The sequence below is a fragment of the Chryseobacterium sp. T20 genome (assembly GCF_047345655.1).
Classification (GTDB): Bacteria; Bacteroidota; Bacteroidia; order Flavobacteriales; family Weeksellaceae; genus Chryseobacterium.
The window spans coordinates 57672-115342 of record NZ_JBLFDU010000010.1 but is presented as its reverse complement, the minus strand read 5'-3'; the positions used below and the strand labels follow the sequence as shown (position 1 = coordinate 115342).

The window sequence follows — 57671 nt, the reverse complement described above, 5'->3', positions numbered from 1 at the left end:
GATAATCCTGCCTGTTGGGCAAAACCTTCAGGAAGCTGATAGGATAGGGTTACATCCTGAAGACTGAAATAATCCGATTTGATCAGATACAGTGTTGAATTTCCATTCTGGTTCGTAGCCGTAAGATCTACTCTTGGTAAGGCAGCCGTTGGATTTTCAGGAGTCCAGGTTTTATCCAGGTCCGTTGAATAGTTAGATCCATAGGTATCAGAATGGAATAAGCTTCTGTAAATATCATCATAGCCATAGCCTCCGAACTGGTAAGCAAAATTCACTGCCAGATTGAATCTTTTATAACTGAAATCTGTTCCGAATCCACCATATACCTTTGGAATGGCAGACTTTCCGGTGTTATAATCGGTGGCTTCCTTATAATTATTGGTTACTGTTCTTTCTTCCTTTTGAGTAGCAGGATTAATTGTTGTACGATACCATAAAGCATCACCATTCTCAGGATTTACGCCTGCAAATTCTTTGAGGAAATACGTGTAACGGTCTCCACCTTCCGTCAGGATAAATAAACCTGAAACAAGTCCTGTGTTTCTCTGCTCAGCCGGTAATCGGGTAATCTTATTTTTATAATGAGTGGCATTCGCGTAAAAACTCCACTGGAACTCATCTCCGCGAAGGATATCTACACTGATATTAGCCTGAACACCTCTGTTCGTCATATCTCCAATGTTTCCATATTTTACATAAGATCCTGCATTGGATGGAGGAAGAGGAAGCGTGTAGATCATATCCGAAACTTTCCTTTCAAAATAATCAGCATTCAGATTGATTCTGTTTTTTAAAAGTGAAATTTCAAAACCGGCATTCAGGTTTTTGGAAGTTTCCCATTTTAAATCCTTGTTTCCTTGTTTTTTAAGAGATAGAACAGGTTTGTCATTCCCGAAATTATTGATTCCGTAGATATCCTGGTAAGCATAATAATCTCTGCTGGAACCCCCTAAAAGAATGTTGTCATTTCCCTGCTGGCCGTAAGAAGCTTTTAATTTTAAAGAATTAATCACGCTGTTGTCCTTAAGGAAATCTTCTTTTGCGATATTCCATGCCAGTCCCAGTCCATAGAAATTTCCCCATCTGCTCTCCGGAGAAAATACAGAAGAACCGTCTCTACGGATATTGGCATTGAAGAAATATTTACCGTCATAATTATACAATAACCTCGTGAAATAGCCTTCTACAGCATATTCATAGCCGCTTCCTGATAAACCTGTAATTTTCACAGCATTATCAAAAGCTTGTGAGTCAGGTAATAAAAGCTGCTGTTTTGATCCTGAAAAACCATCATCTTTTATCTTATTCAGTTCATGTCCTACAAGGAGGTTGAAGCTGTGATTTCCCAGTTTTTTCTGGTAGGTAAGCAATTGCTGGTGGTTCAGTGTATATTTAAAGTTTGAACTTTGTGAAATAGTTCCTCCCACAGAAGATGAAGTTCCTCCTTCCGTATTTCCGAACTGTAGGTTTCTGGTATTTTCGAGATAAGCACCAAAATTATAGGTAAAATCCAGTCCTTTGATGATTTCATAATTTAACCCAAGATTCAGATTGGTCACATTACTTACGATTTGTGATTTATTCTTCTGAAGGTTCCCTACAGGATTTTCAAACACCGCATAAGATCTTGTAGCTCCGTTAGGTCCCTGGCCATCTCCATAGTCATATAAAGCATTTCCATAACTGTCATAAAGCCTCTGGTAATTATTATCTCTAAGAAAAACAGGGTAGAAAGGAGCAATATTTCGGGCAAACTGGAACGGGTTGGAGAAACCTCCGGTCTCACCGAAATCCTGCTTGCTGTAAGTATAAGATAATGCACTTGTTAATTTCAACTTTGAAGTGATAGCGTAGTCTACATTAGATCTGATCCCGAATCTTTCAAACCCTGATGAAATCAAATATCCTTTATCATCAAGATAGTTAAGGGAAGTGTAAGATTTCACCTGATCTCCATTAGCATTGATTCCTACCGTAGCTTCTCTTCGCAAAGCAGGTCTGAAAAGCAGTTTCTTCCAGTCATCCTGATACAGTAATTTTGCATCCGGATTAAAAGAACCATCCTTTGATATCAATTGATTAAACGGAACATTATACACATTATATCCAAGTTTTGTCAATGCTGAAAGTCCCACATCATGAGGAGAAGGTCCTGAAGGAACCGCTCCCGGTTGTTTCAGTCTTGCGATTTCACCAATTCTGGCTCTGTTATAATAGGCGGTATAATAATCCTGAGGAGAAGTATAGACCGAATAATCTTCAATAGATCTGAAATTGACCCCTGTTTTTACATCAGCCTCAATACTTACGCCTTTACTTTTCCCTCTTTTGGTGTTCACAATAATAACACCATTGGCTCCTCTGGAACCATACAGAGCATTCGAAGAGGCATCTTCCAGAAAAGAAATACTTTCAATATCTGATGCCGCAATACTGTTCAGGTTTCCGCTGTACGGAATACCATCCAATACAATTAACGGGTCGCTGGATGCGTTGATAGAGCCAATTCCTCTCATTCTGATGGTAGGCTGGGAACCTGGCTGCCCTGAGGAAATCACCTGTACCCCGGCCACTTTTCCTCCAATTCCCTGAAGAATATTTCCATTTTGAAGATTAGAAAGATCCTTAGCCTTCAGCGACTGTACAGATCCTGTAATCTCTTCTTTTTTCTGCTTTCCAAAGGCAACTACCACTACTTCTTTGATGGAGGTTTCTTGGGAAAGACTGTCTTTGCTTTGGGCAAAACCATATTCCGCGAACAGCAGTAAGGCCAATACACCAAGCTTGCATTGTTTCTTTTTCATTATATTAATCTAGGTTTAAAACTGAATTGTGTATTACTGCTGATCTCTCCGTACAAATAATAGTTTCCCACCTCCTTTTTCAGGGAGGATATAAAAAACAGAAGATTAAAATTTACAGGAGATGTACCCGGATGAAAGAAGCCTTGAACTCTTTGGCTTTAATTCCTACAGTAATGAATGTATCTTTTAAAAAGTTAGCACATCATCATCATGCCCATCAAACCAAAGCACATGTCTTGAGAAATACATTGGTGCTGTGAAAGGGCAGACATTCCACAACAATTTTGCTGTGCAGGAGCTGCCACCGTAATGGTGCATAGGTAAGAATTAAAGGTATTCTTATTCATGAGAATAAAGTTTATGATTTTTTTAACTGGGTCAAAATTATTTAATAAAAGGCGAACCCTTACAAAAAGGGAATATGAGATAAATCATATTAGTCTACTAAATTAGTGGGTTAATAGTTGGAGTTTAGATTTTAATAAAATAATAAATTGATTATCAGTTCATTGAATGAGGTGTTGCAAATGTTAAAAAATAATAAAAAAGTTAATTTTCAAGTGTGAATTAAAATTAAAATCAGAAGTCTATTTATTTTGTAGACTTTTTATTTATTTTATAGCTGTATTTCATGAAAATAAGCATGAGAAGCTTTATCCTGCTATCCGCTCATACTCCTCACGCCAAACTGTCACCCTCAGCTTTGCCGAAGACCTCAACGCTTGTTGTGGGGTAACCGCTGCTATCAGGGCTAGAATAGAATTATGAATTATAAATTATGAATTATGAATTGCGAATGGAAAAAATATACTCAAACATCTGTGTTTATCTGTCTAATCCGTGGGAAAAATGAAAATATTCAATAGGAACGGGCTTTAGCCCATTTACCTTAGTCGAAGACCTCAACGTTTGTTGCGGGGTAACCGCTGCTATCAGGGCTAGAATAGAATTATGAATTATGAATTATGAATTATGAATTATGAATTATGAATTGCGAATAGAAGAAATATACTCAAACATCTGTGTTTATCCGTGTCATCTGCGGTTAAAATTATCCTATAATAAGTTATAATGAAAAAGACACAATCAATTTACCCCACAATGTCATTCTGAATGTAACGAAGAGAAATGAAGAATCTAAATCATGTATAAAATTCCACATCAGTTACTATCAAGGCCAGAAGATAGCTTGAATCATAAATTATAAATAAAAAAAATCCTCAATCATATGTGCCATCCGCAGTTAAAACCATTCAAAAAAAGGAGCCTGCCTCACGGCAGACTCCTATAAAAACAAGATTGAAAAGAATTTATTGTTTGGTAATATCCGGAACCTCCAAAGGTGTCTGGTCCCAACCACCACCAAGTGCTCTGTATACAGCAACACTTGCTTTAAGTTGGTTCACTTTCTTTTCCACCAGCTCAAACCTTGATTCCAGGGCATCTCTTTGAGTCAGTAAAACCTCCATATAATCAGCACGGGCATATTTGAACAGATCATTAGAAATATCAATCGACTTCGTTAAAGCATTCACTTCCTTCGTTTTGATATTCACACTGCTTTCCAGATTATGAATTTTAGACAACTGATTCGCTACCTCAATATAAGCACCCAGAACAGTCTGCTCATAATGATACACTGCCTGAATCTGTTTCGCATTGGCATTATTATAAGCTGCTTTAATCGCTCTTCGGTTGATCAGTGGAGCAGTAAGTTCTCCTGCAAGAGAGAACAAGAACGACTGAGGTTTGATAATATACAAAGGATTAAAAGCCTGTAGTCCAACTCCAGCAGAAAGATCAAGAGAAGGGTAGAACCTTGCTTTGGCCACTTTAATGTCAAGCTTGGCAGCAGCCAGTTCATACTCAGCCTGTTTGATATCCGGACGGTTTTCCAAAAGTTCAGAAGGAATTCCTCCATATACAGCTTGCGGAACAACAGAATCAAAAGAATTCTGACTTCTTTCTACAGGTTGTGGAAATCTTCCCACCAGATAATTGATCTTGTTCTCAGTTTCAACAATCTTCTGCTGGATGTCATACTGCATTCCCTGAGTTTTCAGAACCTGAGCTTCAAATCTCTGTACGGCCAGTTCATTGGATCGGGCATTCTTCTTTAAATCTTTGATAATTTCCAGTGCATCATTCTGAATTTTAATATTCTGATTCAAAATAACCAGCTCATTATCCAGTGCCAACAGCTCATAATAAGAATCGGCAATCTCAGAAATAAGATGAGTTGTCATGAAGTTCTTTCCTTCAATGCTCGCAAGATACCTTTGCACCTGCGCTCTTGTAGCATTATGAAGTTTTCCCCAGATATCGGTTTCCCACTGTGCCTGAGCTCCAACACCAAAATCAAATAAAGGTTCCGGCATTTCTCTGCCTGGTTCTATTTCGGTATTGGCTTCCATCGCTCCGATATTGGTGTATCGGCTTACTTTGTCTACGCCAGCTCCGGCTTTTAAACCTACAGAAGGAAGATATTCACCTTTTTTGGCTTTGATTTCGTTTTTAGACATTTCAATTTCCTGAAGGACAATATTCAGTTCCTGATTATTCTGAAGGGCCTGACTAATCAGCTCCTGAAGATGAGGATCACTGAAATATTCATTCCACTTCATTTTTCCTGTATTGATAGTGTCATTTTCTGCTGAACCGTATTTTTCAGGGACGGTTTTATTTTCAGCACGCTGTACGATTTCGATAGGTTTACAGGCAGTAAGACTTAATAAGACGACTGCCAGACCTGCATATTGATATATTTTTCTTTTATTCATAATGGATCATGTCTTCGCTTAATGGAGATTCATCTTCGTCTTTAATCATTTTTTTACCGTCAGACCACTTGGCAAATATGTAATAGAGCCCCGGAATTACAATCACTCCGAATAGCGTTCCTATCAGCATTCCTCCCAGTGAAGATGCTCCAATGGTATGGTTTCCGATCGCTCCCGCACCTCTTGCAAAAACAAGCGGAACCAATCCTGCAATAAAGGCAAAAGAAGTCATCAGAATCGGTCTGAAACGGGCTTTGGAACCTTCTACAGCAGCTTCAAGAATAGAATCTCCTGCCTGACGTCTTTTTACTGCAAATTCTACAATAAGTACTGCGTTTTTACCCAGTAATCCGATAATCATGATCAATCCTACCTGTGCATAAATGTCATTTTCAAGTCCCATCGCTTTTAATAATAAGAAAGATCCGAAAACTCCCACTGGTAAAGAGCAAAGTACCGCAAACGGAATAAGGAAACTTTCATACTGAGCCGCCAGAACCAGATATACGAATACCAGAACAACAAGGAATACATAGATGGCTTCATTCCCACGCTGTGCCTCATCGTAAGACAATCCTTCCCAGGCTACTTTGTATCCGTGAGGAAGTGTTTTAGCTGCCGTTTCATTGATAGCCTGAATAGCATCAGCAGTAGTATATCCTGCAGCCGGAAGTCCACGGATTGCCGCAGAATTGTACATGTTGTAACGGGTGATTTCATTAGGCCCCTGTGTCTTTTTCATTGTCATAAATGCGGAATAAGGAACCATTTCATCACGGTCATTTTTCACATACAGATTCATAATATCCGTAGGAAGCCTTCTGAATTCCGGAGACGACTGTACATATACTTTAAAGAATTGTCCGAAACGGATAAAGCCCTGTTCATAGGTACTACCGATCAGAATGTTGAGGTTGTCCATCGCTTTTCCGATAGAAACTCCTTTCTGCATCGCTGCATTATTATCAAAAACCAGTTCATACTGAGGGTAATTGGCTGCAAAAAAGGTAAATACTCCTGAAAGTTCCTTACGCTTTTTAAGCTGTGCGATGAAATCTTTATTGGCCTTGTCAAATTCCTGATAATCGGTCGTTCTGTTCAGATCCAGAAGTCTCATAGAGAAACCTCCCGAAGATCCGAATCCTGGTACAGCCGGTGGTTCAAAGAATTCAATGGTAGCTCCAAGGTCTTTTGATTTTTCTTCCAGCTCTTCCATGATTTCCTTTACAGAATGATCACGGTCGTTCCAGCTTTTAAGATTGATCAGACAGGTTCCTGCATTCGAACCACGACCTTCCGTCATGATTTCATATCCTGCCAGAGATGATACAGATTCCACACCGTCTACACCCATACAGATTTTCTGCAACGTTCTGGAAACCTTATTCGTTTGTTCCAGCGTAGAACCCGGAGGGGTCTGGATAATCGCATAAATAGTTCCCTGGTCTTCATTCGGGATAAATCCGCCCGGAAGTACTTTATTGATCATCACAATTCCGGCACAGAAAGCAATCAGAATTCCCCATGTTACCACCTTTCGGCTCACGATTTTTCTAAGGAATGAAGCGTATTTTCCTGTTATTTTATCAAATCCGCTGTTAAAAGAGTCTAAAGCTTTGGTGAAAATATTGACTTTCTTAGGCTTTCCATGATGGTTTTTCAATAGCATTGCAGCCAAAACCGGAGTCAAAGTAAGCGCTACTACTGCAGAAATCACAATAGAACTCGCCATAGTAATCGAAAACTGACGATAGAAAGTTCCCACCGGACCCGTCATAAATGAAATAGGAATAAACACGGCTACCATCACGGCTGTAATGGCAATAATAGCACCTGCAATTTCACCCATTACTTCTTTTACCGCTTTGTAAGGCGAAATATTACTGTCTTCCATTTTGGCGTGAACGGCTTCAATGACAACAATGGCGTTATCCACCACAATACCAATTGCCAATACCAATGCGAAAAGAGTAACCAAATTGATGGTTAATCCGAAGAACTGAATGACAAAAAAAGTTCCGATCAGAGAAACCGGTACGGCAATAATAGGAATCAACGTAGAACGCCAGTCACCAAGGAAAATGAAAACCACGATGGCTACAAGGATAAATGCATCTCTCAAGGTATGCATTACCTGTTCAATAGAAGCATCAAGGAATTGGGATACGTCATAACTGATTTTATAATCAACGCCTGGAGGGAAGTTCCCTTTCATTTCTGCCAGTTTTGCTTTCACATCTCTGATCACGTCATTGGCATTACTTCCGTAATTCTGTTTTAAAACGATAGAGGCGGAAGGATGTCCATCCAGATTGGAATAAATATCAAAGAACTCACTTCCAAGCTCTACCTTGGCAATATCTTTCAGCTTTACATTTTCTCCTTCTGCGTTGGAACGGACAATGATATTTTCATACTCTTCCGGCTTGTTGTATTGTCCTTTATAAGTCAATACATATTCCAGCGACTGTGCTGCAATACCGGAACTTTGCCCGATTCTTCCCGGACGTCCGATGATGCTTTGCTCACCGATGGCTTTCATCACCTCATCTACGGAAATAGAATACGCACGCATACGGTCAGGATTCAGCCAGATACGCATGGCATATCTACGGCTTCCCAGAATCTGAGATTTTGCAATCCCGTGGATACGGTTGATTTCCGGGATGATATTCACCATAGAATAGTTGTACAGGAATTTTTCATCCATACTTTTATTCGTACTGTAAAGGTTTACGTACATCAGCATACTTGGCTGAATCGGGTTTACCACAACTCCTTCTTTCTGTACAAGTTCGGGTAATAAAGGCATTACCTGATCCACTCTGGTCTTTACCAGAACTACCGCTTCATTGGGATCGGTTCCGGGATCAAAGACAACGTTTACCGTTGCTTCTCCGGCACTGGTGGCATCAGTAGTGATGTAACGCATTCCCTGAACTCCATTGATGGCATTTTCAATCGTGATCAAAGATGATTTTACCAATACATCTGCACTCGCTCCCGGATAAGCGATAGAAACAGCTACTGTAGTAGGGGCAATTTTTGGAAACTGTTCTGTAGGAAGCTGCTTCATGGCAATCCCTCCCATAAACAGGATCACAACCGATATCACAATGGCGAAAACCGGTCGGTGTATTACTTTTTTAAACATAATGCTGCTTTTGGGTTACTCGGCGTACAGATCCAGGTTCGACATTACTTTCTCAGGCTTTTGGTACTTTGAACTGATCTTTTGGTTTTCCTGTACCATTCTAAGACCCTCAAGAAGAATTCTTTCATCCTTTCCAAGTCCTGAAGAAACTACATAAATATGAGGTAATTCGGCAGCTACTTTTATTTCTCTTGCATGTACTTTACCATCTTTACCAATCACATAGACATATTTCTTTTCCAGCTCTTCGAAAGTCGCTTTCTGTGGAATCATCATTGCATTGGCATAAGGTGAAGTAATAACAATGTTTCCGGTTTCACCGTATCTCAACAGTCCTTTTGGATTCGGGAAAGTAGCTCTGTAAGCGATATTTCCAGTTTCATTGTCAAAATCAGACTCTATGGTTTGTACGATACCGTCTTGTGTGAACTCTTTGCCATTGGCCATTCTTAAACGTACATGCAATGGATTGTTATCTTTTTTCGCATCCATCTGATTAAGATATTCAGCTTCAGGAACATTGAAGTATACCCACATCTTGCTGTTGTCTGAAAGTTCCGTTACCAGCTCACCTTCATCTACAAGACTTCCTTTTCTTACGTGTAATTTTCCTACAATTCCGGTAAACGGAGCACGGATTTCTGTGAATCTCAAATGAGTATTCATTGAAGAAAGCTCAGCTTGGGCTTTTTCATATCTTGCTTTAGCCATAGCCATTTCCTGTGGAGCAACGATATTTTTGTCAGAAAGATTTTTGGTATTCTGATATTCAATTTCTGCGTATTTGCTTTCCGCTTTGGCGCGGTTTACATCAGATTCGTAAAGATTAGGCATGATTTTGAACATCAGCTGCCCTTTCTGTACAAACTGCCCTTCATCTACATAAATAGACTGGATGTATCCTTTTTCCTGGGCACGAAGCTCAATATGATTAATAGAACGGATCTGCGCAACATAATCTTTGTTGACTAAAGTATCTTTTATAAGAGGGCTTGTAACGTTGAATGACGCTGCTTCTGTTTTTTCCTTTTTTTCAGATTGACAGCCTACAAACAAGAAAATAAGGCACAAGTTGATATACATGAGACTTTTCTTGACCATGATAAATATTGTTTTTATAATAATTTATAATTGAAAAAATAGAGTTACCGGCTCTCATCATAAAGAATGAAAGCAGATAAGGTTTTCGAAAAAATTAGTATAAAATCACAGTCGGATGACCCTGTACTGGAGGTACAGATCATCATGTAAGGTCTTTAAATGTTCTGATTGAGAAAGTGAAACAGCAATTTGTCTGTTGTGAAATGTAGTGACAAAGCCTGAAATAAGATGCCAGAAGCCATCTTTGAAAAGAGCAATAAGTTCTGTAGAACCCGATGATTCTACATTGTCGTCATTTTCATTATCATTTTCAGAAAGGTTTGCTCTGATTTTGTTGTAGCGGGGATGGCTGACATTGTAAGCATCATTGGCCTCATGGTTTTTAAGAAAGGTAAAAGATTCTTTGAAGCTTTTTTTCTGATGAACAAGAAGATCAGTGGTAAAATGAAGATCAGAAGAAATATCCGTTGAAATATACTGCTGAATTTGCCCGTAGTACCATCCTAAAACGGTAAGCCACGCAAATAATAAGCTGTACAAATATTGATAAAATCTTTTCCGCATCCCAGAGGCAAAGGTAGGTAAAGTTCTTACCAGGTGCAATCATTATAGATTAAAAAAGTGTTAAAAAGTGCTCTGTTTGCTGAAAAAAATACATCTGATTTTCTGATTTTCTTTTTTTGGCTAAGAAGAAGATAGATCCGGCGAAGTCTTCTTTACAGGCATTTCGGAATTTTACCTCAACAAAAAATTAAAGAAATGAATATTGTTTTAACAGGTTCCATCGGGAACATCGGAAAACCACTTACAAAAGAACTGGTAGAGAAAGGACACTCCGTAACGGTGATCAGTAGTACTGAAAAGAGAAGGGAAGCCATTGAAGCTTTGGGCGCAAAAGCTGCTATAGGAAGTATGTTTGACCCTGATTTTCTCACCAAAACATTCACTGGGGTAGATATTGTGTATCTGATGGAAACCATGGAAGCAGCAGGTGATCTATTTGATAAAAACATTGATTTTATTGAAAAAATCAGTGAAATTGGTCGTCATTACAAAACGGCTGTGGAACGTTCGGGCGTAAAGAAAATTATCCATCTCAGCAGCATCGGAGCACATACGGATAAAGGAACGGGTATTATTGTGTTTCACTATTATGTAGAGCAGATTCTGAAACAACTTCCGGATGATGTTTCTATTAAGTTTATTCGTCCGGTAGGCATTTATTTCAATATGTTTTCATTCATCAGCACGATCAAAAATAAAGGAGCTATTATTTCCAATTGGGGAGGAGATCAAAAAGAGCCGTGGGTTTCTCCACTGGATATTGCAGCTGTTGTAGCGGAAGAAACAGAAAAACCATTTGAGGGTAGAATGGTACGGTATGTAGCGAGCGATGAAGTTTCTCCTAATGAAATTGCGAAAGCTTTGGGAGAGTCAATCGGAAAGCCGGACCTTGAGTGGAAAATAATCTCTGATGAAGAATTATTGAAAAACTGGCTGGATATAGGGTTCAATGAACAGGTGGCTAAAGGTTTTGTAGAAACTCAGGCAAGCCAGGGCAGCGGTATTCTCTACGAAGATTATAATCAGCATCAACCTGTCTTGGGAAAAGTAAAGTTGACAGACTTTGCAAAAGAATTTGCTGAAGCCTATCAAAATAATGAAGCGTAAATAGTGAACCGCAAAAGTCACAAAATTTTTTAAGCATTTTAATAAGACGAAGAGCATATTCTTACGCTGAAAAGTACACTTAAGAATAGAATAATGAACTACTTTAACCACAAACATCTGTGAAAATCTGTGCGATCTGTGGTAAAATAAACCGCAAAAGTCACAAAATTTTTTAAGCATTTTAGTAAGACGAAGAGCATATTCTTACGCTGAAAAGTAAACATAAGAATAAAACAACGCACTACTTTAACCACAAACATCTGTGAAAATCTGTGCTATCTGTGGTAAAAATAAACCACAAAAGTCACAAAAGTTTTAAACATTTTAGTAAGATGAAGAGCCATATTCTTACGCTGAAAAGTACACATAAGAATAAAACAACGCACTACTTTAACTACAAACATCTGTGAAAATCTGTGCTATCTGTGGTAAAAAATAAACAGCAAAAGAAGTAAGTATTTAATTAAAATAAAGAGAAAACTTTTACGCAGAGAAGTTCAAATAAGTTTTGAAAATAATAGTATTAACGTAAATATTTGTGAAAATCTGTGTCATCTGTGGGAAAAAAGTGCTACAACAAAAGTTTACTGCAAAAACAATTTGTAATTTTATAGATATGGAACAGCGGGCAATAAAAAGGATAAAAACCATCACAGAATTTCACCGTTCTAGGGGATTGCCTCCTCCTGAACATCCGTTGATCAGTGTGATTGATTATAAAGAGGTAAAGCGACCCGCCGATATAGGTGATGTCAACTGGATGCTGGATTTTTATCAGATTTCTTTAAAAATAGGTATGAATGGGAAGTTGAAGTACGGCCAGCAGGAATATGATTTTGATGAAGGAACGCTGTTTTTTATTTCCCCAAACCAGATTTTCAGAATAGAAGCAGATCCCAACGTGCAGGAAAACCAATCTGGCTGGATGCTGCTGATTCACCCGGATTTTCTATGGCATACTTCACTGGCGAAGACCATAAACCAGTATGATTTTTTTGACTATTCAGTGAATGAAGCCTTGTTTCTTTCCAAAAAAGAAGAACTTACCATCAATGGAATTATAGAAAATATTGAGCGGGAATATCATTCGATGGTCGATAAGTTTAGCCAGAATATTATCATTTCCCATATTGAAACCTTACTCAATTACTCCGAAAGATTTTATGAGCGTCAGTTTATCACCAGAAAAATGACCAATCATACCATTCTGAATCGTTTGGAAGTTTTGCTGGAGGATTATTTCAATGATCATGATTTGATCTCAAAAGGATTACCTACAGTACAGTTTGTTGCCGATGAGCTTGGAATTTCTCCCAATTATCTCAGTCGGTTATTAAAAACACTTACAGGGCAGAGCACCCAGCAGTTTATTCATGATAAACTTATTGTTAAAGCAAAAGAAAAGCTTTCTACCACCAGTTTATCTGTAAGTGAGATTGCTTATGAATTAGGTTTTGAACACCCGCAGTCTTTTACCAAACTGTTTAAAAATAAAACCAGTCTTTCTCCCTTGGCGTTCAGAACTTCTTTTCAGTAAAATATTAAAAATAATTTTGAAAAATAGTAGTCCATAACATTGATGTTATGGGCTTTTTGGGATGTTGAAAGCAAAAATCAATAAAGGGAATAGAGAAAAGCTAAAATAATAAATAGACAACTTTGTCTATTTATTGTATACCTTTGCTTCATGAAACAGAGAGGACAGGTTGTCATTGACAAAATTTTAGATACCGCAGAAAAATTATTCTACGAACAAGGGTATAGTAATACCGGAATTAACCAGATTATCAGTGAATCTGATATTGCAAAAGCTTCATTGTATAAGCATTTTGAAACAAAAACTGATTTGTTGATTGCTTATATTCAGCGTATGCATCAGCTTTGGTTCAGCAGGCTGGAAGCCAGTGTAAATGCAGTTAGCGATCCAAAGGAAAAACTGCTGGCCATTTTTGATCATCACACCAGGCGGCAGGAAATCAGGCAGTATGGAGGCTGTCCTTTCATTAAAGCCAATGATGAAGCGGGAACAAGTGACCCAAGGGTTTTGGAAGAAATTCAGGCAACAAAAGTTCACAGCAAGGAATTTATAAGAACACTGGTCAAAAATTCCGGTCACAAAAATATTCTTTCTGATGAGGAATTGGCGGAAACAATCTACGTAATGCTGGAAGGTTCTATTGTCACAGCTTCCGTTTTTAAAAAACCGGACGAGATACAATCTGCCAAAAAAATTATTCAAAAATTAATTTAAAATGAAAACTACCCATAATAAATGGCTGGAGCTGATCATTGTTCTGGCTGCCCCTTTACTTTCCGTGATTGATGTATTTATTATCAACATAGCCATTCCCACCATTAAAAAAGGGATTCATGCAAACGATGGAGAAATGCAGTTTGTGATTGCCGGATATCTTTTAGGTTATGCCGCTTTCCTGATTACCGGAGGAAGGGCAGGAGATCATTTCGGAAGGAAGAAAGTGTTCTTTTGGGGAATGCTGGCATTTACAGTAACATCCTGTTTATGTGGACTGTCGCAATCAGCATTTCAATTGAATGTCACCCGATTTTTTCAGGGATTAAGTGCTTCTTTTATGGTGCCTCAGACCATTGCATTTATTCAGGTCCTTTTTACGGATACTAAAGAGCGGGCAAAAGCATTTGGATTGTACGGAATTACTCTGGGAACAGCTGCTGCAATTGGTCAAGTACTGGGCGGTTATCTATCCGATACGCATTGGGTGATAGAAGGTTGGAGGCTGGTTTTCTTCATTAACCTTCCCATCGGAATTATAACCCTTTGGGCAACCCATAAATACGTTACTGAAACACCTAAACATGAAAGTACAAAATTTGATTACACAGGAATTGTGATTTTAACCTTTGCTCTGTTTTCTCTCATTTATCCTTTGATTCAGGGAAGAGAATCCGGATGGCCTTTGTGGAGTTTCGGACTTTTACTACTCTCTTTTATTCTGTTTGTCATATTTATTTATTATCAAAAAAAGAAACTGAGTAAAAACGGAAACCCTTTGATTGATGTCAGACTCTTTAAAATAAAAGATTTTAATATCGGGCTGACGGCCGTTTTATTTCACTTTATGCTTCATACCGCCTATTTACTACTGAGCGCAGTGTATCTTCAGAACGGACTTGGAATTTCAGCACTGGATTCCGGTTTATACTTTATTGCACCGGGAATCTTATTTGTCGTTTCGTCTGTAATGGCTTCACGCCTGATCGTAAAATACGGAAAGAGAGTATTGCAGGTAGGCGTGGTAATTCTATTTATCGCATTTTATCTCCAGATGACACTTTGGAAACCGGGAATCAGTACCGGGTTGATTATTGGATTAATGGCGATGTGGGGATTTGGAAATGGTCTTGTTCTTCCGTCCTTATTGAATGTTGCCCTTAAAAATGTTCCTTCACAATATGCAGGAGGTGCGGCCGGAATCTATTCTACCTTTCAGCAGACCGCTTCCGCATTAGGAGTAAGCGTTATTGGAGGTGTATTTTTCTATTTTTCAAAAGAGAGCTGGCAGACGGCGTATCATTTTGGGATCATTTGCGTCCTGATCTGCCTTGTTATGGTAGGTGTCATGTTACAATTATTACCTGCTTCAGAGGCTGTAAGTGAATCACGTCAGAACACCATTAAAGCATAATAATTACTTGAGGGATATTAATAAAATTAATCTTATTTTTGAATTAGCTTTATTTTGCACAATTTTTGCTATAACAAGCTACTTTTATTTTATCAGTTAAAACATAACTGATACTACAAACCCCTCCAATATTTATTATGATGAAAAAATACCTTATTTATATATCACTTTTTGGAGCACCCTTATTTTGGGCGCAAGGTAAAGTGACTGAAAAGTCTGTATACCAACAAAATCTGGAGTTATCAGAGAAAGAAAATGCGGCAATGGCATTTGATGCTGATATAAAATTGTCTGATGCAGAAATGGCTTTGGATAAAAAACTCTTCCAGATCCGTAAAGAGTTTATCAGTGATACAGAAACGAAGAAGAAATCTTTATATAACAGTTCTTTCAATGAGTTAAAACCATTAATAGAAGGCAGTAAACTGTTTGAAATTCTTCAGACCATGCCAAAAGGAGGTTTGCTGCATACCCACAGCGGGGGAATTACAGATGTGAAATGGATTATTTCAACCGCTAGAAAATATCAGGAATGCTATGTTTTTGATCAGAAAGATAATGATCAGTACATTTTCGGACAGCTGGCTTTTTTTGAAAAAGGAAAAGTTCCGGACGGTTTTGTAAGTCTGGATAAAAAGCTGACCTCAACCACTGGTTTTGAAAAAGAACTGCAGGATCTTCTTACATTGAGACGAGACAATCTGTGCTCTTACACAGATTATTGGATTGAATTTGAAAAACGTTTTAAGCGTATCAGTCTGCTGCTCCCGTACCGTCCTTTCTTTAAGGCATATTATCTGAAAGGATTTCAGGATCTTATAAAAGATAAAGTACAGCACGTAGAAATCAGATATATTTTTGATGAACTTTATGATTTTCAGCATGGAAAATATCCTTTGAAAACTACTATTACAGATCTGCAGGATATTCTTAAAGAAGTACATCAGTCAGATCCGCAGTTCACCCTTAAATTGATCTATTCAAGTTTTAAATTCTTAGATAATGAAAGTATTGAGAAGCAGCTGGAAACGGCATTTGAAATGAAGAAAGAATTTCCGGATATGATCTCTGGCTTTGATCTTGTGGCGGATGAAGCTGCGGGACATCATATCAGTTTTTTTGAAAAAAGCTGGGCAAAAATGAACGGACTTAGTAAAAAATACGGCGTAGAACTGCCTCTTTTCCTTCATGCCGGAGAAAGCAATTCTATCCTGAATAAAAATATTCTGGATGTTGCTCTGTTAAATAATAAAAGAATTGGTCACGGACTGAATCTTATTTACTTTCCAAAAACCATGGAACAGATCAGAAAACAAAATAAACTGGTGGAAGTAAGCCCGATCAGTAATCAGGTTTTAGGATATGTAAGTGATTTAAGAAACCATCCTGCAAGGGTTTTATTAAGCAACGGAGTACAATGCTCTATCAGCAGTGATGATCCATCGGTGTACGGATATACAGGTCTGAGCTATGATTTCTGGGTTACCCAAGTGTATTGGGAACTGGATGTGAAAGCATTGAAAAAACTGGTTTTCAATTCCATTAATTATTCTTCTATGAATGATGGTGAAAAAAAGAAAGCAATAACTTATTTGAACCAGCAATGGAATGATTTTGTTCAGAAAACAAATCAGAAACTAAACTAACAGGAGTTTTCCTAAAAAATAAAATCGCATTATTGAAGTCAATCGTGCGATTTGTTTTTTAATAGATCTCAATTATTTTTTAAACTTTAATTTGGACAATTCCTTTTTTACAAAAGAACCCAGCTTTGATGGACTTACTTTGGTCAGAACCAAAGATTCACAACTATTGAAAATAGCAAAACGTTTTATGGTTTCTACGAAAGGTTTAAGCCATAAATCAAGGTCCATAGCAGTGTTTTCAATGTGTAAATGAATAAGTTCCAGCTTTTTTTCTTTTCTGTGAGCTTTACAGTCAACCCTTCCGATAAACTGGTCTCCGAACAGGATAGGTAAGCAGAAATAACCATACTGTCTTTTTTCCTTTGGAGTATAACATTCCAGGCGGAAATCAAAATCAAAAATCTGTTTGATCCGCTCCCGATGAATAATGGCATTGTCAAACGGAGAAAGCAGCCACACGCTGGGACTTGCCTGATCAAATGTTTTTTCCAGTATTCCATTTTGAACAAAAGCAGAAGGTCCTCCTTCAATAGTCACTTTTGAGATTGTATCTTCTTCAAGCATCATCTGTAAAACCTTATTGACATTCGTCTTTAAATCATTTCCCTTCCTGAGGTGAGTGATTTGTTTTAACGTCGTAAATCCATACGCTCTCAGATTGGTCTTCACCAGAAATTCTGCCAACTCAAGTGGAGTAGGTTCTGTGATATTCGTAGAAGGCAGCAAAACTCTTTCAGCCAGATCATAGGTCTTCTGCATTCCGGAACGTCCGCTGATCATCAGATCACCTTGCATGAAAAGCCTTTCAAGAGCTAGTTTGGCAGGTTTCCAATTCCACCAGCTTCCTGCTTTATGGCTTTCATTTTCAAAATCTCTTGCTCTTTTTGGGCCTTCATTGCGGATGGTGTCTACTACATACTTCATCACTTTAGGATCAGCGTTGTAGTAACGGGATTCCCCTCTTTTGATTGTCAGCATTTGAGGCAAAACATATCTGAAATCCTGCATAGGAAGATAGGACGCTGCATGGAACCAATATTCAAATACTTTACGTTCCTCTACCAGGTCTTCCAGGTCGTCTGCCTTAAAATCAGGAATTCTTGTCCAGAGCGTATGATGATGAGCCCGCTCTACCATAGATAACGTATCAATCTGAATATATCCGAGATGCTCTAAAGCATGCAGAACTGCAGACTTTCCGGTTCCAAACGGTGTATTTTGTGTTAATCCCTGACTGTTTAAGGTGATAAGCTTTAATTGTTCTGGCGTCAGTGTCTTTTCCATATTTTAATTCAAAGAAAACAGGTTTTATGATGTTTTTTCAAATATAATGATTTGCTACAAAACGGATCATGTGTGTGATGATGTAATGAAATATTTCTTCCCGAAAAAGAGCTGGAAATAAATAGTTCCGAAAAGTTCTATGAGAAAAACTAAACTGACAATACAATCTTACCAAACAGAGGTTTTTCCCGTTTCGAATCCTCTATTCTCTGATGGGCTTTTTGAACCTCTTCAAGCGGATATATACTATCTATCACAGGTTTTACGTGTCCGGTTTCAATTAATTCAGTGATGTGATGCAGCTCATCTCTGCTTTGTCGGGTAAAAACAAAATGATACGTTGCATTTTTTTCCCAGGCATTGATGAGGTTTTGAGGTTGTGGAATATCTACCAGCGTTACCACAGAACCATAATCCGCTAAAGCAAGCGGACTGTCTGAAAGTGTTGTTCCTCCTACAGTATCAATAATCACATTAACTCCTTTTCCTTTAGTGTAGGTTTGTATTTCTTCAATCCAGTTTTCCTTATGGTGATCAATAACAACATCTGCTCCAAGGTTTTTTAATTCCTCATGCAGAATGCTTTGTCCGGTAGTGTAGACAAAAGCACCTAATGCCTTAGCGACTTGTATGGCAAGAGTTCCTACGCCACCTGCACCGCCAAGAATGAGAATGCTGTCTCCTTTTTTCAATTGAGCTCTTACCACAAGCATCTCCCAAACCGTTCCTCCAATAAGTGGAATGGCAGCAGCCTCTTCATAGCTGATGTTATCCGGCATTCTGGATAATGAAGACTCATCAGTAAGGTGATACTCCGTATAACTGCCAGAGCTGCCAAAGCGAGGAGAATAGTAGACTTTATCACCAGATTTCCATTTTTTGACCGCTCCACCTACTGCAATAATATCACCGGCGATATCATGACCCGTTATAATAGGGAGTTCGAAAAATGACACATAATCTCCCCGTCTTACCTGATAATCAAGAGGATTTATCGAAGTAGCCCTTACTTTTACTAATACCTGAGAAGGGTTTGTTATAATAGGAACAGGCGTTTCCGCAAGTTGCAGAACTTCAGGTCCGCCATAGTTTTTAATGACAATTGTCTTCATAATGAAATGTTTCGCTTATTTCTTAAATTGATTCAATAGCTTATAGTCACTATCGAGGTAATGTTCCCATGAATTCAAAAATTTCTGCACCTATTTCTTCTGCGTTTGTTTCCAGAGCAAAGTGTCCGGTGTCATAAAATTTTAATTTCGCTTCCGGTAAATCCTTTTTATAAGCTTCAGCTCCTGCAGGAAGGAAATAAGGATCTTTGTTTCCCCATACCAGCAATAATTTGGGTTGATACTTTCTGAAATATTCATGGAATTTTGGATATAAAGCCACATTGGTTCTGTAATCTTTCACCAGATCCAGCTGAATTTCTATATTTCCCGATCGGTCAAGGAATTTCTGGTCTAGAGTGTAGGCTTCCGGGGCGATCAAAGAATGATCAGATACACCATGCTGGTACTGAAACAGAGTCACTTCTTTAGATACAAAACCTTTTAATGCAAGACGGTTGGCTTCCGTTGTGTCCTGCCAGTATTTTTGGATCGGATTCCATTCATTGCTTAATCCTTCTTCATAGGCATTTCCGTTTTGTGAAACGATCCCTGTAATTTTCTCAGGATTATTCATGGCGAGGCGTAAACCTACCGGAGCGCCATAATCAAAGATGTAAATGGCAAAACGTTTCATATTCAGCTTTTCTACAAATGCCTCTACCGTTCCTGCAAGATGGTCGAAAGTATAAGAGAATTCCTTATGATCCGGAGCATCAGAATAACCGAATCCCGGGAGATCCGGAGCTATGACATGGTATTTTTTGCTTAAAATCGGGATCAGATTTCTGAACATATGAGATGAGGTAGGATATCCGTGCAGAAGAAGTATCGTTGGAGCATTGGCCGGACCTGCTTCTCTGTAAAACAGATTTAAATCATTGACTTTGATGTTGCGGTAGTGGACAGGGTGATTTTCCATAATGTGATTATTTACATGTAATTTTTGATTGGTTTGTGCCAGTGTCATAGTGCCGGTGAAAAGGGCAACTGATACACCTGCAATAAATTGTCTTGAAATTATTTTCATTTATTTTTTTTGATAGTCCAAAATTAATACGGATATTTGATTATTAAAAACGATTAATTGTAATAAATTAAATCACTAATAATGATTAATTAAGATGAACATTAATGATTTAAAAATATTTGAAGCCGTCGCTGAAACGGGAAGTTTTACAAAGGCAGCTACTGTGATGTTTACGGTTCAGTCCAACGTTACGGCAAGAATAAAAAGCCTTGAAGATGAGTTTAATACAAAGCTTTTCTCCCGTACATCCAGAAGAGTAGAGCTTACTTCTGAAGGGATGATCCTGATGCAGTATTCAAAACAGATTCAGCACTTGGTAGAAGAAGCAAAAAATAATATCCAGAGTGGTGATAATATCAGAGGATGTCTGAAAATAGGTTGTATAGAAACAACAATGGCGCTGAAAGTTCCGGAAATCCTCAATACTTTTGATGAAAAATATCCGGATATTGAGCTGGAATTCAAATCAGATACCAGAGATTCAGTGCTGTCTGATGTTTTGAATTACAACCTGGATGCTGCCTTTGTTTCTGCTCCTGTGAATGCCAAAGGACTGGAAAAAATCTGCATTAAGGAAGAGCAGCTTGTGATTCTTACTTCTTCAAAAGGCTCGAATCTGCAGACATTGATGGAGAAAGAACCCTTGAAAATAGTGGTTTTTGATGAAGGCTGTATTTTCAGGGAAAGGTTAGAATCCTGGTTAAGCCACAAAGGAATTCTTAACTACAAAAGTACAGTTCTGAATTCTATTGAAGGAGTCATCAACTTTGTGGAAGCAGGGTTGGGAGTCAGCATATTGCCGGAAGAAGTGGTTACTAAATATTATGCCGGAAGAGGAATTAAAACCTATGGACTGAATAAGCAGCTGGGAACGATGAATACCATACTTGTTTTTAGAAAAGACGGACCGCAGTCAAGAGCATTACAATGTTTTATTGATATGCATTTAGAAGTATAAATTTTAACAGGAAAATAAAGGCTATGGCAAAAACTACCGAGACCCTTGATGAGTTTTACAGGAATAAATATGGAGCACTATCAAGTGATTTTCCCCAAAATGACGGCCATTTTAATGTCTTTAGAATTGAAGACAGAATAAGCTCTCATACTTCCTCACCCACCTTTATCCGAAGAGATTTTTATAAAATTATGCTGTTCAGTGGTGACAATATATTTCATTACGGAGACCGGAGTATTCCGGTTACAGGTAATACTTTACTCTTCTTTAATCCTCATGTGCCTTATACCTATGAACCTTTGAAAGCAGGGACTCATGGTTGTTTTTGTGTTTTTAAAGATGAGTTTTTTAAAGGGAATTTTCGTTTGAATCTATTCGAACTTCCTTTGTTTGCGGCAGGTACACATCCTGTTTTCAGCTTAAACGAAGAAGAAACGTCAGAAATCAAAACGATATTTGAAAAGATCATCAGAGAAATTGATTCAGACTTTGTCTATAAATATGATCTCATTAAAAACTATGTGAGTGAACTGATCTATTATGGGATGAAGTTGCAGCCCGTCAATACAGCTTCTGGGCAGACCAATGCATCGTTTAGAGTCACTACTGTGTTTATGGAATTGCTGGAAAGGCAGTTTCCTCTTGAATCAACAGCTCAGCGTTTCGAATTGCGCTCTCCAAAAGCTTTTGCCGATCGGATGAGTATTCATGTCAATTATCTCAACCGGGCCATAAAAAAACAGACAGGCCGCACCACTACAGAACATATATTTGAAAGGCTAATCTCTGAAGCCAAGGTTCTTTTAAAATATACAGACTGGAATATTTCAGAAATCAGCTATGTGCTGGGCTTTGAAGATCAATCCCATTTTAATAACTTTTTTAAGAAGCAGACAGACAGCAGCCCCACAAGTATAAGAAGGGTTTGAATTTGACAATTATTGGTTTGTATATGACAAAATACCGGTGAATGTATGCGGTAATTTTGTGAAAAAATAAAATTCATGAGTCATACAAAAATCTGGTATATCACCGGAGCATCTAAAGGAATAGGTTTTTCATTGGTTAAAAAACTTTTAGAAAATGGGCACAGAGTGGCTGCCACTTCAAGGACCATTGAAGCATTGGAGAAACTAGATGTGAATCCGGAAAATTTTCTTCCTCTGGAAGTGGATTTAAAAAATGAACAATCTATCGCACAGTCTATTGAAAAAACAGTTCAGGAGTTTGGAGGGCTGGATGTTGTAGTGAATAATGCCGGCTATGGGCTGGGTGGAGCTATAGAAGAAGTAAGCAACACAGAAATTGAAGAAAATTTTCAGATTAATTTTTTTGCTGTTGTAAAAGTCATTCAACAGGCATTGCCTTATTTAAGAAATCAGCGTTCCGGACATATTATTAATATTTCATCCATTGCCGGTTTTGCTCCCGGGCTGGGCTGGAGTATGTATTCTTCTGCAAAATTTGCAGTAGCAGGTTTATCAGAAGCGCTGGCTAATGATTTGAAGCCATTGGGAATCTCTGTGACAGCAGTTTTGCCCGGGTGGTTCCGTACCCATTTTGCCAAGCCGGATTCTATTGCTTTCAGTCAAAATCAGATCGATGATTATCAGTTCCTGAGGACAGCTCATCAAAGAATGAATGAAATGGATGGTAAACAATTAGGAAACCCTGAGAAGGTAGCAGACGTTTTTATCAAACTGGCAGATCATGCAAATCCTCCGGTATTGCTATTCCTCGGAAGTGATGCCACCCAGAGAGCCGAAAACAAAATTGCGGAACTGACTAAATATATACAATATTGGAAGGAACTCTCCTCATCCACAGATTTTAAAGAATAGCGCTACAGTCATTTTAATGATGTTATTTTTTACCAAATGGTAAATAGGCCCAGATGATAATGGCTAACTTTGTTATCATGAAAGAGTTTATAGAATATATCCTGCAGTTTGGTCATTTGAACCAGCAGCAGATAGACCTCATCACAAGCAAAGGAAAAGAGATTGAGCTGAGCAAAGATGAGTATTTTGCAGAAGCAGGAAAAGTCCTCAGGCAGGTAGGTTTTATTCTTGACGGGATCATTCGTATCTGCTATTATAACAACAAAGGGGAAGAAATTACCAAGATCTTTATTGAAGAAAAACATTTGCTCTTCAATCTGAAAAATGTGCCTTCCACAGAATATATTCAGGCCGCAACGGACTGTATATTGCTGGTATTTTCTAATCAGGATTGGAAAGAAATTTCAGATACCATTATCGACTGGGAAAATATTATTCAAAAAGTGACGAATAAAGCCCTTGCCCAAAAGCTGGAAAGAGTAAGTCCGTTAGTCTCTCAGGATGCTACCACCCGCTATCTGGAATTTATGGAAAAATATCCCACGTTGGTCAATCGTATTCCTTTGTCTTATATCGCTTCTTATCTGGGAATTACTCAGCAGTCATTAAGCCGAATCAGGAAAAATATCCGATAAGATGCTTTTTACCAAATGGTAAACGGGTTCTTTTTTTATCGTTGCAATATCAATCTAAAATAATAAAAAATGAACCCAACAATTTTCATTACAGGCGCTTCATCAGGATTAGGAAAATCTACCGCCAAACTGTTTGCATCAAAAGGCTGGACGGTAATTGCAGCAATGCGATATCCTGAAAAAGAAACTGAACTTACAGAATTCTCCAACATCCATCTCCTGAAATTAGATATCAGCGATCCACAACAGATTTCCGGAATTGCTTCAGAAGCAGAAAAAATAAGCCCGGTGGATGTAGTATTGAATAATGCAGCCTACGGACTTATGGGACCTTTTGAAGGAATTGCGGATGAAGAATTAGCTCAACAGATTAATACCAATTTCTTAGGAACACTACTGGTGACAAAATCATTTCTTCCTTATTTAAGAGCCAGAAAAAATGGAACAATTATTACGGTAACCTCATCTACAGCTAATATTCCTTACCCGTTTGTTTCCGTGTATGCTGCCACAAAATCTACACTGGAGAAATGGACAGAAGGAATGAGCTACGAACTGAAAGAGTGGGAGATTAAGATTAAAACAGTAGTTCCTGCTTATATGCAGACCAATTTCGGAAGCAATGCACAAATGGTTTCCCATCCCGATTATCAGCATATTTTCAATCAATATATAACAGCCATGAGAGCGGATTCATCTGCAAAACGCGATACTCCTGAAACCATTGCTGATATTGTGTATGAAGCCGCCACAGACAATAGAGAGCAGCTTCATTATATTGCTGGCGAACTGGCAACTTCTGAATATGAATGGCTGAGAAAAGAAGGTATAGAAACGGTAATTAATGAGATGAATGAGCGTTTTTTTGGTTAATATGCATTCGCAATTATTGTAGTGTAAATTTTTAAGTGGCATCTATCATTTTTGCTGTTGCAAAGTTGAATGGATAATGGCCTGTTAAAAATGGATGTTTTTTATATTACTTCCTTAGAGAGAATAGTTTATGGCTACCTGATTATGAGTCAGGTACTCTGAGAAATGGAAATATTTTGTGAGGGAGATCTGATGATCTGCCGAGGGTTCGAGTCCCTTCTTCCAGGAAAGTTCAGAAGAGGGGTCGATTCCCTCCAACTCCCCGAAAAGAGAAGCCTGGAGTTTGATTTTTAATTACAGTCAAGGACAGTTAATCCTCAGCAGCAAGATGATAAAGGTGTACTATACTTTAGATATTGCCTGGTAGAATCCTGAGGCATTAACGAATATTCCGCCTTGAGGTTTCCAGCCACGGAGGATGTAATCGTTAACTTCCTGTTCTAAATTTTCTAAAATAAAATTGGAGAGTACTTTGTAATTCATGCTAATAGATTTTAGTTTTCTCGAATATACAAATAATTCATTCATAGCCTATGCAGACAAATATCGTTTTCTCTTAATCATCAAGTCTGTAAATAAACTCCTCAATCTCCGTTTGTCTGGCATTGGCAAACCCTTTATCGGTACCGATTTTTACAAAACCACATTTTTCCAGAACCTTTTGTGACCCCAGATTATCAAAGGCAACCCGTCCAAAAATGGGTCTTGCGGTTTCAATTGCGAGAAAACCTTTCAAAGCGTTTGTGGCAATCCCTTTTCCCCAGAAATTTTTATCAATCCAATAGGTAATTTCTGCATCGCCTTCCATGATAAACTTGGCAATACTTCCAACGGTCACTGTATCTACAATAATCGTTTGGTTGTTGACTGTAGGGTCAGCCAGTAATTTGGTGAATTTAGCGATATAAGCTTCTTTATTCGTAGAATCTTTTGATGTAAATGCTGCCAGATGATTCGCTTCATCATCAAGCTGAAACTGAAAAAGAGTTTCTAAATCGTCCACTACAGTCGGCCTAAGTTTGATGTCATATTGAATATCTTTCATGGTGTGAGATAGGTGTTGGTTGGTTTTCAAATATAGAATTTATTTGCGCTATTTACTTAATGGTTTGATCTTTAAAAATTAAATTATAAAAAATTTACTTTTACCACAGATGGCACAGATTTTCACAGATGTTTATGGTTAAAGTAGTGTGCTTTTTATTTTTAAGTATTTTAGAAATTTAAGAGAAAAAATCAAAGATTTTTAAAAACTTAGGTGTACTTTTTCAGCGTGAGAATATGCTCTTCATCTTACTAAATTGTTTAAAACTTTTGTGACTTTTGTGGTTTATATTTTTCCACAGATGACACAGATTTTCACAGATGTTTATGTTTAAAATAATGTATTGTTTATTCTCAAGCATTTTAAAAATTTATGTGTACTTCTTCAGTGTGATGACATGCTCTTCATCTTATTAGATTGTTTAAAAACTTTTGTGGCTTTTGTGGTTTATATTTTCCCACAGATGACACAGATTTTCACAGAGGCTTATGGTTAAAATGATGCGTTGTTTTTTATACGTACAAATGCCTATCGTCTACAGTACAAATACTTGGCTTTAAAATCGGAAACTTATACCTTAAAATTCGCTCTTTTTTCGTCGTTACTTTGGTATGTTCAAAAGAAGCTTCAAAACCCTGAACAACGGCAGCATCCGAAAAGCCAAGAAAAGAGTAGGAACCATATCCAATATTATTATTATCATGAAAAATCCAGAAAATGTTGCTCCCTTTGTAGAAGCATCACAAATTATTACAGAACTGAAAGACAGAGCTAATGATATTCTTTCAAGTGTTTTAAGTACAGAACTGTCTGCGATCACCATTAACGGAAAAGGAAATTTTCCTTATTACTGGCAGGACCCTTCTAATCTGAAGTTTAATAAGAAAACTTACGATTGGATCTCTTCCAATCTTAGAGCCAATACTGAGCCGGTACAGCTGGATCAAGTGTTTACCAATTATTTTATTGATGCTTTCTCAAAAGTCAACTATTCTTTATCTGTACAAGATACTGCTGTACTGAATGATGCCCATACAAGAGCTACAGATCAACAAATGGCTTTACTCAATGCCTGGGTAGCGGCTTATAATACGCTTCCTCCAGCTACCGATACCATGCAGCCTATTGATATCATTATGGATAAAATAGCTACTGAATGGGCGAATCCTTCCACTACTTTGTACCAGATTCAGAAGAGTGATAACCTTGATGCGTTACTGAATAAGACCCCGGCAAGCGGTAAACCTATTCTCCCTGTCTTAGCCAATTATCTGGATGCACTGGGCGCTACGATATCTTTACAGAACAATGTAACGATGAACAACGGTTACCTTTCCAAAGCATTGAAGAATGTACAGAATCCTAAAAAAGAAAATGGCGGACTGCTGCTGAATGACGACAGTATTTTACCAGCTTTTGAGGTGACCACTCCGCTTAACGAAATTTTAAACGGGCTTAAAAATACAGCTCAGACCGCTCAGATTGATATGGAAGTTACCCGTGAATCTGAAAGCCGTTTCAGTGTTTCCGTAGAAGGGAAGACTGGTTTTTCTATTCCTATCTTTGATTTCTTTACCTTAGGAATTGGGGGGAATGCCAATTATTTCAGTGAAGATATTGCAATCAGCAAAAACTCCATCCAGATCTCGATGATGTTTACAGGGGTTACGCTTGTGAACTTTGGACCCAAAGACTTTAATATTGCCAGCAATATGTACTGGGCTTGGTTTGATCCGATCCGTAAAGCACAGATCAACAGCAGAGATAAAGAGGAAGAAAAACATATCTCAGGATATAAGTTTTCTCCGGATCCAGGGATGAAATTCGGACCTGAAGGGCCTTTCGGGTTACTGAATGGAGTGGCAATTTCCAATTATCCTACTGTAGAAATCACGGTAACAGGTGAAGATTATAAAAGTATTCAGAAAACCTTTGAACAGTCTACTTCTGCCACGCTTTCTTTCTTAGGAATTCCGTTGGCAAGCGTTAAAGAATCTACGTATTCTTCTTCCTACTCTGTCGATCATTCTAAATCTTCCATCAAGATTACACTCAGTCCTCCGCCAAGCCTGGTGGCTGGGAACAACAGAGATTCCATAGCATGGGTTCTGGGTGCGGTTGTGGATTATCCGGCAGAAGTGAGTGATGATGTTGAACTTTTTAGTGATGAAGAATTAGTAGCTAAAGGAGCATATCCCAACTACCAACTGTATAAAGATAACTTCGGAACTACTTATTGTTCTGTAAAAAAAGTAAAATCTCATGCCGTGGGTGCTACATGGGTAAGTGAATGTCTTGCCGCCCATCCGGGAACAAGCCCTGCTGGAAAACCATGGACAAGCCCAAAACAATCCGGGGTAATCTGGCCATAAACTAATAAAAAATAAGTAATAAAAAATAGACTGTCTGAACAAGGCAGTCTATTTTGTTAGATTTTATTTCAAGATCTTCTTATTCTGAAAATTGACAGTTTAAAAAACTATTTGACCAGGAGATAGATTCCTACACCAATAGCTGCATAAGCCGTAACGGTAAGAATATCAGCAATAGGCTGCGAAAATCGTTTTTCTGCAATTCTCTCGCTATTGATCTGGTTCTTGTGGAATTTCAGACTTTTCTTAGCATTACGAACGGGATGTGCCACCAGACTATCTCCTTCCCAACGGTCAACAATGACTTTATAACTCTTGTTGTCTACTTCAATTCTGACATTTTTACCCGCAGCCAATTTCTCCTGAACATTGATCGGTGTAGGAGCTGGTTTTGCACCCAGGCTTGGAGCTGCAGCAGCGGTTGTCCCCATCATTTGAGAAGAAGTATTATTCGCTATATCGGTATTCTTTTTAGGGCCCTGATTATTGTTGACAGCCGGATCCACTGGCTTTTTTACCTGATAGGTATAGCAGCTGGTAAGCGTAGATAATATAAGGATGAAATAAAGATTCTTTCGCATAAGCCAAATTTAAGAATTAAACGGAATATTTGGGAGTTTGTTTTGAAAGATGATGTTTTTTTTGAAAATTCCTACTGCTTTTCATGCAAAAAGTTTCCTGACATTCGTTGGGATAAAGTAAAAGGCAAAGTGTTGTTTTTATTGTGTAAGTTTTATACAAAGGGATTTCAGTTAATATCCTTGTCAAGGATATAGCAATACCATTGATTATGCTGATGAAAAAGGACTTTTAGATCATATTGTTGTCTTTAGAATGTTTGATTTATAATGCTAAGAACCACACGAAAGGACTCGTGCGGTAGCGGGGGGAGATTCTTCCTTCGTCAGAATGACAAAGACACAATTATTTGACTTGTTTATATGATTGATTGAGAATATAACTTCTTTCTTCCAGCTCCCATCTTCCCACCTCTCACATCCAACAAATAAAAAATCCAGCCAGTATCAATCAAATTTTTATATTTGCATGGGTTGGACAGGACTCTCAAAAGACGGCCGGACTACCTATGAAAACTTAAAAATATAATAACCCAAAACAAAGAAAAATAAGGAATGGATAAGAGTAATTTATTAATTATTATAGCTTCGGTTTCTATATTCATTTCCATACTTCTTGCTATTTTCCTCGTTACCGTAAAGACGAAACATAAAGTAAGTAATGTTTTATTTGCTGTTTTTCTGATCCTTAACGCTATCGATATTTGTGATCCTTTGTTTTATATGGTGGTGGATGGACCGTCTAACCTCGGAATGTTCAAAAACATGTTTGTCTTTCTGCAGATTCCGGTTTTTTATCTCTATGTGTTATCCGTTTGTTATTCGGATTTCAAACTGAAACCTCAGCATTTGCTGCATGCGATTCCGTTTATTATTACTAATCTTGCTTTAGTGCCCCGTTTCTATGGTGTAGATACTGCCTCCAAAATTTTCTTTATTGAAAACCGTCAGAACATGATGGAACTGAAGTTTAATCATATTCTACTCCATGTTCAGATGGTTATCTACTTCGTTGCGGTTTTCAGGGTATTAAGAAAGTCGAAAACGCTTTATCTTGAAAATTATGCAGGAAAAAATATAAACTCCTACAACTGGCTGTTTCAGTTTACGGTGGTATTGTGCATTGTATATGGCATCGCTCTTTTAAAGAATATCCTTAAATTTTCGGATTATGTTTACATTTCAGAAGGGATAAAAGCCGGACTTTTATTATTATCCCTTTTCATTATATGCTGGTATCTTTTCAAAGCTCTCAATCATCCTGAACTTTTCAGAAATGTGGATTCAAAATTGAAACTGGTATCAGAAATGGTTTCGGAAGAGAAAAAGAGTGAAGGACCTGTGACAAGTGACAGTGAATATAATGAAGAACTTTTGAGATTAAAAAACTATATGGTTGAGAAAAAACCTTTTCTTAATTCTTCTCTCACCATTCAGGAGGTGTCCGGTGAAATTGAAATTCCGGTCCGTGAATTGTCTCTTTTGATCAACCACCAATTAGGACAGCATTTCTATGATTTTGTAAATACTTATCGCATAGAAAATGCAATGGACATCCTAAAAGATGAAACTAAAAGTAAGGTAACAGTCCTTGAAATTCTATATGAAGTGGGTTTTAATTCAAAATCTTCATTTAATACTGCCTTCAAAAAACACACAGGAACTACGCCTACATTGTATCGTAAAAACCTGTAATACAGTATTTTGTAATTACTCGTACGCTTTTTGGGAATGATTCGTACGTATTTTTTCTGGTAAATGTGAACGATTACTTTTATTCGGTCGCCAGCTTTGAGGAGCTTCCACATCTTTGTATCGAAATTAATATTTAACATTAAAAAACGATACAATGAAAACTTCATTACCATTCTTAGCAGGTCTTTTATTTTTAAGCAGCTTTACTTTCGGGCAAAAATTTTCTACAAAGATTGATTCTATTATTCAGGATAGTTATAAGAAAAATCCATCGGTAGGAATCAGCGTTGGTTTTATCAATAATAACGAAGAACATTTTACTTCTTATGGTAATCTGAATGCTGAAAATAAAAATAAGATTGACAAAAACTCTCTGTTCGAAATTGCCTCTATCACCAAAATCTTAACTACCAATTTAATTGCTCAGGCAGTGATAGACCGCAAAATAAAACTGGATGATTATATAGATGGCTTCCTTCCCAAAGAATATGTTTTGCATCAAAATCTTAAAAACAAAATCAGAATTTCAGATCTTGCCTCTCACCAATCCGGATTGCCTGATATCGACTTTCCAAAATTAATAGAACTGAATCCTCAGCAGCCTATAAGCAGTGTGACCCAAAATACCTTGACCACTTTAATCAATACCTGCACTGAGTTGAAAGATTATGGAAAATACAGGTATTCTACCATGGGTTATACTTTATTGGGACAGATTCTGGAAAAGGCATATGGGAAGAGCTATGATGTTATTGTTAGAGAAAAATTAACGAATCCCCTGAAAATGACTACTACATTAACGAAAGATTTTAATGTAAAAAACAGAACAACAGGTCACAATCAGGATGGAGGAACTCAGGAATTTTTCAATTGGAATGTAACTGCTCCTGCCGGATTAGTGAAATCTAATTCTGCCGATATGATCAGGTTTTTGAAGGCTGTATTAAATGATAAAACCAAAGTAGGACAGGCTTCCATAATAGGGGAGAAGATCTTTTACAAGGATGAAAAAAGAGAAATGGGATTAGGCTTAAATATCTCAACAGATGATCAGAATACACTGTATATAAAATCCGGAGATTCTATGGGGCAGTCTTCCATTCTATGTTATAACAGGGCTAAAAAGTGGGGAATTATTATCCTTCTTGATCAGAGAAACTCAAAGATGAGACAGGATCTTCTGAATAAGATTTATGATACGGTCCTGCAATAAGTATCGTTAAATAATGCAGTTTTAATACATAAAGTAATACCATGAAAACTTTTATATACTTACTGGTTCTTGCTATCATAATGACGGGTTGCAAGGCAGGGCATACAACACTGTCTCAAAAAAAAGACTATAGCTTTCTTACAGATAGTTTACATGTTGAAAAACAATTGGAGAAGTATAAACTTCCGGGATTTAGTCTTGTTGTTTTTGAAAATTATGAGATTGTCTACTCAAATCAAGTAGGGGTGAAATCCATGAATTCTAAAGAAAAACTGGATGTAAATACTGCTTTTTCTTCAGCTTCTATTACAAAACCCATAACGGCACTTCTTTGTCATATCCTTGAAGAGAAAGGGTTGATTAATTTGAATGATCCGATAGATAAATATTTAAAACGCTGGCATCTGCCAAAAAGTAAGTTTACTGAAAATAACAGCCCAACCTGGAAACAGTTTTTTAACCATACTTCGGGGACAAGCCAGGGGGGATTTTCAGATTATTATGAAGGAGATAAAATTCCCACGATCAAAGAAAGTCTTTTAGGGCAGATCCCGGGATACAGCAAGGAAATTGAATTTCTGTTCACACCAGGAACTGATTTTGCCTATAGCGGAGGCGGATATGTGATTGTTCAAATGGCATTAGAAGATACTTTAAATAAATCTATTGCAGAATTGGCACAGGAATATATCTTTTCACCCCTTGGTATGAAAAATACTACTATGATACAACCTAATGAAAAAGGGTTTCCAACGAATGTAGCTTCTGTTCACGATAAAGAGGCAAAAGTTATTAAAAAGGGATTGCCCATTACCCCACAAGTGGGAGCATCAGGAATGTGGTCTACCCCTACAGATCTGGCTAAGCTTTCTATTGAGATACAAAATGCTTTGCGCAATAAAAATAACAAAGTAATTTCTCATCAGGTCGCCAAAAAAGTAGCAGAAGTTACGGCTTTGAAAAATGCTGTTGGCGGATGGGGCAATGGATGGCAGAGATCTGTAGCGTATAACAACTATGATTGGTTGATGTGCAGTGGTTCCAATACCGGAGTTGGAGGAAGTATTTTTGCCAGTATGAAAGAGGGAAATGGTTTTGTAGTTCTTGCGAATGGTGAAAAACCTAACCGTATCCCGGTGATCAATCAAACCCGAATCAATATTCTGAAATTAATGGATTGGAACAATAAATTGTCTGGTAAAGACACTCAGGAAATACCATTAAGTTTAAAAAAGCAACTCATTGGTACTTACAACGACTTTCTTTATGGGCAAGGAGCGGATACAAAAATTGTAGAAAGAAACAATCGTCTCTATGTTGAAAATCAGTTTTTAGAATATTTTAAAGGAACTAATGATAATGAATTGGTATATCTGAAAAACGGACGTTTTGCCATTGTAGATTATCCGAATCTATTAAAATTCGATTTCAGTAATGGAAAGCCAAGTGCTGTCATCTTAACACGAGATGCTCTGGAGACAAAGATTGATATTACCCGCGAAAATAAATAAATACCCATTTCCCATGAAAAAATTAGTGACCGGAATTGTTCTCTTTCATTCTCTGCTGGCTTATGCACAGAAGGATAGTAAAACAATGGTTCTTTCTGAAATTACCGAAAAAGTGAAGCGCTATTATGTAGATAAAGAAGCTTACAAAAAAGTAGAATCTTCATTTCAAAGTGATCTTAAAAAAGGAACGTTTAATACATTGAATAAAAATGATTTTGCAGCGTTTATTGGCCAGAAACTGAGATCGGATATAAAGGACTATCATTTTTCTTTCAGATATCTGGAAAATTATAGCCCCGAAAAGGTAGTGGATGAGAAAGAAAAAGAAAAACTGCACGATTTTCACAACAGTCTTGAGAATTTTGGTTTTGAAAGTGTCCGACGGTTGGAAGGAAATATAGGGTATATCAATTTTAAAGGATTTGCTTCCCCAAAATCCAGTGCCAATACACTAGCTGCTGCCATGAATTTTGTTGCCAATACGAACGCTTTGATTATTGATCTTAGAGAAAATCAAGGGGGAGATAATGATATGCTTCTGCTATTCTGTAGCTATTTTTTTGATAAGAAAACAGATCTTTATACCACTTATTTCAGACACGAAGATAAAATCGTAACCAACAGCACGCAGGCAGAGGTTTCAGGAACGAAATATCTTCATAAGAAAATCTATATCCTGACCAGTAAAAATACTTTTTCTGCAGCAGAAGGACTTGCCTACTTTTTGAGGGAGCATCATCTGGCCGAAATAATAGGGGAGAAAACTCCGGGAGCGGCCAATCCGGTAGATCCTTTTGTTATTCAAAATCAATATTTACTACTTATTCCTACAGGCAAAGTAAGTTCTTCGCTGGATGGTAAAAACTGGGAGCATATCGGGTTGAATCCTGATCTGAAAGTAGAGGCTAAAGATGCTTTAAAAGCAGCTCATCGTAAAATTTTAAAAGACATTTTAAAAACTGGAACAAAAACAGAGCTAGCTCCATCCGAAATAAAAAATCTTGTTCATCAACTGGAACAATAAGTGAATTGGAAGCTCTTGTTATCTATCTATTATAATGCAAAAAGAAATTTTTAAAAGCATACTCATAAAAAAGGGACAAGCTAAATACAACTTGTCCCATATGATTATTTTAAAACCTGCTGTTCATAAAGAAGATTATCGTCTTCATCAAAGCTTATGATCAACACCTTAAATTGTTTTGCACTGTCGTTATTAAAGAATTTAATTCTTGGCGGAACATAATCACTGTCAAATAAATTAGGATTCCAGTATAATGTCTCACGGGTATCATTTTCAATTTTTTCCGGAGCATCATTATCTATCATTTCAATAGGGAATTCTGAAGGTTTATCATATCCCTTGATGATGGATGAATTGTTCTTTTTAACTTCTTTTTCGTTGCTTTTAGATTTCATGTTGCCCCTCATTGTGTAGATAGCGACAGCATCACCTACTAGACCTGATGCTTTAATGATTTTTACCATTGCAATATTATTGATGGAAAGGCTGGCAATCATACTAGGGTCAGTAGGTATTTCATCTAAAAAGAGCTTAGCCTGCTGGCCGCGGATATAAGGTACGTTGGCTCCTGAATTGTTTCTCTGAAACGTCAGACCAGCAGCTCTTCCCTGAAGCCAGTCTAATATATTGGTTGATCCCGAAATATTCTGGTCTTCATTTACAAAGTCAAATATAGTAGAATTGACAGCACTGAACATTCCGCTGGAAAGTTGTTTATCAAGATCTGCCTTCGCATCTTTCTTTTTTCCTACCAAAGCAACTTCCTGAATTTGGATATCATTACTCTCTTTCTTTTTTATATTTTTTTGCGTATTGATGGCTCTGGAAATAGTTGGAGGAAGAGCTTTATTTTTATCAGTTTTAACCAATGTATATGGAGTCGTAGGGAAATTACCTTTAAATTGAGAGGGAGTGACTAATGGCTCTATGGTGACAAACAAATCATCATTTCCTGATTCTTTATTTTCTGAATTGACAAAGGCTGAAATTTCCAGAGGTTCATCATTATTAATATTATTTAAATAAATATATCCGCTTTGATCTGTTTTGAATTGATTAAAGGTAGGTGTATTTTTACCTAATCTCAAGATTAAATTGACATTTGTGTTAATCAGCAGGGTGTTATTTTTAATAGGTTTTACCTTATAAGAAAGATACTGCTGAGACTGAGTTTTAATGGTGGGTGTAGCTCCGCTGAGTACAGCATTCCAGTCGAATCTTTTCCAGTTTTCTGAAATAAGAAGAGCGTCCAAAGCCTCAGTGTTGGCATTCTTAGAGAAGTATTGTGCCGGGCTGTCTATTCTTGTGGTAAAATCTCCCGTTAGCCAAAGACTGCTCAGAATATTGTCTTCTTCAGGAATTGGGCTACCATTATCTTCACTTACCACAACTGTATAATTTTTGAAATAAGATTCCGGAGAAAGATCGATACTATTGAAAGCTCTTGGGGTTGGTTTTAAGCTCTGACCTACTATTTCTGCTTTCTCAACCTTTAAATTACCAGGTTTTATAAAGCAAAGCCTTTGTACCACCACATTGTCCTGTTCATCAAGAATAACCAATTGCAAGATACCATTTGCGCCGTTGCTGATTTTTGTAGGAATAAGACTTGATGCTTCATTGGTCAGGTGGTTGATGTTGGCTCTATAAGCAAGATGGTTATTGATGAGTCCAATAATTTTATAACCCTGAAGCTGTTGTTTTAGATTTACACCTTTTAAATTGTATTTTATTCCTTCTTTAGAGCTTGAAACTTCCATATTCAGTCCGCTGTCTGCAACTTGTGGTAAATCTATTGTGTGGCTTTTTCCTGTATTGTCCTGAATAATAGCCTGATATTTCTTTCCGGATGCTGGAGTTATCTTAAAAGAAGCAACATTTTTATCAAAAGATTTGAATGTAGTAACAGGAGTATTGGGATTCTGACTGTCTATTATTTTTCCGGACCAGTTTTCCGGCAGAGAAGAATTGGAAGATAATCTTACAGCAAACTTTGTAGGCATACCGTTAATGAAAGTTCCACCTTCCGGAAAGACCTTGGCAGACCAATCGGAACTCTTGGCGATCACCAATGATTCTGTAGAGTTTGGATTGTAAACCGGAATTGTTTTGACAATTTGGAAGTCTTCATTAAAATTGGTCATGTAAGGGGTGTAAGCTCTTACAAAATAAACCTGTTCGGGAAGATCTTCTTTCAGTTGAAAATCCCCGCTGCCTTCCCCATTGGTGAGGAGTACCGTTTTCCAGTCTATTAATTTCTTATCAGAATTGTACAGCTCAACAAAAAGAGTAGTGGATAATGCAGAGCGGTTATATCCGTCAAATACAAAACTTTTGAACCAGATTTTATCACCAGCTGCATATTGCGATTTGTCGGTAAGTACATATACTTTTTCCTGCTCGTAATTATCCTCAAGATTGGTAATTGCTTTTTCTAATTTGGTTTGTGCCAGTACTGGCTGTACCATTGAAAGAAGCAATACACAGAACATATTTTTCATAGAAATCTCAGCACATTTTAATTCTTTGCTAATGTAGTCATTTCAAGGCTTCTGGAGTTGATATTTAACATGTTATTTCACAAGAGTAAAAAGAATTTGATGATGTTTTCAAGTCAGAAATCTTGAGATACAGTGCATGGTGAGACATTTGAGAATGGCAATAGGGAATTGTGAATTAAACAGGAACTTGCTGTAAATTAAAATTTTAGAGATGAAAGTTTAATCAACATTTAGTGATAAAAAATATTTTGAATGAATATTTTTATTATTTTTATAAAATAAACTAAAACATGAAAATATATGAAATTTATTCACTTTCCCGAATTCAACCTGACATAGAACCTTAAAAAATCCTTTTAATTTAAATTACCAATAAGCCTCATCTGATGAGAGGCCTGTAGTTCTATGCACATCAAGATAAAGCATAATTAAAAATCAATACAAACAAAATTAAGCTTAAACAAATCCTTAAATCCAATTATTCCTATGGAAAAATCACACAATCACACGCATGGCTGCACTCATTGCTCTTGCCACAATCCTGTTTTGGATGTTCTTAAAGAAGAACTTTTCAGTGCAGAAAATATGACCAAAATAAATCCGGGTTCCGGAAAAGCCACCCACGAAAAACCCCAAACTCTCATGATAAGCGGAGGAATCATCCGCCCTATGATCGGAGGATCAACAGCTACCGTTGAATCTGTCGGGATCGCTGATGGAAAAGTAGTAGTTACCGGTACAAAAGATCAGGTAGAAGAGTATATGAAACAGCACTATCAAGGGTTTCAAAGAAAAGAATTAACCGGTACTCAAACTTTACTTCCGGGTCTGATAGAACCCCATGTTCATATGGTTCCAACAGCAATGATGCAGGGCTGGCTGGATCTGAGCCCTTTTGAAGGACAGAACTTAAAGGCTGTCTATGACCTGACCTCTGTGGGCGCCATCATCAACGATCATATTCCTAAAATTCCAGGTGCTGTAATTTTAGGTAGAGGACTGGATCCTTCATTAATGCCTTTTAAGGAAAAAGACGGTAAAAAAGAGTTAATAACCATCGATAATCTACTACTTGACAGTATTAATCATACTACACCGATGATGTTGTTAAGTGCTTCCATGCACACCCTTTATCTGAATACCAAGGCGCTGGAATATGTATTTAAACATAATTCTGATATCAGTGACGAGTATAAAACCGTTGAAAATTATATTGCTGAGACTAAAGGTCAGCTGCAGGAAGGTTTACAAATGACTCCTGCATTGAAGACGGTAAAGCTGCAGATCATTTCGATGAGCATAGAGATTAATAAATACCTTACCAACCTTTTCAATACGGCAAATTCAAGAGGCGTTACTTTTATGTATGATGCCGGACTGAATAAAGGTTCTGAAACACTTTTAACCAAATATTTTGAGACCCACCCTGAGTTGGTAAGAACAGGAGGTGCTTATCTATGTTCCAGCCAGGAAGATGTTGATAAACTGGAGCCTTATAAAGAACCGGAGCATTATAAACCTGTATATAATGGACATATTAAAGTGGTTTCAGATGGTTCCAACCAAGGATTGACCGGCTATCAGAGCGCTCCTTATCTGTGTAATCCTGCCAATAATACAGGAGTGTTTAATTTCCCGCAGACAGGTATTCCTGCGCATACGATTCCACCAAGCTATAATACATTAATCAATACGGTTGTAGCTGTGAAAGGCTGGCCACTGATGGTTCATGCCAATGGAGATCAGGCGGTAACATTTGCCATCAATGCTTATCAGCGTAGTTTGGCTCAATATAGAGGCCCTGAGCTTCGTAACCGTATTGAACACTGTTCACTGCTGACATCAGAGCAAATTACCAATATGCTTCAAATGGGAGTATCTCCAAGTTTCCTGATCGGTCACGTAGGTTACTGGGGCTATGCTTTTAAAGAAGTGATATTCGGGGAAAAAGCGCAAATGCTTGATCTTTGTGGTTCAACGCTTGCTGCCGGTATGAGAATTACCCTTCACAGTGATAATGAGGTGAGTCCATTAGGTCCTCTGAGAATGATGGAACAATCCATTACGAGAATCATGGAAAAGAACCCTAATAATATTGAAGTTTTAAACAGTGCGGAACGTATTACCCCTGAACAGGCTTTAATTGCCGTTACTTATGATGCTGCCTGGCAGTGTTATGCAGACAAATGGGTGGGATCGTTAAATGAAGGGTACTTCGCTGATTTTGTTATTTTGGAACAGGATCCTCTTTCATTGAATACGCCATCATTACAGTATATGAAAATGAGAGACATTCCGGTATTGGAGACCTGGGTAGGCGGTATATCTGTGTATCCGAAAAGTAAAAATGTAAAAACAGTAACTGAAGAAGATATTCTTTTTTCAGATCAATCATAAAAGGTTCTGAAAAGGACTTAAATAATTGCTAATCAAATAACCATCAGAGCAGATCATTTCTGCTCTGATTTTTGTTTTTGATACTGTACTGTAATTGAGGTAATTATTTATTTCAATATTATTTGTTCTTGACATAAGTGTCAATCATTTTTTGAAATTTTGGATTATTAATATAAACATCAAAGCTATGGCTGTTTTGCCCATCAAAATTATCAACGGTAAAAAAACTATAGGTAGATTTTAGATTATTATATGCTCTGTCATTGTAGCCTAAGGTTGTAGGATTCAATTCATTTTGAAGACCGATGAATTTTTTCAACACGTAATCGTCTTTATTGGTTGTAATGTGAATGTTTTTTAATTGTGGGCTGAAGTTTCTATAAGCCCTGTTGTCCGATTGTTTTGTGAAATCAATTTCTCCAATGGCGGGTGCGAGCATGATGCAAACAATCCGATTGGCGTTTTCAGAAAGAGGGGTGTTGTTGTCAACAGCTATACCGAGGCTTTCTGTATCTCTTCTGAATTTATCATTGTAAGGGGGATTGCTTAGAGAGCTTAGGACAACTGATGCTCCCCGGCTATGCGAAATTATAAAAATATCTTTATTGTGTATTTCATTGAGAATCTTTCGCAATCCAAATTCTCCGGCCATTTGGCTGTATCCAGTTGCATAAAACCATATTCTTGCTGAGCTGAATGGGTTATTCGAGGTGAGTCCATCCCAGTAGAATTCAATGATCTGATCTTGCGTAGGATCTATATTGATTTTTGTGCGTAAAAGGTCATAATTTTTTTTAGATTTTGCTTCATTATTATTGTAACCATGAACGAAAATGAATACTCTTTTTTTGTTTGAAACATCTCTATGGTATTCTGCAAGTTTTTTAGTTTCAAAATTGGTTAGAATGTGTGTTGTATTATTCTGTTGAGCAGTTAGGTATAATGAGGATGTTTTTTTGTATGGACCTATTTGTGTATCCCAGTTTTCAGTATAGAAATTGCCATTAAGATCTACAAACGCTACCGTTGTATTTGGAGGAATCTGTATGTTGGGGTTTGTACTGTTGGGAATATTATTTGTGCGGCACGAGCACAATATAATATAAAGACAAATGATTAGATAGTGCTTTTTCATAATATTTTGATTTATAGATTATGCAAATTTTGATTTTCTAAGTATAGATTGATGGAGAAAAGTCTAGGTAGTCACTGCTGAAAATGATATATTGTTGATAGCCAATTGCTAATAAGACGGTTGAAACCAATTTCTTAAAATGAATCCAGCCTGCTTGAGATAACAAATTGTAAAACCTTGGGATGGTCTTATTTTATTTGAGGTAGTATTGGTGTTTTCCAAATATGATGAATTCTCTCAATAAACCTTTCCTTGCATTTCAATATTGTTGGGTGTAATTTTGTGTGGGGGAAAATGCAAAGAATATTTTTATTGGAAGATATTTCTTGTGATGGTTTTAGTTTTTTATAACACTAATATACGATTTTATATTGATTGTTGTAAAATAAGTTATTATAATTTATTATAATTTATTTTATTTGATAAAATAATACCGTATGTTGTTTATTTTTAAAATATATGTACCTAGTATAAAAAAATAGTATTTGTCGTGTAATCAGTCTGAGTCATCGCTATAAGATATAGAATTAACATTTTTGTAAAATATAAGCACGCACATTCAGGTATAGAATGCCATAATTTTTTCTATATTTATAATAAGTAAGTATATGTTTTACTAATGGTTAGAAAAATGGCTTGTGTTTGTATTGTACACTCTAAAGCATGCCTGTAAATAATATAAAAAAAGACAATGCCAATAAACTCAATACCTCCGGACGGAGGCCTGTTATATAAGGAAACAGATATGACTCAGTTTTTTCCTGAGCCTTTAAATGCAATAACAGCCCTATTATTTTTAGCCATCGCCATTTTCTGGACCCTCAAAATGAAGGGTAATTTTAAAAAATACCCTTTTTTAACCTACTGCCTGGTTTTATTATATATTGGTGCTATAGGAGGAACGGTTTACCATTCTTTCAGACAGTGGCCGGTATTTATCATGATGGATTGGCTGCCTATTATGTTGCTCTGCCTGTCTGCAGGATTTTATTTTATAGCCCAGAGTACCCGATGGTATTATGCTGTTGTCCTGGTTCTGGTATATACAGCACTTATGATGGGTTTGAGAAACTGGATTTTGGTTGATAACCCTTCTCTTTTTATCAACGTCAATTATGCTATCATGGCTTCATTTGTAGTTTTCTCGGTACTAAGGTATTTGATCTATACCCAATGGAAAGCTGGCAAATGGGTCGGCTTTGCTGTATTGTCATTTGTGTTTGCACTGACCTTCCGTATCGCTGATAAATGGGAATGGTTCAGTTTCGGGACGCACTTCTTATGGCATACTTTCGGGGCGGTGGCGACGTTTTGTATGTTTAATTATATTAGTCTGACGAGGGATGAAATTGGGAAGAGGTAGGTGGTTTTTATTTCTGATGTGCAAAGTTTTCTGATTTTGAGGTGGTGAATAAAATCATTTCAATTAAACTTGCTCCGAGCTCAAGAGACTTCAGAGAGTAGAGTGGTTTTTGGAAACAATACGAAAATTATTAGTATGTAAAAATGGATTCCCGTAAAGCGATTTTTTTGAATTAATAATTAAAAATATTAAATTACACCACTCTTAAATGAATGTATTTTTACCTTTATTATTAATATAATATTGTTAAAAATATAATTAAAAAATAAAAGAGAACTTATATTGTAGTAAACTAATATATCATAATTCCTTAATTAAACAAAAATGCAAGCAAGTATTCCATCATCATTACATAGTTTAGTATGTCTTATTTGATTCTTCTAAGTATTCTAAATTCGTATTGCCAGTAAATATTTTGAATATGTCTATATTGATTTACAATTGATTCAAAGTACCATTTAAACTTTGAACTCTTTTGGTATTTTTTAAACATTAACCACTTATATTTTATATTAAAGTATATGAGTAATATAATAAATCAGCCTGATGAAAAAGAGGCGTTTTTTTCTGAAAAAACAGGTAAAATATTAAGCATTTTTGGTTTAACAACCATTGGAATTACAATTATTTTATACGTCCTTTTTGGTAGTTGGTACTTTGAATGGTATTTTGATGAAGCTATAATGGGACAGTTTGGAGATTTTATTGGGGGGTTTATAGGAAGTTTATTTTCTTTAGCTGGGGTGATTCTATTTTATGTTGCATTGAAAGAACAAAGAAAAGACATCAATATAAATCAGCAAAATCTAGGATTACAAACTGATGCTCTGGAACAACAAGTTATTGAATTTAAGAATCAAAAAGAAGAACTTATTGAGACGAGAAAAGTTTATGAAGAACAAACAAAACTAATTATGGAGCAGACTAACCTTTACAAATTACAGAATAGAGAAATGAAGGAGCAGTCAGGAATAGCAAAAGCTCAACAATTTGATACTAGTTTTTTTTCATATTTATCAATATTTAATGAGTTGAAAAATTCTTTAAATCATTTGATCCCATCAAAAAATTATTTTGGTATGTTAACAGGAAAATTAAAAGGGATTCAATTAGATGAAGATAGTATAGGTGAATCTATTAACATAATTTGTGAAAAGTATCTCGAAGTTTATAATGAAAATAAAGATAAACTTTCTCCATATTTTAAAACACTTTACCGACTAATGGTTTTGGTAGATTCTGCTAATATAGATGAATATAAAAAAAATGAATATTTCAAACTTATACGATCACAATTATCTGACGATGAACTCCTTGTATTGTACTATAATTACCATACGAGTTTAGGGATGAAAGTTAGGTCATATGTTATTAAATATGGGTTATTTAAACACTTAAATACACTCGATAAATTTGAGTTTGAATGTGAATTAGTTGGAATAAAAAGATATAAACTAGAGCAATTTTTAAAAAATAATGAGCATATTATTGTTGATGGTCTCAAAAACTTTGCAAGCATTGAATCAAGTACTGATATCTTTAAGTCTATTACCTACGAATTGCTAGGATTAAACATTGAAGTTAAGTTAGAAATCAGTAATAATTTTAAATTTTCCTTGATTTTTGATTTGAATGATTTTAATAACCACTCAGATATTACTAAAGAATTAATAAAAAAAATAATTAGCCGACATTTGTACGCGATATTATATTTTTCAAAGTTTCAAACCCCAACAGAATCTGAGTTAAATATATCTGTTATTGAGACTGATCAGAGAATAGAGTTTTTATTTATAGTTGAAAATTTACAAAATTTATAATATGGGTAATCTAATTGAAAAAAATTTCATAGATATTTTTAAAGGAAGTTTAAAAATTACTCCTAGGACTTTATCTATTAAGACATTGTTAAGTGACCGCAATTTAAGACGAATTGATTACAAACCATATTATCAACGTAATTATGTTTGGGATAATGTAAAGCAAACTTTTTTTATAGAAAGTGTTCTGCTAGGCACTGAAATTCCTCCTCTAATTTTGTTTAAGTCTGGAACAAGTATTGAAGTTATTGACGGAAGACAAAGATTTGAAACTTTAAAAAGATTCATTGAGAATGATTTTACTTTGACTGAAAAAGGTTTATTATCATTGCCAGCTTTAGCTAAGCAAACATATAATAAATTAAGCGATGAAGTAAAAGAAATATTTTGGAACTCTAACATAAGAATTTTTGAATTTGAAGTTATAGTTGGAATTGATGAAAAGTTAGAGGACAAAATAAAAAAAGAAATTTTTAGACGATATAACACTGGAATAACCTCGTTGACTTCAGTTGAAGTCGATGCTGCAAAGTATGATACGGATTATCTTTCTAAATTATTTGATACGGAATTAAAAAAGGATGATTTTTATCTAAATGTTAAAACATGTTTCTTTGAAAATGACTACAATACAGCAGATTTAATAGAGAAAATGATAGATGCTTTACGTCGTTCATTTATTCTTTCAAAATTTCCTATTTCACAATATGCGAGAGGAACAAGAAGAAGTGAAATCATGTCAATATTATATGAAACATTTACCAATACAATTGAAGATCTAGATTTTGAATTTTCCATTTACATAAAGCAACTTGAAACACTTTTTAAAATTAATAATTTTTTCATTAAAAATAAGTTTGATCATAAAAATAGATTTTTGAATGAAGCATTGTTCTGGGGAATCAGAATCTCTGAACAGGAAGGGGTTATATTGGATGCTAATGATATACAAAATGAATTACTAAAGTATTTACAAAAACATCAACTTATTTATTCTGAAGATAGCGCTTACTATTATAAAAATATAATGGAAAGATTTTCTAATATTGCTATGTTTTTTGAGAATAAATTTAATATAGACTTTGAAATATATATAAGGAAGTCTGAATTTAATGAAGAATTAAAAAATTTACTTCAAACGGATAGCGATGCACAAGATGTTCTAAAGAAATTAGCAAGTTTAAGAATAAATAAGCCTTCTCCTGTATCTAAACCAATCGAAGAGATATTATCTGATGTTAAGTCTTATAAGTACCTTATACGACCATCATATCAACGTCAAGAAAAAATATCAGTTCTAAAAGCATCTTCTATTATTGAGAGTATTCTTTTAGGAATTAATTTACCCCCGATATTTATATTTAAAAGGAAAGACAATGTTAAAGAAGTTATAGATGGACAACAACGATTATTATCTATTATTGCTTTTTTAGGAAAAGCATATGTTAATGAAAATGGAGCTTTAACTTATTCAATAAATAATAATTTTAAGTTAAAAGGATTAAAGATATTGAATAAAAATGGAATGAATTTTTTGGCTTTATCACCATTAGAACAAGATAAAATTTTGGATTTTATTATAGATGAAATAATTATTGAACAAAGCCTTAATGATCAATTTTCTGCAACAGATTTGTTTATTAGATTAAATCAAAAACCTTATCCAATTAATAATAATTCCTTTGAAATGTGGAATTCTACAGTAGATAATGAAATTATAAGTAAGATCAAAGCTGTTACCTATGAAAACATACAATGGTTTTATAGTAAGGAAAGAATAGAAGGAAGAACTGATAGAATGGAAAATGAAGAATTAATAACAATTTTATCATATTTAATTTATCATCTAGATAAAAATGAATCATACAATAAAGTATTGGGGTTATTTCCAAGAATTGATAGGATTACTTGTAGAATTAAAAATAAGTCTGCAATAACAGATTTCCTGACAAAGCTGGATGAAAATAGTGAAGAAAAACAATTGTTTAATAAAAGTATTGATAAAACTAAAAAATTAATAGATGATTTTGGTGGATTATTTAATCCTGATCATAGAAAGGATGAAATAAATGAATTTTTTAATGTTAAAAACTCAAAATCGTTTAGAAGATCTTACCAAGATTTTTATATTACATGGTTAGTACTATATGCCAAACAGAAAGAACTGGACTCTAAAACAACAATAAAAAATATTATTAGAGATATGCTGATACTCTTGAAAAATGCGAAAAATGAAAATGTTAACAATGATTATTTTGAACGTTTTTCTGCTAAATTAGATTCAATAATAGAACAATATAAATCTTAAATAACGATTGTTATAATTATTCTACATAACAAATCTTAATGAATTAACCAATCAAGATTATCTTATACAGATATTCTTGATTGGTTAATATTTAAATTTAGTAAAGATTTATATATTAAGGAGTATATAAACTTTTATTGAAATCTATATTCCAACCATTTTAAAAAAGCTGGCAAGAGTTAAATTTCTGGCATGGCAGATTCGCATTATTGTAAGAAGAGCAATTTGATAATCTTTATCGTCTTTTATTCTTCGAACGGTCTTTTCATCAATATTATGATCTACTGCAAATTTGCTGTTATTGTTCAAAGGGATAACCCATTCATCCCTTATAAATTCAACAATTTTTCTATTTGCTTCTGTCATAGGAACAAATAAATTACATATTCTTATAAAAATCTCGGACTTGAGTCCGAATGTTTATGTTTTTTTATTACATTTATAAAAAAATGCAAACAATGAAAAAAAGCAGAACAAACTCCGATCCCCGGTTTCGGACAGATAAGAAACACTCCGGCTTACAGCTGATAGAAACTTTCTTTCAGTTCAATGAGCTGGATGTTTCCAAAGAAAGGCTCAGCAATATTATGAATTATGCAGTAAAGAGGAATAGCTGGATCAATGAAGATCCGGAGGTGATCTTTGAGTTTCATCAATCGATGAGGTCGTTGATCCGGGCAGGATACCTCATCATGCTGAAAGAAAGAAAATGGACGGTCGATACCCAGCCGGAAAAGATTTCCCCGTGGGTTCTTGGTCTGCTTTCGGAGAAAGAATACCGGAATCCGCTATTGGTCTTCAAAAAAGCATTCAGAGCCTACAGCATCAAAGAGTTTGATTATTTTATGTCCGGAATCGTCTATTTTTCAATGGGTGTTTATGAAAATCTACCGGAAAGGAATATCGTGATGCCCTACATTCATACGGTTAAAATGCTGGATGCCGCACACCTTATTCTTCAGAGAGGGAGAGAAAAGAAGATCGCTGAAACCCAATAAAAATAAGAAATGCCCCTTTTTCAGGGGCATTGTGTTATTGAGCTTTTACCTGCTCTAACTTGATAAATATTTTAGTAAGGTTGGGCTGGGCATTGCCTGAACTAGGAGCACCTGCCATAATGGTTGCCGTATAAGCGGTTTTTGAAGAAGAATTACTGTCAATCCAGGTATATCTTCTATGCTCAGGTCCACCGCTGGAACCATCTATAATTCCTATGTTCCCCCAATAGGCGCTACCCATTGCTCCTGTACCCTGAGGAAACCAGGTAGCTGTTGCATCTCCCATACCGCCCCATACTCCTGAAGTAATATTGTTGGTAGTTTGAGCTGCTCCAATATAACCGCCATATTCGGTATTGTAATTCCAATATAGATTTACGGTAGAACCTGTATTGTTAAACAACTGTACATTAGGATTGGCAAGGGTTGTCCCACTTGTGGTATCAAATATTACTCTGATCGAATACTTACCATCCGGGGTAGCAAGAGGGAAGGTGTAGGCTTGTTTCCCGTTCGGATCGGTGGTCAGGGTAGGATATCCCATCACAGCTACAGAGGCAATGTCTGCACGGCTGGTATTTCCTACGGTAGCGGTACAGTTTTGTGCTGCTGTTAAGAAAGGAACAGTAGCGTTGGTTATAGGAAGAGTCATATCATTAGCAGTGGTAGGAGTTCCACTCACCGAAAATACCAGTTCACCATCCCCAAACTCCAGAGTTCCGGGTCTTAGCTGAAAGGTTAATCCATTCGCTACAAAAGGAGCTCCTGAATTATAAGAACCTCCGTTTCCTCCACTATAAGTAATTCTCAGGTTTCCACTGAAAGGAGTACCTGCTGTATAAGTAGAAGGGTTTAAATACGCTGTAGTACACTGTAATGCAGTAATGGCCGGAGCTACAGCATTGGTTGCCTGTGTAAGTCTTTGCCATACAGATCCATCAAAATAATAATAGCCCATCGCAGTAACATTCACACGTTGTCCGGCAGTATCTCCACCAGTAACGTCTGTAATGTAAATTAATGCTCCACTCTGATTGCTGCCATAGGTAGCCGTATTTGCGGTAAGCTCAGCTCTTGTAAGCCTCGGGGCCTGTAATCCGAATGTTTGGGTATTATCCGTAATCAGTCCTGAAGTATCTCTTTTAGCAGAGACATCCACTGTTGTTTTAGGTGAAGTAGTATTGAACCCTACTTGGGCAAATGAGAATCCTGAAATAAGGATAGCGCAGAATTGCGTAAATTTTGTTTTCATATTAAGGTGTGATTTTGTGTAAGCCAAATATAACTTTTTTTATGGATAATAAAAAGCAATGACTTTATTATTGATAAAAATTAACTAATTGGTAATGTTCTGTCTGATTTTGGTATTTTATTTCCGGTTAAAATTATTAATGTCAAATTCTGTTTTTATATAAATCGTATTCTTTAATTGATGTTTAATCGAAAAAATAAGGTATTGATTATGGGTTTATGGTGCAAAACTTTCATTTTTGAAATTGCTGATTTTATGAATGTAAAGGATGTAGTCTACTTCATTGATTAACTGGAATATATGGATAAGCGTATCGCTTCATCAGCGACAAAGTCGCATTACTTTGCCCGCTTAGAATAAAGCGCAATTATTGATGAACTTTGCGTTTATCTTTTTTCTTCACACTATGATTTTGCGAAAAATATAATAGAATGTTTGGAGTTGCCGGATGCTTTTTCTTTTATGGTTGAAAGAAAGATGATTTACTTATATTTGCCGCAAAGCAAATTTAAATGTTCAAAAAAGTAAGCACTGTATTTATTCTTGGCTTTTATACGGTATTTTGTTCGGCCCAGCAGGTCCGACCTTCCAAATCATCTGAAATTTACCGTGAAATCAAAACGCTGAAACATCTTCCTAAAGTTTTATACCTTGCAGCTCATCCCGATGATGAAAATACGGGATTACTGTCCTGGTTAATCAATGATCAGAATGTAGAAACAGGTTATCTGTCTTTAACCAGAGGTGATGGTGGCCAGAATTTATTAGGCACTGAGCAAGGTTCTGCATTGGGTTTAATCAGAACACATGAGCTTTTAGAGGCCAGAAAGTTAGACGGTGCCCAACAGTTTTTTACCCGTGCGATTGATTTCGGGTTTTCTAAAAATACTACCGACACTTTTAAACAATGGGATGAAAATAGCATCATAGCGGATGTCGTTTGGGTAATCCGAAAATTCCGTCCGGATGTTATCATTTGTCGTTTTCCTCCTACTGCGGCGGCAGGGCACGGGCAACATGCGGCTTCGGCTGTGGTGGCGGAAAAAGCTTTTAAGCTGGCTGGCGATAAAACTGCTTTTCCGGATCAACTGAAATACGCTAATGTGTGGCAACCCAAACGCGTATTGTGGAATACTTTCCGCTTTGGTGGGGTGAATACAACTGCTGAAAATCAACTGAAAGTTACCGTTGGACAATATGATGCACAACTGGGAATGGGCTATGGTGAATTGGCAGGATTAAGCAGAAGTTTACATAAAAGCCAGGGGGCAGGAACACAGTCTGTAGCCGGCATCAGAACAGAATATTTTTCCCACGTTACCGGTGAGCCTGCAAAAACAACACTTTTCGATGGGGTAGTTAAAACCTGGACCTCACAAGGAAACGCTGATATTGACCAGTCATTAGATCAGATTATTTCTGCTTTCAATTTCAATAATCCAGACCTCAGCTTACCTGCTTTGCTTGCTTTGAGAAAAAAGGTCATGGCACTCAAAGATGGAGATCTGAAAAAGGATAAAATTAAATCTCTTGACCATATTATTTTAAGCTGTGCCGGGTTTATGGGTGAGGTTGTTACCAATCAGGCTGAAGCGGTTGCCGGGGATCACTACAATTTCAGATTAAACTTGATTTCAAGAGCTGCAAATCCTGTTATTTTAGAGGATGTACAATGGCTAAGTCAATCAGAAAACTTCAATAGAAAACTATCAAAAGATTCTTTAATTACCATTCAGCATGATATTCAGATTCCTGCTGATGCAGCACTCACAGAACCTTACTGGTTGGCAAAACCTCCCGTGAATGCAGCCATTTTCTCTGTTCCCAATGATACTTTAATCGGTTTGCCGGAGGCAGAATCACCGCTGAATGTTTTACTGGGTTTAAAAATCGGTTCAGAAAAGTTTCAGGTTAAACTTCCTTTATCTTTCAAGAAATTGGATCCGGTGCGTGGTGATGTGGTAGAAGCATTGCGTATTGTTCCTGCACTGGAACTGAAATTTACACAGTCTCTTTATTGGGTTAAAGAAAATGAAGATTTACGTTTGAGCTTAAATTTTAAGGTGAATTCCAGCAAACCATTCAATAAAGGTGTTTTGAACCTTATGTATAACGGAGAACGATTAGGAAGCACTGATGTAAATTCGTTCAATGGGAAAGATTTTACCGTTGATTACGTTATTCCCAAAACGAAGCTTGCCTCAATACATTCTGCTCGTTTGCCATTGGATGCCAGTTTTGTTGCAGATGGAGTAGCTTACAATAAAAAACAAGTATTAATTCAGTATCCGCATTTACCTTCTTTACAATATTTTGCGCCTGCAACTTCAATCGTAATGAAAGGCGATATTCAGGCGAAGATTAAAAAAATTGGTTACATAGAAGGTGCTGGTGATTTCATTCCTGAGTTCCTGCGCATTGCCGGTATTCAGGTAGATGTCCTGAAAGACGAAGATTTTTATGGAAACATAGATGAATCCGTTGGAAATGGCAATCAAAACAAACTATCACAATATGATGCCATTGTATTGGGTGTTCGTGCAAATAACACCGAGAAAAAGCTGGGCCGCTGGATGCCTTTTTTATGGTCCTATGCCAAAGCCGGAGGGAATCTGGTGATGCAGTATAATACCAACCAGGATACCACTGTTGACAAATTGGGGATATACAATTTCAGTATTGCCAATAAGCGTGTTACAGAAGAAAATGCTGCAGTTACGTTTTTAAATCCCAATCATAAATTACTGAACTTTCCGAACAAAATTACTGCGGATGATTTTAAAGGCTGGGTACAGGAGCGTGGTGCCTATTTCCCTGCTCAATGGGATGCAGCATATGAACCACTTTTTGAAATGCACGATACAGACGAAGAGCCTCTTCAGGGGTCAACTTTATATGCCAAATACGGGAAAGGTAATTTTATCTATACACCGTTGGCATTTTTCAGACAGTTACCTGCAGGAAATGTAGGAGCTGCCCGTTTATTTTTAAACTTTTTATCTGCACAGCAAAACTGATGAACAAACAACTTAAAAACTGGAATATCTGGTACATACTATTAGCCGTTGCATTAGTAGTACAGATCGTATTTTATTATGGATTTACTAAATTCTGGGCATGAGTAATATAGATTGGACCGTTCTTATTGTTACACTTGTGGCGGTGGTTGTTTATGGCGTATTGATCGGCCGTGGCCAGAAGAGCAACGAATCATACCTGAAAGCAGATAATAAAATGCCCTGGTATATTGTACTTATAGGGATTATGGCCACGCAGGCAAGTGCCATTACATTTCTTTCAGCACCGGGCCAGGCTTATACAGACGGGATGCGTTTCGTTCAGTATTACTTTGGTCTGCCGTTGGCGATGATTGTGATCTGTATTACCTTCATCCCGATTTTTCAGCGCTTAAATGTGTATACTGCCTATGAATATTTAGAAAATCGTTTTGATAAAAAAACAAGGGTACTCACTTCACTGCTTTTTCTTTTTTCTAGAGGTTTATCAACGGGAATCAGTATTTACGCTCCGAGTATCATCTTATCAAGCGTTTTAAACTGGAATATTTATTTAACCAATGTTTTAACAGGTGGTATTCTGTTGATTTACACCTATATTGGTGGAGCGAAAGCGATCGCTCACACGCAGAAATTACAGTTTCTTATTATTCTGGGAACAATGGCTTTTGCAGGATATTTGCTTATTCAGAATATGCCAAATGGAATTGGTTTTAATGATGCACTGTATCTGGCGGGGAAATCCGGGAAGCTGAATGTCATCACCACAGAATTCGACTGGAAAGATAAATACAATATCTGGAGTGGAATAATTGGTGGTTTTTTTCTGGCACTTTCTTACTTCGGTACAGACCAGAGTCAGGTTGGGAGATATATCACTGCGAAAGACAATACCAATGCAAAAATGGGTTTGCTGCTGAACGGATTGGTTAAAATTCCAATGCAGTTTGCTATTCTCCTGATTGGTGCTTTGCTTTTCGCTTTCTTTTCTCTGAAACCGGCTCCGATTTATTTTAACGAACGTTCTTATCAGCATTTAAAGGAAGCAAATCCTGAACAGGCTGCAGTTTTTGAAAAAGAGCATCAGGATTTACAGTTAAAATTTAACGCAGAATCGAAAGAAATTTTAAAATTAAAAGAAACTCATTCTCCTCAACTCCAAAAAATACTTCAGGATTTCAAAAATACACAGACAGAAGTAAAAGCATTGCATAACAGGGTAGAGGAGGCTATCAATCATTCAAACTATAATGCTGAGAAGACGGATACGAATTACATTTTCCTGTATTTCGTAAAAAATACCTTGCCTGTAGGGATGATCGGTTTACTGTTTGCCGTCATTTTTCTGGCCAGCTGGGGTTCCATTTCGGCTGCGCTGAATTCCCTTGCTGCCTGCTCATTAAAAGATGTTCATTTATTATTTAAAAAAGAACTTCCTGATGAGAAAACCGAACTGAAGTACAGTCGTCTGCACACTTTAGCATGGGGTGTTTTCTCCATCGGGGTAGCCATGTTTGCCACGCAAATGGGTTCTCTTATTGAAGCCGTTAATGTATTAGGTTCTCTTTTCTACGGTCCGATATTGGGAATTTTCCTGGTGGCATTTTACTATAAAAAAATTAACGGAGCGAATGTATTTATTGCTGCAATTTTATCAGAAATTACGGTCATTGCCATTTATCAGTTTGATATTGTTTCTTTCCTTTGGCTTAATGTCATAGGGGCAGCAGCGGTCATTATATTTTCAGCAATCGGATTGCTGTTTTATAAGCAGAAAACAGTAAATTCGTAAGCAAATAATAATAAAAAACAAACAAATAAAATATTATGAAAACAATGATTAAATCTGCTACTGTACTTTTCGCAGCAGTGACACTTTCAGTAAACGCTTTTGCACAGGAAACTAAAAAACCTGCCAGCCCTCCGGCTACTGCTACGGGAAAAATTAAAGATGCAAACATTACCATTGCCTATAGCAGTCCTTCAGTAAAAGGACGTACAATCTGGGGTGGTTTGGAAGCTTATGATAAAGTTTGGCGTGCAGGTGCTAATGAAGCTACTACTTTCGAAACAGATAAAGATATTACCGTTCAGGGTAAAAAACTACCTGCAGGTAAATACAGCTTTTTCTTAATTCCTAAACAAAGCGGAACCTGGACTGCGATTTTTAACAAAGAGCCAAAACAATGGGGTGCTTATAAATATGAACAAGCTAAAGATGCTTTACGTGTGGATGTAAAAACAAAGGCTTTACCAGCAACACAGGAAGCTTTAGTTTATAAAGTAAACAATAATGGATTTACAATGGATTGGGATAAAATCTCAGTTCCTGTAGAGATCAAATAAATGTAAATATAAGAAATGAAAATCCCGGTTAATCCGGGATTTTTGTTTACCATTTTGATACTGTATCAAAGATTACGGTCATTACATCGTAAAAAGTATAATTTATTTTTGAGTAGTCAAAAGTTGGTTGATTTTCAAAATCATTTCCTTTGCATTCTGATTGGTCGGATCAAGCTCCAATGATTTTTGATAATCGCTTTTTGATAAGGTATATTCTTTTTTGTTAAAATAAGCTTCACCACGGCTGTCATATACATTTCCTGACGTTGGAAACTCATTGACATTTAAGTTGAAAATCTTAAGTGCTGCCTCTGATTGGTTGTCTCTTAGAAATTCATAACCAAGCTCGTTGAGTTCGTTTTCATTGGAGAAGTTGTAGCCATTGGGATTCTTCTTTTTCAGTTCCTGGTACAATGCAATTCCTTTGTCAATATTTTTTAAACATTCCTTTCTGATGGTTAAGGCAATGGATTCTTTTTGAGGCTCAATGGGGTAGTTTTTCCATTGGTTCAAACTGGCAATACTTAAAAGAATTTCATCGATGAGTTTGAAGTTATTACCGTTAGTCATTACTACCAGACCGTTTCCGTCTTCAACACTTCCAATATAATAACACGCAAAACCTTCATTTCCGCCACTGTGTCCGAAATATTTTGTGTCTTTGAAATCATTCAGAAACACACCGTAATTATTTTCAATTCTCTTTACAGACATTTCCTTTGATAAAATTTTATTCGATTTGCCTGCTAATGACAACTGCGTTTCGATGATATATTTTGACAGATCATTGGGGTTTGTCCATAAACCGGCGGCTGCTTTTTCAGGATAAATATGATATTTACCTTTTACTTCTTTTCCGTTATTATAAGCCGTTGCAAGTAATTTTTCTTTATCTGAAGAAGGTGGCTGATGATAAGAACTTTCGTTCATGCCTAACGGAGTCAAAACATTTTTCAACATATAATCTTCATACTTTTCTCCTGTAGTATTTTCAAGGATTAATTGTGAAATGGTTGTTCCTCCTCCTGAATATTGAAATTTAAGGTTGGGCTCAAACACGGACCGCACTGCAGGAGAATTGGCTGGTTTTTGTCCATCGAGAATTTGTAGTAGAGTAGGTAGTTCTTTTCCTTTTTGATAGCCTCCGAAACCATGAACAGATAAACCTGCTTTATGGCTCAACAGATTGGCAAGAGAAATTTTTTTGCCTTTTGAAACCGAATCGTATGGAAATTTCCAGGTTTTTAAATAATTATTGATGTCATCGTCCAAGACTAATTTTCCTTGTTCAACCAATTTTAAAAGACCGAGGCTGTTGATAGACTTGCTGATAGATGCGACCTGAAACAGTGTTTGCTGGGTAGCTTTTCTGTTTTCAGCAACGTCTGCATAGCCATAAGCTTTTATCCATTCTATCTTATAATCTTTTATGACCGCAATGCTTACCGCATTCATGTTGTAGAAAGCCATTCTTTCTTTGAGCGTCCATTTTTTTGTTTTCGATGTATCCCAGCTGAGCAGATTGTCTTCGAATGATTTTATTTTGTCCTTCACACTTTGGGCGAAAACATTCAATGATAAAGAAAGCAGTAGGATGAGGTGTATTTTTTTCATTTAGAAATATTTAATTGATTGTGTATGTAAAATAAGACAATTCAAAAGAGAATGTTATTACATTTTATACCTGTTTTACTTCCTCGTTTCCTTTTCCATTTTTTCTATCATTTTTCATTCCACCAAGACCTATTGTTTTTAATAATCATCTAATGCTAAATTATATTGCTGATCGGTATAATAAACTTCTCCCAGACTATCTAATAGATTATTTTGTCTCGTATAAAAAAAGGGGAATCATTTTCGATTCCCCTTTTTTATATTGTATATTAAGCCTCAATAAATTCCAAAAGATCTTTATTAATGGTTTCGTGTTCTGTTGTAGGCATTCCGTGGGGGAAACCTGGGTAGGTAATCAGTTTACCGTTTTTCAATAGCTTTGCAGATTTAATAGCAGAGTTTTCGATGGGAACAATTTGGTCATCTTCTCCATGAAGAACAAGAACAGGAATATCCACCGCTTTTAAATCTTCAGTAAAGTCAGTCTCGGAAAATGCTTTGATTCCGTCATAATGTGCCACAATTCCGCCCATCATTCCTTGTCTCCACCAGTTTCTCTGTACCCCGTCTTTTACAGTGGCTCCTTCTCTGTTGTATCCGTAGAAAGGGAAAGTCAAATCAAAATAAAACTGGTTTCTGTTATTCAAAGTCTGTTCTCTGATTCCATCAAAAACTTCCATCGGAACACCGTCAGGATTGTTTTCACTTTTTACCATTACAGGTGGAACGGCGCTAATTAAAACTGCTTTTTTTGCTCTTCCGTTAGAATATTTGTGAACGTAACGGATCACTTCACCACCTCCAGTAGAGTGACCAATGTGAACGACATCTTTCAAGTCAAGGAATTCAACCAATTCTGCAGCGTCAGAAGCATATTGCTCGATGGTGTGATTGTAAATATTCTGGCTGGAACGACCGTGGCCTCTTCTGTCGTGTGAAATTACTCTGTACCCTCTCTGAAGGAAGAAAATTACCTGTGCATCCCAATCGTCTGATGATAATGGCCATCCGTGGTGAAACATTAATACTGGTCCTTCTCCCTGGTCTTTATAAAAAATCTCTGTTCCGTCTTTTAATTGTAATGTGCTCATTGTTTTGAATTTTTAATGTTTGGTTAATTTATTTGATAAGTATTTGTTTTCTTATTTCTTCAGCAAATGTATGGTGGATAAAGCAGGTAGAAATTAATCTAGTTTAATTTCGTACATTTTGATAAAGTTTTTTATTCCGATAGCTATTTCTATCTTCCATTTGCTTCACTCATAAAGCTGCCTTCAACATCCGTATCTATTTTCTCTTCCAAACTAACACAGTCACCCAATTTTTTTACGATTATAAAAAAAACATGAAATTCTAAAAAGAATGATCGAAAATAATGGAGGTTGAAAAGGGAAAATACAACATGATGAAAGAGTTTACCTGCGTTATGTCAAAGAAAATGAAGCAGATAGTATTTTGCTGAGTTCAGGATTGTAAAAAAGTTTGAAAATGAGATTGAAAATTTTTGTAAAAATATAAACCAAAAATGGGAAGATAATTGTTCATTACGGCTGTGGAAGCGGGCTCCCGAAGATTGAAGTTTACACACTTTTGTCTAATTTGCAGTCGTAAAATAAATTTATGTTTCAAAATATTATCAAAAACATCTCACGATTTGTTACTTTAACAGAAGAAGAGGAAAACATTTATGAAGGCTTGCTCACACTTCAGAAGTACCCAAAGAAAACACACCTTCTGCGCGAAGGAGAAATTTGTCAGTTTGAAGGTTTTATAAGACAGGGCTGTACGCGAACTTATTATCTTGATGAAAACGGTTTTGAAGTGACCCTTCTGTTTGCTGTTGAAGATTGGTGGATTACGGATATTGATTCTTTTAATAATAAAACACCTTCGAAGATTTTTATAGAAGCCCTGGAAGATACCGAAATTTATATTTTGAATCCTGAAACTAAAGAGGAATTACTGCAGAAGGTTCCGAAGTTTGAAAGAGCATTCCGGCTGATGATGCAGCGGTATGTGGTAACCCTTCAAAACCGCCTTATTAATACAATTTCTCAACCTGCGACTGACCGTTATCTGGAATTTATCAGGGTTTATCCTACTATCCCGCAGCGTGTGGCGCAGTATTATATTGCATCATACCTTGGTGTTTCTAAGGAGTTTGTGAGTACAATCAGGAAACGTTTAGCTATTAAAGAAAAACAGAAATAATAAGAAGAAAATTTACCTTTCTCGAAGTGAAAGCAAAAATTCAAAAAATTCTTAGGATGGTTTATACAGAATGTGTAAATCACCTTTTTATTTAGAATAAAAGAAAAAGTCATTTATTAAACCAGTTCAATTTCTGAGATTTTTATCAGTTCTATATTTGCCTTATTAATTTAAACAATAAAAAAATGTTACAGGAAAACAAAACAGCAGAAGGCTTGGGAATGCCTTGGGAAGATATCTACGGGTATGCACAGGCGGTAAAAAAAGGAAATACCGTTTGGATTTCCGGTCAGTTAGGTCACAACAAGAAAGGTGAATTAGCGGAAGGAATGGAAGCACAAATGAAACAAACTTATGCAAACATCAAAGAATTATTGTCAAGATATGATATGACGATGGAAAATGTGGTGGAAGAAGTGATCTATGCAATGGATATGACGACGGCGTTTGAGGCGAGGAAAAATTTCAAAACAGAATTTTACGATAACCCTAAAGCTGTTGCCAGTACAATGGTTGGAGTAAGCGGGCTTGCATTACCTGAGCAGCTTGTCGAAATAAAAATTGTGGCAACTGTATGAGTTTCTGATCTTGAAGAGAAAAGGAAGATGAAAACGGGTGCGGATTGATAAAACTGATTTATTGTAATATTGATGAGGTTTTCAGATAAAAAATCAGAGCAGAAATAATCTGCTCTGATTGTATTTTTTACTTATTGATAAA

General features: G+C 36.4%; 43 protein-coding genes (2 of these 43 cut by a window edge). 25 read left to right on the top strand and 18 right to left on the bottom strand.

All coding sequences use genetic code 11. From position 1 onward, the window contains the following. From ACMA47_RS19635 to ACMA47_RS19615, 5 genes are all read right to left on the bottom strand, one after another. Nucleotides 1-2804, bottom strand: partial view of a SusC/RagA family TonB-linked outer membrane protein gene (locus tag ACMA47_RS19635; RefSeq protein ID WP_413931139.1) — the 5' portion only. It extends 151 nt beyond the left edge of the window; 2804 of the gene's 2955 nt are visible here — the first part of the coding sequence; the start codon lies at nt 2802-2804; the stop codon falls past the left edge of the window. Between the two features lie 1310 nt (nt 2805-4114). Beyond that, a complete protein-coding gene (locus ACMA47_RS19630; RefSeq protein ID WP_413931138.1) occupies nt 4115-5584 on the bottom strand; it encodes a TolC family protein in 1470 nt (489 codons plus the stop codon). Next, a complete protein-coding gene (locus ACMA47_RS19625; RefSeq protein ID WP_076595625.1) occupies nt 5577-8738 on the bottom strand; it encodes an efflux RND transporter permease subunit in 3162 nt (1053 codons plus the stop codon). The genes ACMA47_RS19630 and ACMA47_RS19625 overlap by 8 nt, the downstream gene beginning before the upstream one ends. 15 nt (nt 8739-8753) lie before the next feature. Beyond that, on the bottom strand, nt 8754-9839 hold the full coding sequence (locus tag ACMA47_RS19620; protein WP_413931137.1) for an efflux RND transporter periplasmic adaptor subunit: 1086 nt from the start codon (nt 9837-9839) through the stop codon (nt 8754-8756). Nucleotides 9840-9944: 105 nt separating this feature from the next. After that, on the bottom strand, nt 9945-10379 hold the full coding sequence (locus ACMA47_RS19615) for a hypothetical protein (protein ID WP_413931136.1): 435 nt from the start codon (nt 10377-10379) through the stop codon (nt 9945-9947). Between the two features lie 219 nt (nt 10380-10598). Between ACMA47_RS19615 and ACMA47_RS19610 the strand changes: the two genes are divergently transcribed. The 5 genes from ACMA47_RS19610 to ACMA47_RS19590 all read left to right on the top strand — a co-directional run bounded on the left by ACMA47_RS19610 (nt 10599) and on the right by ACMA47_RS19590 (nt 16821). After that, nucleotides 10599-11510, top strand: a complete 912-nt coding sequence (locus tag ACMA47_RS19610; RefSeq protein WP_413931135.1) for an SDR family oxidoreductase — start codon at nt 10599-10601, stop codon at nt 11508-11510. A 616-nt stretch (nt 11511-12126) separates the two neighbouring features. Next, on the top strand, nt 12127-13047 hold the full coding sequence (locus ACMA47_RS19605; RefSeq protein WP_413931134.1) for an AraC family transcriptional regulator: 921 nt from the start codon (nt 12127-12129) through the stop codon (nt 13045-13047). A gap of 150 nt (nt 13048-13197) precedes the next feature. Further along, nucleotides 13198-13761: a TetR/AcrR family transcriptional regulator gene (locus tag ACMA47_RS19600; protein ID WP_413931133.1), complete on the top strand. Its 564-nt coding sequence runs from the start codon at nt 13198-13200 to the stop codon at nt 13759-13761. A 1-nt stretch (nt 13762) separates the two neighbouring features. Continuing rightward, nucleotides 13763-15175: an MFS transporter gene (locus tag ACMA47_RS19595; RefSeq protein WP_413931132.1), complete on the top strand. Its 1413-nt coding sequence runs from the start codon at nt 13763-13765 to the stop codon at nt 15173-15175. Between the two features lie 137 nt (nt 15176-15312). Further along, nucleotides 15313-16821, top strand: coding sequence for an adenosine kinase (locus ACMA47_RS19590; protein WP_413931131.1), 1509 nt, complete (start codon nt 15313-15315; stop codon nt 16819-16821). 72 nt (nt 16822-16893) lie between these two features. Here ACMA47_RS19590 and ACMA47_RS19585 read toward each other — a convergent pair whose 3' ends face one another. The 3 genes from ACMA47_RS19585 to ACMA47_RS19575 all read right to left on the bottom strand — a co-directional run bounded on the left by ACMA47_RS19585 (nt 16894) and on the right by ACMA47_RS19575 (nt 20244). Beyond that, nucleotides 16894-18105, bottom strand: coding sequence for a winged helix-turn-helix domain-containing protein (locus ACMA47_RS19585; RefSeq protein ID WP_413931130.1), 1212 nt, complete (start codon nt 18103-18105; stop codon nt 16894-16896). A 149-nt stretch (nt 18106-18254) separates the two neighbouring features. Further along, nucleotides 18255-19217, bottom strand: a complete 963-nt coding sequence (locus ACMA47_RS19580; RefSeq protein WP_413931129.1) for a zinc-binding dehydrogenase — start codon at nt 19215-19217, stop codon at nt 18255-18257. A gap of 49 nt (nt 19218-19266) precedes the next feature. Then, a complete protein-coding gene (locus tag ACMA47_RS19575; RefSeq protein WP_413931128.1) occupies nt 19267-20244 on the bottom strand; it encodes an alpha/beta fold hydrolase in 978 nt (325 codons plus the stop codon). Nucleotides 20245-20338: 94 nt separating this feature from the next. On the opposite strand from ACMA47_RS19575, the gene ACMA47_RS19570 reads away from it, so the two are divergent. From ACMA47_RS19570 to ACMA47_RS19550, 5 genes are all read left to right on the top strand, one after another. Beyond that, a complete protein-coding gene (locus ACMA47_RS19570; protein WP_413931127.1) occupies nt 20339-21202 on the top strand; it encodes a LysR family transcriptional regulator in 864 nt (287 codons plus the stop codon). Nucleotides 21203-21225: 23 nt separating this feature from the next. Then, nucleotides 21226-22131 carry a helix-turn-helix domain-containing protein gene (locus ACMA47_RS19565; protein ID WP_413931126.1) on the top strand — a complete coding sequence of 302 codons (906 nt, stop codon included), beginning with the start codon at nt 21226-21228 and terminating at the stop codon, nt 22129-22131. A 75-nt stretch (nt 22132-22206) separates the two neighbouring features. Next, nucleotides 22207-23043, top strand: a complete 837-nt coding sequence (locus ACMA47_RS19560) for an SDR family NAD(P)-dependent oxidoreductase (protein ID WP_413931125.1) — start codon at nt 22207-22209, stop codon at nt 23041-23043. Nucleotides 23044-23120: 77 nt separating this feature from the next. Further along, nucleotides 23121-23678 (top strand): Crp/Fnr family transcriptional regulator, encoded by a 558-nt coding sequence (locus ACMA47_RS19555; RefSeq protein WP_413931124.1) that lies wholly within the window; start codon nt 23121-23123, stop codon nt 23676-23678. A 69-nt stretch (nt 23679-23747) separates the two neighbouring features. After that, on the top strand, nt 23748-24551 hold the full coding sequence (locus ACMA47_RS19550; protein WP_413931123.1) for an SDR family oxidoreductase: 804 nt from the start codon (nt 23748-23750) through the stop codon (nt 24549-24551). Nucleotides 24552-24893: 342 nt separating this feature from the next. Here ACMA47_RS19550 and ACMA47_RS19545 read toward each other — a convergent pair whose 3' ends face one another. Both ACMA47_RS19545 and ACMA47_RS19540 read right to left on the bottom strand, forming a co-directional pair. Further along, nucleotides 24894-25034, bottom strand: a complete 141-nt coding sequence (locus ACMA47_RS19545; RefSeq protein WP_158521371.1) for a hypothetical protein — start codon at nt 25032-25034, stop codon at nt 24894-24896. A gap of 73 nt (nt 25035-25107) precedes the next feature. Beyond that, nucleotides 25108-25626 carry a GNAT family N-acetyltransferase gene (locus ACMA47_RS19540; RefSeq protein ID WP_413931122.1) on the bottom strand — a complete coding sequence of 173 codons (519 nt, stop codon included), beginning with the start codon at nt 25624-25626 and terminating at the stop codon, nt 25108-25110. A gap of 581 nt (nt 25627-26207) precedes the next feature. Between ACMA47_RS19540 and ACMA47_RS19535 the strand changes: the two genes are divergently transcribed. Beyond that, nucleotides 26208-27968, top strand: a complete 1761-nt coding sequence (locus ACMA47_RS19535) for a lamin tail domain-containing protein (protein ID WP_413931121.1) — start codon at nt 26208-26210, stop codon at nt 27966-27968. 107 nt (nt 27969-28075) lie between these two features. Here the strand turns inward: ACMA47_RS19535 and ACMA47_RS19530 are convergent, their stop codons facing one another. Beyond that, nucleotides 28076-28549: a hypothetical protein gene (locus ACMA47_RS19530; protein WP_413931120.1), complete on the bottom strand. Its 474-nt coding sequence runs from the start codon at nt 28547-28549 to the stop codon at nt 28076-28078. A gap of 552 nt (nt 28550-29101) precedes the next feature. Here ACMA47_RS19530 and ACMA47_RS19525 point away from each other — a divergent pair. The 4 genes from ACMA47_RS19525 (at nt 29102) to ACMA47_RS19510 (ending at nt 33989) form a co-directional block, all read left to right on the top strand. Beyond that, complete coding sequence (locus ACMA47_RS19525; RefSeq protein WP_413931119.1) at nt 29102-30241, top strand: helix-turn-helix domain-containing protein; 1140 nt, start codon at nt 29102-29104, stop codon at nt 30239-30241. Between the two features lie 154 nt (nt 30242-30395). Continuing rightward, nucleotides 30396-31454, top strand: a complete 1059-nt coding sequence (locus ACMA47_RS19520; protein WP_413931118.1) for a serine hydrolase domain-containing protein — start codon at nt 30396-30398, stop codon at nt 31452-31454. A gap of 41 nt (nt 31455-31495) precedes the next feature. Beyond that, nucleotides 31496-32965, top strand: coding sequence for a serine hydrolase domain-containing protein (locus tag ACMA47_RS19515; protein ID WP_413931117.1), 1470 nt, complete (start codon nt 31496-31498; stop codon nt 32963-32965). Nucleotides 32966-32978: 13 nt separating this feature from the next. Next, entirely contained in the window at nt 32979-33989 is a 1011-nt protein-coding gene (locus ACMA47_RS19510) for a S41 family peptidase (protein ID WP_413931116.1), read from the top strand. Nucleotides 33990-34093: 104 nt separating this feature from the next. Here ACMA47_RS19510 and ACMA47_RS19505 read toward each other — a convergent pair whose 3' ends face one another. Beyond that, nucleotides 34094-36490, bottom strand: coding sequence for a hypothetical protein (locus ACMA47_RS19505; protein WP_413931115.1), 2397 nt, complete (start codon nt 36488-36490; stop codon nt 34094-34096). 486 nt (nt 36491-36976) lie between these two features. Between ACMA47_RS19505 and ACMA47_RS19500 the strand changes: the two genes are divergently transcribed. After that, nucleotides 36977-38887: an amidohydrolase gene (locus ACMA47_RS19500; protein ID WP_413931114.1), complete on the top strand. Its 1911-nt coding sequence runs from the start codon at nt 36977-36979 to the stop codon at nt 38885-38887. Nucleotides 38888-39005: 118 nt separating this feature from the next. On the opposite strand, the gene ACMA47_RS19495 is transcribed toward ACMA47_RS19500, so the two are convergent. After that, entirely contained in the window at nt 39006-40022 is a 1017-nt protein-coding gene (locus ACMA47_RS19495; protein ID WP_413931113.1) for an alpha/beta hydrolase, read from the bottom strand. A 691-nt stretch (nt 40023-40713) separates the two neighbouring features. On the opposite strand from ACMA47_RS19495, the gene ACMA47_RS19490 reads away from it, so the two are divergent. From ACMA47_RS19490 to ACMA47_RS19480, 3 genes are all read left to right on the top strand, one after another. Further along, entirely contained in the window at nt 40714-41385 is a 672-nt protein-coding gene (locus tag ACMA47_RS19490) for a hypothetical protein (protein ID WP_413931112.1), read from the top strand. Between the two features lie 521 nt (nt 41386-41906). After that, nucleotides 41907-43205 carry a putative phage abortive infection protein gene (locus ACMA47_RS19485; RefSeq protein ID WP_413931111.1) on the top strand — a complete coding sequence of 433 codons (1299 nt, stop codon included), beginning with the start codon at nt 41907-41909 and terminating at the stop codon, nt 43203-43205. A gap of 1 nt (nt 43206) precedes the next feature. Continuing rightward, on the top strand, nt 43207-45513 hold the full coding sequence (locus ACMA47_RS19480) for a DUF262 domain-containing protein (protein ID WP_413931110.1): 2307 nt from the start codon (nt 43207-43209) through the stop codon (nt 45511-45513). A gap of 144 nt (nt 45514-45657) precedes the next feature. Here ACMA47_RS19480 and ACMA47_RS19475 read toward each other — a convergent pair whose 3' ends face one another. Continuing rightward, the gene (locus ACMA47_RS19475; protein WP_413931109.1) at nt 45658-45879 is read right to left on the bottom strand and encodes a hypothetical protein; all 222 of its coding nucleotides are present in this window, start codon (nt 45877-45879) and stop codon (nt 45658-45660) included. Nucleotides 45880-45971: 92 nt separating this feature from the next. On the opposite strand from ACMA47_RS19475, the gene ACMA47_RS19470 reads away from it, so the two are divergent. Further along, nucleotides 45972-46511 carry a hypothetical protein gene (locus ACMA47_RS19470; RefSeq protein ID WP_413931108.1) on the top strand — a complete coding sequence of 180 codons (540 nt, stop codon included), beginning with the start codon at nt 45972-45974 and terminating at the stop codon, nt 46509-46511. 34 nt (nt 46512-46545) lie between these two features. Here the strand turns inward: ACMA47_RS19470 and ACMA47_RS19465 are convergent, their stop codons facing one another. Further along, nucleotides 46546-47763: a hypothetical protein gene (locus ACMA47_RS19465; RefSeq protein ID WP_413931107.1), complete on the bottom strand. Its 1218-nt coding sequence runs from the start codon at nt 47761-47763 to the stop codon at nt 46546-46548. A gap of 512 nt (nt 47764-48275) precedes the next feature. Here ACMA47_RS19465 and ACMA47_RS19460 point away from each other — a divergent pair. The 3 genes from ACMA47_RS19460 to ACMA47_RS19450 all read left to right on the top strand — a co-directional run bounded on the left by ACMA47_RS19460 (nt 48276) and on the right by ACMA47_RS19450 (nt 53126). After that, complete coding sequence (locus ACMA47_RS19460; protein ID WP_413931106.1) at nt 48276-50780, top strand: PIG-L family deacetylase; 2505 nt, start codon at nt 48276-48278, stop codon at nt 50778-50780. Between the two features lie 100 nt (nt 50781-50880). After that, nucleotides 50881-52572 (top strand): sodium:solute symporter, encoded by a 1692-nt coding sequence (locus tag ACMA47_RS19455; protein ID WP_413931105.1) that lies wholly within the window; start codon nt 50881-50883, stop codon nt 52570-52572. A 35-nt stretch (nt 52573-52607) separates the two neighbouring features. Further along, nucleotides 52608-53126, top strand: coding sequence for a DUF2911 domain-containing protein (locus ACMA47_RS19450; protein ID WP_034697549.1), 519 nt, complete (start codon nt 52608-52610; stop codon nt 53124-53126). Nucleotides 53127-53228: 102 nt separating this feature from the next. On the opposite strand, the gene ACMA47_RS19445 is transcribed toward ACMA47_RS19450, so the two are convergent. Next, nucleotides 53229-54740 carry a serine hydrolase gene (locus tag ACMA47_RS19445; RefSeq protein WP_413931104.1) on the bottom strand — a complete coding sequence of 504 codons (1512 nt, stop codon included), beginning with the start codon at nt 54738-54740 and terminating at the stop codon, nt 53229-53231. A gap of 269 nt (nt 54741-55009) precedes the next feature. Continuing rightward, nucleotides 55010-55831: an alpha/beta fold hydrolase gene (locus ACMA47_RS19440; RefSeq protein ID WP_413931103.1), complete on the bottom strand. Its 822-nt coding sequence runs from the start codon at nt 55829-55831 to the stop codon at nt 55010-55012. A 529-nt stretch (nt 55832-56360) separates the two neighbouring features. Here ACMA47_RS19440 and ACMA47_RS19435 point away from each other — a divergent pair. Both ACMA47_RS19435 and ACMA47_RS19430 read left to right on the top strand, forming a co-directional pair. Continuing rightward, nucleotides 56361-56951 carry a Crp/Fnr family transcriptional regulator gene (locus ACMA47_RS19435; RefSeq protein ID WP_413931102.1) on the top strand — a complete coding sequence of 197 codons (591 nt, stop codon included), beginning with the start codon at nt 56361-56363 and terminating at the stop codon, nt 56949-56951. Between the two features lie 185 nt (nt 56952-57136). Next, nucleotides 57137-57529 (top strand): Rid family hydrolase, encoded by a 393-nt coding sequence (locus ACMA47_RS19430; RefSeq protein ID WP_413931101.1) that lies wholly within the window; start codon nt 57137-57139, stop codon nt 57527-57529. A 131-nt stretch (nt 57530-57660) separates the two neighbouring features. Here ACMA47_RS19430 and ACMA47_RS19425 read toward each other — a convergent pair whose 3' ends face one another. Further along, a protein-coding gene (locus tag ACMA47_RS19425; RefSeq protein WP_413931100.1) for a hypothetical protein crosses the window boundary here: on the bottom strand, nt 57661-57671 show its 3' portion. Its footprint extends 328 nt past the window's final position; 11 of the gene's 339 nt are visible here — the last part of the coding sequence; the start codon falls outside the window, past its right edge — the gene reads right to left on this strand; it ends in the stop codon at nt 57661-57663.

Excerpts from the sequence above, each read along its gene's own strand:
- ACMA47_RS19630 (WP_413931138.1), bottom strand. The coding sequence starts at position 5,584 with ATGAATAAAAGAAAAATATATCAATATGCAGGTCTGGCAGTCGTCTTA.
- ACMA47_RS19625 (WP_076595625.1), bottom strand. The coding sequence starts at position 8,738 with ATGTTTAAAAAAGTAATACACCGACCGGTTTTCGCCATTGTGATATCG.
- ACMA47_RS19620 (WP_413931137.1), bottom strand. The coding sequence starts at position 9,839 with ATGGTCAAGAAAAGTCTCATGTATATCAACTTGTGCCTTATTTTCTTG.
- ACMA47_RS19610 (WP_413931135.1), top strand. The coding sequence starts at position 10,599 with ATGAATATTGTTTTAACAGGTTCCATCGGGAACATCGGAAAACCACTT.
- ACMA47_RS19605 (WP_413931134.1), top strand. The coding sequence starts at position 12,127 with ATGGAACAGCGGGCAATAAAAAGGATAAAAACCATCACAGAATTTCAC.
- ACMA47_RS19600 (WP_413931133.1), top strand. The coding sequence starts at position 13,198 with ATGAAACAGAGAGGACAGGTTGTCATTGACAAAATTTTAGATACCGCA.
- ACMA47_RS19595 (WP_413931132.1), top strand. The coding sequence starts at position 13,763 with ATGAAAACTACCCATAATAAATGGCTGGAGCTGATCATTGTTCTGGCT.
- ACMA47_RS19590 (WP_413931131.1), top strand. The coding sequence starts at position 15,313 with ATGATGAAAAAATACCTTATTTATATATCACTTTTTGGAGCACCCTTA.
- ACMA47_RS19585 (WP_413931130.1), bottom strand. The coding sequence starts at position 18,105 with ATGGAAAAGACACTGACGCCAGAACAATTAAAGCTTATCACCTTAAAC.
- ACMA47_RS19580 (WP_413931129.1), bottom strand. The coding sequence starts at position 19,217 with ATGAAGACAATTGTCATTAAAAACTATGGCGGACCTGAAGTTCTGCAA.
- ACMA47_RS19575 (WP_413931128.1), bottom strand. The coding sequence starts at position 20,244 with ATGAAAATAATTTCAAGACAATTTATTGCAGGTGTATCAGTTGCCCTT.
- ACMA47_RS19570 (WP_413931127.1), top strand. The coding sequence starts at position 20,339 with ATGAACATTAATGATTTAAAAATATTTGAAGCCGTCGCTGAAACGGGA.
- ACMA47_RS19565 (WP_413931126.1), top strand. The coding sequence starts at position 21,226 with ATGGCAAAAACTACCGAGACCCTTGATGAGTTTTACAGGAATAAATAT.
- ACMA47_RS19560 (WP_413931125.1), top strand. The coding sequence starts at position 22,207 with ATGAGTCATACAAAAATCTGGTATATCACCGGAGCATCTAAAGGAATA.
- ACMA47_RS19555 (WP_413931124.1), top strand. The coding sequence starts at position 23,121 with ATGAAAGAGTTTATAGAATATATCCTGCAGTTTGGTCATTTGAACCAG.
- ACMA47_RS19550 (WP_413931123.1), top strand. The coding sequence starts at position 23,748 with ATGAACCCAACAATTTTCATTACAGGCGCTTCATCAGGATTAGGAAAA.
- ACMA47_RS19545 (WP_158521371.1), bottom strand. The coding sequence starts at position 25,034 with ATGAATTACAAAGTACTCTCCAATTTTATTTTAGAAAATTTAGAACAG.
- ACMA47_RS19535 (WP_413931121.1), top strand. The coding sequence starts at position 26,208 with ATGTTCAAAAGAAGCTTCAAAACCCTGAACAACGGCAGCATCCGAAAA.
- ACMA47_RS19530 (WP_413931120.1), bottom strand. The coding sequence starts at position 28,549 with ATGCGAAAGAATCTTTATTTCATCCTTATATTATCTACGCTTACCAGC.
- ACMA47_RS19525 (WP_413931119.1), top strand. The coding sequence starts at position 29,102 with ATGGATAAGAGTAATTTATTAATTATTATAGCTTCGGTTTCTATATTC.
- ACMA47_RS19520 (WP_413931118.1), top strand. The coding sequence starts at position 30,396 with ATGAAAACTTCATTACCATTCTTAGCAGGTCTTTTATTTTTAAGCAGC.
- ACMA47_RS19515 (WP_413931117.1), top strand. The coding sequence starts at position 31,496 with ATGAAAACTTTTATATACTTACTGGTTCTTGCTATCATAATGACGGGT.
- ACMA47_RS19510 (WP_413931116.1), top strand. The coding sequence starts at position 32,979 with ATGAAAAAATTAGTGACCGGAATTGTTCTCTTTCATTCTCTGCTGGCT.
- ACMA47_RS19505 (WP_413931115.1), bottom strand. The coding sequence starts at position 36,490 with ATGAAAAATATGTTCTGTGTATTGCTTCTTTCAATGGTACAGCCAGTA.
- ACMA47_RS19500 (WP_413931114.1), top strand. The coding sequence starts at position 36,977 with ATGGAAAAATCACACAATCACACGCATGGCTGCACTCATTGCTCTTGC.
- ACMA47_RS19495 (WP_413931113.1), bottom strand. The coding sequence starts at position 40,022 with ATGAAAAAGCACTATCTAATCATTTGTCTTTATATTATATTGTGCTCG.
- ACMA47_RS19490 (WP_413931112.1), top strand. The coding sequence starts at position 40,714 with ATGCCAATAAACTCAATACCTCCGGACGGAGGCCTGTTATATAAGGAA.
- ACMA47_RS19485 (WP_413931111.1), top strand. The coding sequence starts at position 41,907 with ATGAGTAATATAATAAATCAGCCTGATGAAAAAGAGGCGTTTTTTTCT.
- ACMA47_RS19480 (WP_413931110.1), top strand. The coding sequence starts at position 43,207 with ATGGGTAATCTAATTGAAAAAAATTTCATAGATATTTTTAAAGGAAGT.
- ACMA47_RS19475 (WP_413931109.1), bottom strand. The coding sequence starts at position 45,879 with ATGACAGAAGCAAATAGAAAAATTGTTGAATTTATAAGGGATGAATGG.
- ACMA47_RS19470 (WP_413931108.1), top strand. The coding sequence starts at position 45,972 with ATGAAAAAAAGCAGAACAAACTCCGATCCCCGGTTTCGGACAGATAAG.
- ACMA47_RS19465 (WP_413931107.1), bottom strand. The coding sequence starts at position 47,763 with ATGAAAACAAAATTTACGCAATTCTGCGCTATCCTTATTTCAGGATTC.
- ACMA47_RS19460 (WP_413931106.1), top strand. The coding sequence starts at position 48,276 with ATGTTCAAAAAAGTAAGCACTGTATTTATTCTTGGCTTTTATACGGTA.
- ACMA47_RS19455 (WP_413931105.1), top strand. The coding sequence starts at position 50,881 with ATGAGTAATATAGATTGGACCGTTCTTATTGTTACACTTGTGGCGGTG.
- ACMA47_RS19450 (WP_034697549.1), top strand. The coding sequence starts at position 52,608 with ATGAAAACAATGATTAAATCTGCTACTGTACTTTTCGCAGCAGTGACA.
- ACMA47_RS19445 (WP_413931104.1), bottom strand. The coding sequence starts at position 54,740 with ATGAAAAAAATACACCTCATCCTACTGCTTTCTTTATCATTGAATGTT.
- ACMA47_RS19440 (WP_413931103.1), bottom strand. The coding sequence starts at position 55,831 with ATGAGCACATTACAATTAAAAGACGGAACAGAGATTTTTTATAAAGAC.
- ACMA47_RS19435 (WP_413931102.1), top strand. The coding sequence starts at position 56,361 with ATGTTTCAAAATATTATCAAAAACATCTCACGATTTGTTACTTTAACA.
- ACMA47_RS19430 (WP_413931101.1), top strand. The coding sequence starts at position 57,137 with ATGTTACAGGAAAACAAAACAGCAGAAGGCTTGGGAATGCCTTGGGAA.